Source organism: Bacillus sp. SDLI1 (assembly GCF_001553895.1).
In the GTDB taxonomy this organism is placed as follows: Bacteria; Bacillota; Bacilli; order Bacillales; family Bacillaceae; genus Bacillus; species Bacillus siamensis.
This window is the reverse complement of sequence record NZ_CP013950.1, coordinates 3,345,344-3,402,370: the sequence shown is the minus strand read 5'-3', so window position 1 is coordinate 3,402,370 and position 57,027 is coordinate 3,345,344. Positions and strand designations below refer to the sequence as shown.

The following is a 57,027-nucleotide window of genomic DNA, read 5'->3' as shown; positions in this document are numbered from 1 at the left end:
CCGCAAAGATCGGCGTGAACAGATCGTGGTCAATGCCGAGACTGTGGTACACAGATGCGGAATAGAAATCAACATTAGGCGGAAGTTTTTTCTCCGACGTCACAATTTCTTCGACACGGATTGACATGTCGTACCATTTGCTTTCACCCGTCAGATTCGTCAGGCGTTTGCTCATTTCTTTTAAATGTTTGGCGCGCGGATCCCCATGCTTATACACGCGGTGTCCGAAGCCCATCACTTTTTCCTTTTTCTCCATTTTGCTGCGGATATAAGGCTCGGCATTTTCCACTTCGCCGATCTCTGTCAGCATTTTCATGACGGCTTCATTGGCTCCGCCGTGAAGCGGTCCTTTTAATGCGCCGATGGCCGCCGTGATGCCTGAGTAAATATCGGATAAGGTGGCGACACATACTCTCGCCGTAAATGTTGATGCATTCAGCTCATGATCCGCATGAAGAATGAGCGCTTTGTTAAACGCTTCCACTTCGATCGGAGAAGGATCTTCACCGTTTAAGGTATAAAGGAAGTTCTCCGCAATACCGTACTCTTCCTTCGGTTCAACAGGATCAAGTCCTTTGCGGATTCTTGAGAAAGCGGCGACAATGCCCGGCACCTTCGCCTGCAGACGGATGGCTTTTCTGTAGTTCGCTTCCGGATTCATGACATCGGCTTCACTGTCAGTCAGACCGAGTAATGAAATTGCCGTCCGGAGCGCAGCCATTGGATGTACGTTATTGAGGGGATAGGATTTGAAGTGCTCAATGATTTCTTGTGGAACGGCAGCTTCTTTCGCAAGCTGTTTTTTCAGTTCAGCAAGCTCTGTTTTATTCGGCAGGCGCAGATGCCACAGCAAATAAATGATTTCTTCAAAACTTGCATTCTCTGTCAAATCGTCAATATCGTACCCTACATATGTAAGGGTATCGTCGATAATAGAGCTTACAGATGATGTTGTTGCTACAACCCCTTCAAGACCGCGTGTTGCTGTCATATTCAACCTCTCCTTTTCAATCAAAATTCCCCTTTAAAGAGTACATAAAACATACGGCTTACTTAAAATGATTCATGTAAACACTCCCTTTCCCCTTTAAGAAAATGCTTACATTTCATTGATTGCGGTTACATAACCGATATGCTTATAGAGGAACATAACAAATTCTTATAAGCTTATTTAAGTTTAAGCCTATTCTTATTATAAACAATAATCAGACATTTGTTAAATGTTTACCTATAATTTTTTTTCTTTCTCGCACATTTTCTTGATTTTACGCGGTTTTTTCCTCTTTTTCCGCAAAAAAAAAGCGGCTTTACGCCGCTTTTTTACTTTACGAAGTGAATATTTTTACGATCTGCATGGCCAGATAGGCAATTCCGGCGCCGATTAACGGACCGACGGCGACGCCGCCGAAAAGCGCGACGGCAAGTATCGTGCCGATCACCAGCGCCGTTGTAATATGAGGATCGTTTTCCAATAAGGTGAGACCGTTTTTGGCGATTAAGGCTACGGCGATTCCGGCGCCGAGAGCGATCCACGCATAATATGATTTCATCGCTTCTCCTAGCTGTTTAAAACCGATGTCACCTGTCGCAATCGGCACTAAAACAGCGATTGTAATGACGGTGACCCCCCAGTTGATTCCTTTTGACTGAATCACCGGGAACAATTTCTGATCAAGACCGACCGCTTTTATCACAATGAGAAAGCCGACGGCAAAAAGCAATGACTGGTTTTTGGCTATCAATGCGATGGCCAGCAATAATAGTAAAAATAAATTCGCCTGTGTAAACATCCTGAAAGCACCATCCTTCATCATAACTGTATTCATATCCTTTTTTTTGACGAATAAACTAATGTAATAGGACGTGCCGACCGAGAGGAGGATCGATGTGAATCCGCACTATGCAACTGTTTTTTTCCGCGCGCTGTTTGTACTAGCTGCGGCCGGCGGCGCTTTAGCGGCCGGTTACGCCTCATTCCCGTTAACTTATCCGTTTCTGATCGCCCTTATTCTGTCATCGGCGATCATTCCCGTCGTTGACTGGCTGGACAAACTGACGGGGCTGCCCCGATCAGTCAATACAGTCATTGTCCTGGTCTTCTTTTTGCTGATTCTTCTTGGCGCTGCGACTTTTCTCGTTGCGGAAATCATCTCGGGAACCGCCTATCTGGCCAAAACGCTCCCTCCCCATATCAGCGCCTTTATAACGTATTGCGAGGAGTTCTTCACTTCCCGCATTCAGCCATTGTACCACGAGCTGACCGTCTTATTTAACGGGCTGGAAACCAATCAGCAGGCATCCATCGTGACGCATATTCAGACCCTCGGTGATACAGCCGCTAAAAATGCGGGGCTGATGCTATCACATCTTTTAGAGCTGGTGCCGAAATGGATTGCCTTCCTTCCCAATACGGCTGCCGTCTTCGTATTCGCAATGCTGGCGACTTTTTTTATGACAAAGGACTGGCACAAGCTGAAAGCGATGCTTTATTCCATTCTTCCGGAACGCGTTTCGGCAAACGCCAAGGCCGTGTCGGGAGAACTGAAAAAAGCGATGGCCGGTTTCATTAAGGCGCAGGCCGTGCTCATCCTTTTTACGATGATCATTGTCTTTATCGGACTGTTTCTTTTAGGAATTGAGCATGCGGCGACCATTGCCTTTTTTATCGGCCTGGTGGATCTTCTCCCGTATCTCGGCGCCGGATCGGTATTTGTTCCCTGGATTATGTATTTGGCCATTGCCGGTCAGCTTCCCCAAGCGATCGGTCTCGGTATTTTATATATAGTGGTTCTCATTCAGCGCCAGCTGACGGAGCCGAAGATTTTAAGCAAGTCAATCGGGCTTGATCCGCTTGCGACCTTAATCGCCCTGTTTGCCGGTTTTAAGCTGTTCGGAATTTTAGGACTGGCTGCGGGGCCTGCGCTGCTCGTTTTCATTCAGGCCTTTATCACAACGGGCGCTTTAAAAGAAATATGGGCCTATATTACTGTCCAGTCCAAATAAAAACAGCAGCCCTGCAAGAAGGCTGCCGTTTTTATTTGATAATGATCCGCTTGTTTTTTGACATTCCTCTCAGCCATTTGAACAAAAGCGGCTTCATGCGGTTCCGAGTGAACGGAATCAGAAGACAAGCCCCTGCAATATCGGACAAAAAACCCGGAAGCATCAAAAGCAGGCCTCCGATAAAGACGCATATTCCATCAAGAAGCGCGTCCCCCGGCATGCTGCCGTGCTGAAGGTCGCGCATTACCCGATGATATACATCAATTCCCTGTCTTTTTGCCACCAAGGCGCCTAGCACGCCTGTCAAAATGATGAGAAGGACGGTCGGAAAAACGCCGAGCCATTTTCCCGCCAGCAGAAACAAGCCGATTTCAATTGCCGGACATACGATAAACAGTAAGAATAAAACTCTCATTTTTCTGCCCTCCTGTCCTTCTAAAAGCGCGTCACCGTCCGCATGGGAATAGGAAAATCAACCTAAAGACAAAAGAGAAGGGATAACCCCCCTCTCTTGTTTAAAGCTGTTTAAAGAACGCTTGCGCGGCCTTCATACACAGCGCCACGGGCAGCGTCAACTGTGATAACCTGTCCTTCTGTTAAAACTGAAGTTGCGTTCTCCAGACCGACGATAACCGGAATGCCCAAGCTTAAACCGACTACTGCGGCATGGCTTGTCAGTCCGCCTTCTTCCGTGATGAGCGCTGATGCTTTTTCAAGCGAAGCGATCATGTCACGGTCAGTGCTTGAAGCAACCAATACTGCGCCGTCTGTCATTTTTTGTTCAGCTTCCTTCGCATTTTTTGCAACAACAACCGGACCGAATGCTGATTTGCGTCCGATGCCTTGTCCTTTTGCGATAATGCTGCCGACAGTGTGAACTTTCATCAGATTCGTCGTACCTGATTCACCGACAGAACCGGCTGTAATGACAATCAAATCACCGTGTTTCACGATTCCGCTGTCAAGTGATTTTTGAACTGCATCTTCAAGCATTTCATCTGTAGAATTCGCGTTTTGGCCGCTTGCCGGGAAGACACCGAATACAAGGCCGAGTTTGCGTGATACAGACTCATTCACTGTAACGGCTACAATCGGAGCCTGCGGACGGTATTTCGCGATCATACGCGCCGTATGGCCGCTTTCTGTAGGCGTAACGATAGCTGCCGCGTTCAGATTGATTGCCGTGTGCGCAACGGATTGACCGATCGCATCAGTAATCGTCATGCCGACCTGGTCTCTGCGTTTAGACAGAATTTCTTTGTAGTTCAGAGATTCTTCCGTGCGTGTGGCGATGTTAAACATTGTTTGAACCGCCTCAACAGGATATTGTCCCGCAGCCGTCTCACCGGAAAGCATGATCGCATCTGTGCCGTCGAAAATAGCGTTGGCAACGTCACTTGCTTCAGCGCGTGTCGGACGTGGGTTGCGCTGCATGCTGTCAAGCATTTGAGTCGCGGTAATAACCGGTTTGCCGAGCGCGTTGCATTTTTTGATCATTTCTTTTTGCACGAGCGGCACTTCTTCAGCCGGAATCTCTACGCCGAGGTCTCCGCGCGCTACCATTAAGCCGTCAGATACTTCCAGGATCGCATCCAGATTGTCTACGCCTTCCTGGTTCTCAATTTTAGGGATGATTTGAATGTCAGACGCGTTATGCTCTTCAAGCAGTTCGCGGATTTCCAGAACATCCGTAGAGCGGCGTACAAATGACGCAGCGATGAAATCAACGCCTTGCTCGATACCGAAGACGATGTCTTTAGCGTCTTTTTCAGTAATTCCCGGAAGGTTGACGCTGACACCGGGAACGTTTACGCCTTTTTTATTTTTCAGCGTGCCGCTGTTTAAGATTTTTGTTTTGATTTCGTGTTTTTCCGGATTTGATTCAATCACTTCCAATCCGATTAAACCGTCATCCAGCAGGATGATAGATCCTGCTGACACGTCGTCTGCCAGGCCTTCATAAGAAACTGAGAATTTTTCAAGCGTTCCCAGTACCTGTTTTGTAGAAACGATAATTTCATTTCCCGCCTGAAGCTCAAGCGCGCCGTTTTCCATATCGTGCGTGCGGATTTCCGGACCTTTCGTATCGAGGAGAATCCCCACGTTTTTGCCGAGCTTTTTGCTTGCTTCTCTGATGTTTTTGATTCTTGCGCCGTGCTCTTCGAAATCACCGTGTGAAAAATTCAGACGAGCAACGTTCATACCCGCTTCCATCAATTTTGTCAGCATTTCTACACTTTCACTGGCCGGACCGATTGTACAAACGATTTTTGTTTTTTTCAACTCGTTCACTTCCTTCTGAAATCTTCAGCTTCTTCCGTCTTAAATAGACAGTTCTTTTGAAAGCTGATACATGTTTGGTTCAACAGTATGTTTTGATTCTAAAATTTCTATAATATCATGGTCTACAAGCTTGTTGTTTTGTATACCTACGCAGCGTCCGCCTTTTCCTTTAAGCAGAAGCTCAACCGCGTAAGCGCCGAGGCGGCTTGCAAGAACCCGGTCAGAAGCGCTTGGAGATCCGCCGCGCTGGATGTGCCCTAAAACGGATACCCGTGTTTCAAGGTTTGTTTCTTCTTCGATGCGTTTTCCGAATTCAACCCCGCTGCCTACCCCCTCAGCAACGATGATGATACTGTGTTTTTTGCCGCGGTCGTGCCCTCTCTTCAAACGGCCGATAATTTCCTCCATATCGTAGTCCGCTTCAGGGATTAAAATGGATTCCGCTCCGCCTGCAAGACCTGCCCATAAAGCAATGTCGCCTGCATGGCGTCCCATCACTTCAATTACGTATGTACGCTCATGCGACGTAGCTGTGTCACGGATTTTATCAATCGCATCAATTACGGTATTTAACGCCGTATCAAATCCGATCGTAAAATCAGTTCCCGGGATGTCATTATCTATCGTACCCGGTACACCTACACACGGAAACCCGTGTTCCGTTAATTTTTTCGCACCCATGTACGAACCGTCTCCGCCGATCACGACAAGACCTTCAATGCCGAGTCTCTTTAAATTTTCGATTCCTTTTTCACGGCCTTCAACTGTTTTGAATTCAGGACATCTGGCTGTATACAGCTTTGTTCCTCCGCGGTGGATGATGTCACCGACCGAACCAAGCTCCAGTTTCTCTATTTTTCCGTTGATTAATCCTGAATAACCGTTATAAATTCCGTAAACTTCTACATCGTGATAGATAGCTTTACGCACAACCGCTCGCACCGCTGCGTTCATCCCCGGGGAATCCCCGCCGCTCGTTAATACTCCTATACGCTTCATTTCCTATTCACCTCAGCAACATATATATGTTAAACATATCATGATCATTGCCCTAAAACAATGAAAAGGGACGCCTGAGCTCCCATGAAACCTTACCTATTATACAATTAAATAAACTGTTTTTAAATAAAATTTAAGGAATATCACAAAAAACACAAAAAATAAACGTGAGCCATAGGCTTCACGTCTATTCAGTTTGCCCCGATATATTGATCCTCAACCGAAACTTTTCCGATGGCTTTGTATTTTTCGTAGCGCTGTGAGATCAATTCTTCGGCGTTCAATGGAAGAAGAGATTTTAATGTTTCTTTAAGGATGCCGTCAATGTAGCCCGCCTGCTGCTTAATATCATGGTGAGCTCCGCCCTTCACTTCTTTAATCATATGATCTATAATTCCTAATTCTAATAAATCGGGCGCAGTAATCTTCATGGTTTCAGCCGCTTTTTTGGCAAGGCTGGAATCTTTCCACAAAATGGACGCGGCTCCTTCAGGAGAAATAACGGAATACGTCGAGTTCTCCAGCATCAGCATGCGGTTGCCCACACCTAATGCAAGCGCCCCTCCGCTGCCGCCTTCGCCGATGACGATACAAACGACAGGCACTGTCAGGCCGGCCATTTCGAACAGGTTCTTAGCAATGGCTTCACTTTGTCCCCGTTCCTCCGCCGCTTTGCCCGGATACGCTCCCTTCGTGTCGATGAAGCAGATAATCGGGCGGTTAAACTTATCCGCCTGCTTCATGAGGCGAAGCGCTTTACGGTAGCCCTCAGGGTGAGGCATTCCGAAATTGCGGACAAGGTTTTCTTTCGTGTCTTTTCCGCGCTGATGACCGATGACGGTAACCGGCATGCCGTGATATTTGGCAACTCCGCCGACAATCGCAGCATCGTCTCCGTATGTTCTGTCTCCGTGGCACTCAAAAAAGTCGGTAAACAGGTATTGAATGTAATCAAGGGTCGTCGGCCGTTCGGGAAGGCGTGCGATCTGCACTCTGTCCCAAGGCTTCAGGTTTTTATAAATTTCATCCTGGAGCTTGCTGAGCCGGTCTTCAAGCCTTGCGATTTCAGCGCTTAAATCCATCTCCGAATCTTGGGTGAATTTTTTCAGTTCGGCGATTTTTGTCTGCAGTTCAATCACCGGTTTTTCAAATTCTAATCTTGCAGCCACTCATGCTCACCTCCTGTTTGGTGCATGTCCAGCAGAAATGCGAGTTTGTCTTTCATGTCGTTTCTGTGAATCACCGCATCAAGCTGGCCGTGCTTTAATAAAAATTCCGCCGTCTGGAAATCCTCCGGCAGTTTTTCTCCGATCGTCTGTTCAATAATACGTCTTCCGGCAAATCCGATCAAGGCGCCCGGTTCAGCGAAATTATAATCACCGAGAGACGCGAAACTGGCCGATACGCCGCCAGTCGTCGGGTGGGTCATAACCGAAATAATCAGCCCCTGCTCTTCACTGAACAGTTTCAATGCAGAGCTTGTCTTCGCCATCTGCATAAGGCTTAAGACCCCTTCCTGCATACGTGCGCCGCCGGAAGCGGTAAAGATGATGAATGGGACTTTTTCCTCTTTCGCTTTTTCAATTGCCAGCGTGATTTTTTCGCCGACAACCGAGCCCATGCTGCCCATGCGGAATGTCGAATCCATGATCGCGATTACGGCAGGGAATCCGCTGATGGTCCCTTTTCCGGTAACAACCGCTTCATTCTGCGATGTTTTCTCACGGTCTTTTTCGATTTTTTCTAAGTATCCCGGGAAACCGAGCGGATTTTCAGATATCATTCCCTGGTTGAATTCTTCGAATGAATCTTCATCCAGGAGGATTTCAATGCGCTGCTTTGCATTCATCGGGAAATGGTGCCCGCAGTTCATGCAGACGCGCAGGTTTTTATCTAACTCTTTTGTGAGCATGATTTTTTTACATTTGGGGCACTTTGTCATAATGCCTTCCGGAACATCATGTTTTGCCTGCTCAGACGGCACGGAAGCATATTTTTTCTTTTTTGTGAATATATCCTTTAACAAATGATTACCTCCCTTTTGTGAAGGGTTCTCTTCACTGCATGTCTTCCGATTAGATAGACTTAATAATAACTTTACCGAAACTATTGTACTTTTTTTGTCAAACGGTGTCATCCTCCATTCGACATTTTTTGCTGAAAAGCAGGCGGAAACGGACGGATAACAGACCTTTAAAAGCGTTGCTCAGCCTTATCTGTCAGCGTTTTCAAAAGAAATAAAGATTCTGCTGAAATTTTTTTAAGACCTGCCCTTAAAAAAATGCCAGCAGTCCGTATATTGAACAGCAGCGCGTTGTTTTTCCCAACGCGCTGCCAATTCTTTTTGTGTTATTATTCACCGATGACCGTGAGCTGTCTTGTTTTTTCAGCCACTTCTTCAGGGTCGACCGTAATTCTGGCGACGCCCGTTTCCATCGCCGCTTTCGCAACGGCTTTCGCAACGGCAGGAGCCACGCGTTTGTCAAATGGAGCCGGGATGACATAATCCGCGCTTAATTCATCCTCTGAAACGAGGGAAGCGATCGCTTCAACCGCAGCTATTTTCATTTCTTCGTTGATGTGAGTCGCGCGAACGTCAAGCGCTCCGCGGAAGATTCCAGGGAATGCAAGTACGTTGTTGACCTGGTTCGGGAAGTCAGAACGGCCTGTTCCGATTACGCTTGCGCCGGCTGCGCGCGCGTCTTCAGGCATGATTTCCGGATTCGGGTTGGCCATTGCGAAAATAATCGGATCTTTCGCCATGCTTTCCACCATTTCTTTCGTCAGAGCGCCTTCGACTGATACGCCGATAAAGACGTCTGCATCTTTAATGACATCCTGCAGCGAACCGTCATTGCGGTCTTGGTTTGTAAACTTGGCCACTTCGTTTTTCACCGCATTCATGCCGGCAGGACGCCCTTCGTAAATGGCTCCTTTAGAGTCGCACATCACGATGTCGCGAACGCCGAAATGGTAAAGAAGCTTGATGATCGCGATGCCTGCTGCTCCCGCTCCGTTTGCCACAACTTTAATGGATGACATGGATTTTCCTGATAATTTCAGCGCGTTTACAAGTCCGGCTACAGTTACGATGGCAGTGCCGTGCTGATCATCGTGGAAAACCGGAATGTTTGTTTCTTTTTTCAGGCGCTCTTCAATGATAAAACAGTTCGGCGCCGCAATATCTTCAAGATTGACACCGCCGAATGTCGGTTCAAGCAGCTTCACCGTGTCGATGATTTTGTCCACGTCGTTTGTGTTGAGCGCGATCGGGAATGCGTCCACGCCCGCGAAGCTTTTGAACAGAACCGCTTTTCCTTCCATGACCGGAAGTGAAGCTTCAGGCCCGATATTTCCGAGACCGAGAACTGCTGATCCGTCTGTTACGACTGCTACCATGTTCCCCTTCATTGTATAATCATATACTTTATTTTTATCGTCATAAATCTCTTTACAAGGCTCAGCTACCCCCGGAGAGTAGGCAAGGCTTAAATCGTCCGCATTTCTGACTTCCACCTTTGCTTTTGATTCAAGCTTTCCTTGGTTTACTTTGTGTAAATGTAACGCTTCTTCTCTTAATGACATGCTAAACACTCCTTTTAAGTACTTTGTTACATATTCTGCCGCATAGACTGGTACAATCTCTGGAGGTGAAAAATTTCAGAATCTTTAAATAAGATAGCACAATTGTTTCAATTGTATAACAAAACCATTGTTGTTACCACTATTTTAACACGACGTTTTCGCGGCCCAGCAGCTCTTTTAAACGGTATAACGCCTGATGGTCCGCCTGAATATGAAAGGTGTCGGGCAGCCTGATGGTCTGCTTGTCTTTTTCATAATAAAGATAAACGCCGGTTTCCCCTTTATGCTCCAGTAAAATACGCTTCATCTTTTCCAAAAACTCCTGATTGTGCCGGCCGCCTTCGATTTTGATGTAAACAGACGGCGCTCTGCCTGTCTCTGTCTCCGTCTCCTCAAGGAGAGAGGCGGATGACATGATGAATTGTGTCTTCTCCTGCCGCTCTTCCATTTTTCCGGCGGCGAATAAAAGCGCGCCTTCTTTTAACAGCGGAGACAGCCTTCTGTATTGGTCAGGAAACACGACGGCTTCCATTTCTCCCGTTTCGTCGCTTAATGTGAGAAACGCCATATGCTGACCTGTCTTTGTCCGAATCGTTTTGATGCCTGCGAGCAAAGCGCCGATCGACAGCTGCCCCTTAGGCATCTGCCGCGCTTTTGCGATCGCTTGCGCACTCCGTTTTTTCAAGAGATCCCTGAAAGCGGACAAAGGATGGCTTGAGAAATAAACACCGAGAGCTTCTTTTTCAAACCGAAGCTTGTCCACGAGCGGAAATTCCTCAGCCTCTACATATTTTGGCTTAATGGAGAACGATTCTTCCAAAAACAATCCCATTTGATCATCATCTGCACGAAAAAGTTCAGCGTGCTCTAAAGCGACATCAACGGAGGCCAGCAAGGAGGCGCGGTTTTGATTGAATTCGTCCATGGCGCCAGAAAATATAAGGGCTTCGATTGTTTTCCGATTAACGCTTTTTGCAGGTACGCGAAAGCAGAAATCGAAAAGATCCTCGAACGGTTTATGTGTTCTTGCTTTATAAATATCTTTCACTGCCGAGACGCCTACGTTTTTCACGGCCCGCAAACTGTATCTGACGGCTCCGTTTTCCGGCGCAAACGGAAAACCGCTCTTGTTTATTGACGGCGGAAGAACTTGGATCCCGCTCCCCTTCGCTTCATGCAAATATTGCGATATTTTGTCCTCATTGCCGATGACGCTCGTCAAAAGACCGCACATAAAATATAAAGGATAGTGCGCTTTTAAATAGGCGAGCTGATAGCCGATCATGCTGTATGCGACAGCATGGCTTCTGTTAAATCCGTAGTTGGCGAATTTGACAATCAGATCGTAGACCTCGTTTGCAGTGACTACAGAATACTCCTTTTTTAAGCACCCTTCAACAAAATGGCTTCGCTCTCTGTCCAGAATGTCTTTTTGTTTTTTGCTGACAGCCCGTCTGAGCAGATCCGCTTCACCTAATGAAAACCCTGCCATCCGCGAGGCGATCATCATAATCTGCTCCTGATAGACGATGACGCCGTACGTGTCACTGAGAATATTTCTTACATCCTCATGCGGCACTTCCACACGCGCCCGCCCGTGCTTCCGATCGATAAATAATGGAATATTTTCCATCGGTCCCGGTCTGTAAAGCGCATTCACCGCGACAATATCTTCAAGCCTCGACGGCTTCAGTCGCTTCAGCACGCTCCTCATCCCTGATGATTCCAGCTGAAAAATGCCCGTCGTATCGCCGTTTGACAACAGGGAGAACGTTTTTTCATCCTGGTAAGAAATCTCGGAAAAATCAATTTTCGTATTCGTCTCTTTTTCAATCATCGTTTTAATGGATTCAATAAGCGTCAGGTTGCGCAAACCTAAAAAGTCCATTTTTAAAAGACCCAGATCTTCCAAGTGATCCATCGCATACTGCGTTAAATACACGCCGTCATGCCCTTCTTGAAGAGGGACAACTTCAGAAAGCGGATCTTTACTGAGAACAACGCCGGCCGCGTGTGTTGACGTATGCCTCGGAAGACCTTCAATTTTCCTGGCGATCTGAAACACTTTATGAAGAACGGCGGATTCAGACAGCCGCCTGTTCAGCTGAGCGGACTGCCGCCTCGCTTCCTCAAGCGTCATTCCCGGCTTTGACGGAATCAGGCGGGCAAGCTGGTCAGCTTCTTTCGGATTGATCCCGAACACTCTTCCAGTGTCTCTTAACGCCGCCTTTGCGGCCAATGTTCCGAAGGTGATAATCTGGGCGACGTGCATGGCCCCGTACTTATTTTGTACATACTGAATGACCTCATCCCTTCTCGTATCTGGGAAATCGATATCAATATCGGGCATGCTGATCCTCTCAGGATTAAGAAACCTTTCAAACAGCAGAGAATGTTTCAGCGGATCCACGTCTGTAATGAAAAGAGAGTAAGCGACAAGCGAGCCTGCCGCAGATCCTCTTCCCGGGCCTGTCACAATGCCCTTTTCATGCGCGTACTTCATAAAGTCCCATACGATGAGAAAATAATCACTGAATTTCATGCGCCTGATGACGTCCAGCTCATATTCAAGCCGGCGCACGGCGCGCTCATCAGGAGTGCCGAAACGGAGACGCAGCCCCTCGTGACAGACTTCCGCCAAATAATCATCGGCTGATTTGCCGTCCGGCGCCGGAAAAGACGGAAGGCGTGTCTGTCCGAGGCTGACATCGACCCGGCATTGCCCGGCGATACGCGCGGATGCTTCAATCGCTTCCGGATGCCGCGTGTAAAGCTCCGCCATCTCTTCAGGCGGCCTCAAGTGTAAATCCGGCAGATTCCCGCTCTGATCCTCCCATTTCTCACCGGCTTTAATGGCGCACAGACAGCGGTACGCATCTTGATCTTCTTTCTTGATATAACGGACATCCCCCGCCGCGCAGACTGGGATTTCCGTCTCGGCTGACAGGCGGAGAATATCTTCCGATAACGTCTCATGACCTTTGAACGGCTGGTATCCTAAATAAAAACGGCCTTCTCCGAACAGTTCCCGGAATCCTTCGGCAGCTTTGACCGCTTCTTCAAATTTCCCGGCTTGCAGCAGACCTTCAATGTACCCGTTTTCACCGGGCGTAATGGCGATCAGCCCCTCATGATAGCTCTTCATCCATTTTCGCTTCATGCCGCCCTTTGCTATGGATTGCAGCGCACTTGAGATTTTCAGCAGGTTCTGATATCCGGTGTTTGTCTCCGCCAAAAGAACAAGCGGGTGTGCTTCAAGTTCCGTTTCGTCCGTGTATATAGAAGCGGTCAGACCGATAATCGGCTTTATTCCGTTTGACTTGCATGCTTTATAAAACTCAATGGCGCCGTACAGCACATTTTCGTCGGTCAGCGCCAATGAAGAATAACCGAGCTCCTTCGCTTGTGTAACAAGATCTTTTACAGAAGCGGCGCTGTTTAACAGGCTGTAGCCGCTATGTACTTGCAGATGAACAAAAGACAATGCCGCCACTCCTTTCCGTATACGTTCATTTTGCCTTTCTACATTATAAGACGGGTTTTCTTAAGAAACAAATGTTCTTTTTTGACTCATCATCATACTTGTCCGCTTTGCTCAATATGATAGAAAAGTGAGGTGGTGTATATATGGATCAGGAAGCCGGCTTTATGGCGAATTTTATCAGCAGTTATTTTATCGCCCTCGGCGTTTTGCTCGGCGGAGCGCTCATCGGCGGCGTCGGAGCTTATTTATCAGGCGAGCCTCCGCTGACGGCGATTACAAAATTGGCGAACAGGCTGAAGATCTGGGCGCTTGTCGCGGCCATCGGAGGAACATTTGACGCGGTATACAGTTTTGAGCGGGGGCTGTTTGAAGGCAACACGCGCGACATCTTCAAACAGCTTCTATTAATTATTTCAGCGATGGGCGGCGCGCAGACCGGCTGGCTGATTGTGTCATGGCTGGCTCAGGAGAATATGCCTTCATGAGAATTCCCGAGTATTATAAAAAACCGGGATGGCAGCGTTTTTTTGCGGGAATGATGTGCGGAGCCATCGTCAGCTGGCTGTTCTTTCTGTTTACATACGGAACGTTTCAGGAAGAACAGGTGACGTTAATTGAAAAACAGCGGGAGCACGCACGGGATTTGAAAAACCAGATCTCCATCTATCAGAAAGATCTTCATAAATTAAATGAGGATAATAAACAAAGACTGCTTATCCAAAGTGTTGATGTTAAGCTGATCAATGGGGAAAAATACAGAATCGCCCAGCCTGATAAGATGAAATTTGAAGAACAGGTGAAAGATGATATTTCTGAAGTCATCACAAAGGATATTGAGAGCGTGTATAAAACAAAGGAGCTTTTAAAACGGACGATTGAAAACAAGGTGTACACCATAAATGAAAAGGAATATAAAGCTCAAGTAAAGGAACTGACGATTTATACGAGATTGTCTGTCGAAATTCATATTTCTTTTGCGACGTAATTATGTCATTTTTAAAAAATTTCCATAGATCTGTCGCTTTTTTCTCCGCTTTTTTATAAACTGTAAATGAGACATTTTCAATGCTTCTGAAGGGAGGAAGGGAAAATGGAGGTTTTTAGTGAACGCCGCCTGGCAAAAGATCATGCAGACCGAATCAGAAAAGGCTATTCCGCATATGCAGAAACAGACACACTCGCTTCCCTCATAAAAAAAGAACTCCAAATCTGTAATCTCCGCGTCTACGAAGACCTGACTGAATTCGGCTGCTGGTTCATCCCCGTGACAGATGAACACTAAGAAAGAGGGTCTCCCCTCTACTTGTGTTCGTTACATATCTCTTCAAGATCAGCAAGAATCGGACCGGTTTCATCCCAGCTGAAGATGGATGCGCCGGCTGCAAGCGGATGTCCGCCGCCATTGTATTTCCGGGCAATTCCGTTGATGACCGGACCTTTTGAACGGAACCGGACTCTGATTTGGTCGTCTTCTTCTACGAAAAACACCCAAGCGCGAATACCGGAAATATTTCCGAGTGTTCCGACGAGCTGCGACGCTTCAGAAGCGGTGGTTCCATATGTCTCCAAAATGTCTTTTTTAATGAAAACGGAAGCGACGCCGTTTTCAGACAATGACACATTTTGATAAATAAAGCCATTCAGCTTCACCACATTTAATTTCGTTTCATACAATTGATTAAACAGCTCTGACGATGAAAATGGGAACTCAATGAGCTCTCCCGCGTATTTTAATGTCTTTTTTGTGGTGTTCGGGAATAAGAAGCGTCCCGTATCACCGACGATACCCGCGTAGATCAGCTCAGCTGCTTTCGTATTCAGCTTCCAGCCGTGCTGCTTTCCTTCCAGGTACAGCTCATAGATCATTTCGCTTACGGAGCTTGCATTCGTATCGACCCATAACAGATCGCCATACGGATCTTCATTTGGATGGTGGTCTATTTTCATGAGCTTTGCGCCGGAATGGTAGCGCTGATCGTCGATCCGTGCTTGGTTTGCGGTGTCGCACACGATGACAAGAGCATCTTTGTAGGCTTCGTCACCCACCTCATCGAGGGAATATAAGAAAGACAGGGACGGCTCAGGCTGTCCGACGGCAAAAATATTTTTTTCGGGATACGTTTCCCGCAGGATTTCCGTAAGGCCGCACTGTGATCCGTAAGCGTCCGGGTCAGGCCTCACATGTCTATGTAAGATAATGGTGTCATATAATGATATGGTTCTGATCAATTCGGATTTCATCGTTTTCTCCTTTTGTTTTTATTCATTTAATCATACTCTTTATCCGTGGAAAAGGAAAATCTTTCAGCAATGGTATAAACGGTTTTGCAAACTCATATAATGGAGGATTTCATTTATGCTGGTTTTTGTTTTTCTCATCGGGCTTTCTGCCTGCTTTTACGTGTATTACAAAGTAAAAGGCATCCAGACGAAACGGGCGCTGGAGAAGGAATGTTTTTCGGCTAAATCAAGTATGGCGTTAGGCGCGCTGGTGCTTTTGTACGGAGTAAACCAAATGATTCTGTTTCACTCCGTCCTGACCCTCGTCATCGGCGGCGTCTTCATTTTAATCGGAGCAGGCAGCGCATGGGCAGGGTATAAAGCCTATAAGCATTATGAACCCATCCATGCAAAAGAAGCGGAGAGAGACCACGCATAATGAATGTCAAGGGACCGAGATGCGTCCCTTAACTTCTCTCCATCAGCTGCACCATGAGCATCGCTTTTGAAACAATGCCGCTTTGGCTTGACACTTCCACTTCCATTTTTCCGAATTTCCGGCCCGCTTCTAAAATGCGCGGCTTCACTTCAATGACCGATTCCATCTGCACGGGCTTTAAGAAGAAAATCGTAATGCTTTCAATGACCAGCTCGCCGCGTTTGCGGGACCGTAAAAATCGGCTGGCGGCCTGAGTTAAAATCGTTGTAAACACCCCGTAAGAAATCGTCCCGAGCTGATTGGTCATCTGCGGCGTGACTTCATATTGATAAACGGCCGGCGTTTTGTCATCTTCCTCTTCTTTAAATCCCCTTGAAACGATATCATCAAGTTTTTCCCCGACCTGAGGCTGCTTTTGAATCATTTGCAGCGCTTTTAAGACGTCCTGACGGCTGATCATGCCGATCAGTCTGTGGTTCCCGTCTGTCACCGGGAGCACTTCGATTCCTTCCCAAACCATCATTTGAGCCGCTGAGGCGACAGACGTTTTCCCGATTACCGTGACAGGGTTTTTGGTCATTACTTTTTCAATCGGGACTGACCTGTCATGTCCGGCGATATCTTTCGGTGTGAGGATCCCGTGGATTTTCATCTGCTGATCGATAACCGGAAAGCGGCCGTGTCCGGTTTCATCGTTTTTTTCGTACCATTTCTCCAGTTTATCTTTAGGAGACAGCGTCACTGTCCGATCGGCGGGAGTCAAAATGTCCTCCACGAGCACAATCTCTTTTTTTATGAGCTGATCATAGATCGCCCGGTTGATCATCGCGGCTACCGTAAAGGTATCATAGCTTGTGGAGAGAATCGGAAGCTCAAGCATATCGGCCAGCTCGATAATGCTGTCATCGGTATTAAATCCTCCGGTTACCAAAACAGCCGCGCCCGCTTCAAGCGCCTGGCGGTGGGCATTGATTCTGTTTCCGACAATTAACAGGTTCCCCGCCGCCGTATAACGCATCATCGCGTCAAGCTCCATCGCCCCGATCACAAACTTATTCAGCGTTTTATGCAGACCGGCTTTTCCGCCGAGCACCTGGCCGTCTATCACGTTGACAACCTCGGCGTATGTCAGCTTTTCGATATTTTCCTTTTTCTTCTGTTCAATCCGGATGGTTCCCACACGTTCAATAGTGGAAACGAACCCTTTATTTTCGGCTTCCTTAATGGCTCTGTAAGCCGTTCCCTCACTGACTTTCATTTCTTTCGCAATTCTTCTGACCGAAATTTTTTCACCGACAGGAAGCGAATCTATGTACGATAGGATTTGTTCATGCTTTGTTGCCAAGCGTTTCACCTCTAAGGACAGTCTTCTGCTTTTATTATAAGGGCACGGGGGATTCATTCGCAATGAGACGCCCGAAAAAAGGCGTCATCACAAAAAGACCTTCTGAACGTTTGGTTCAGAAGGTCTTTGACACATATGTCAGGCAAGCTCAATGGTCTCGCCGACCGCCATGACTTTACCGACGCCTCCGGGCAGACTTTCAGCGAAAGCGTCAGGGTCCTGTTCAATGACGGGGAATGTATTGTAATGAACGGGAACGACCTGTTTCGCTCTCAGCCATTCAGCCGCGAGTTTCGCATCTTCAGGCCCCATGGTGAAATTATCACCGATCGGCAGAAACGCCAGGTCAATGTGATTCAGTTCCCCGATCAGTTTCATATCTGAGAACAGCGCCGTATCGCCGGCGTGGAAAATCGTTTTGCCGTCAATCGTTAATAAAATCCCGGCCGGCATCCCGGTGTATGTGATGGTTTTGTTTTCTGCATCAGTGACCGCCGATCCGTGGAACGCCTGTGTCAGTTTCACTTTGCCGAAATCAAATTGGCGCGCCCCGCCGATATGCATCGGGTGGACGTTTAACCCTTTAAAACCGAGATAAACGGCCAGTTCGTTCGGCGCAATAACGAGTGCGTCGTTTTGTTTGGCGATCTGCTCTGTATCTCCGACATGGTCATTGTGTCCGTGAGTAAGCAGAATGACATCCGCTTTCACTTCTTCCGGCTTCAGATTGGTCAGACTGTTTCCGGTTAGGAACGGATCAAAAATAATGTTATGGGTTTTCGTTTCCACTTGAATGACAGAATGTCCGTGATAAGTCACTTTCATCGTTTTCACCTCATAAAAAATTAATATTTATCAAGTTCCCTTTTTGACAAACGAAAAAACTTACAGGGATTGATGCCTGTTAATCACATTCAGCCCGCCAGTTGCTTCTATGACCGTCCCGGTGACAAGATCGGAATCCTCTTCACATAAGAAGGCGATGATTCTTGCAATGTCTTCTCCGGTTCCGGACCTCCCGATCGGCGTGTTTTCTTTCCCGATTTTCCGTCTTGCTTCTTCTATAGACGCTTCTTTCATATCTCCTACAATATCACCCGGGCAGACCATGTTGGCCGTGATGCCTGATTCGGCTTCTTCAATCGCGATTGTTTTCGTTAACGAAGCCAACCCGACTTTAGCCGCTCCGAAAGCGGAACGGTGAAGCCAGCCGGGGGCATGGTCTGCGCCTTGGAAGCCGTATGTAATAATCCGGCCGAAGCGCTGCTGTCTCATTACCGGGATAACCGCTTTAAACAGATGGAAAACGGCGCTTAAATTCCCTTCAAGCATGCCATACCATTCGTCATCGGAGTAATCGGCAAGCTTTTTGCGCTCAAATATGTACGGCCCGGCGTTGTTAATCAGTATGTCAATTCTTCCAAACCGCTGAAGGGCTGCATCGGCGATCCGCATGAGATCTTCTTTTCGGGTTACATCGCCCTTAACGAATTGCAATCTGTCATGGCACCGGGGATAATCAGCCTTCAGACAAGCGACGGCTTCTTCGTCCTGTCTGTAATTCACTGTGACCGAAAAGCCTTTTTCCAGCAGCATTTCAGTCACTTTTCGGCCCAATCCCTTCGTGCCGGCAGTGATTAGAGCATGTCGCACATTGAATACCCTCCCCAGGCAACGTTGCCGCTTCAATAAAATAAAGTCGTTTCTCCCTCTACTTTACTATAAACAAGCGGCAATATCACTTTTTTGCACTTCATCCGCACGAAAAAAGCCGTCTTTACAGACAGCTTAATTTTCTGAAGGGGCTGAGGCTTCCTCCAGACCGACATAACCGCTTTGGTATGCCTCTGAGATGAGCCGGGCCGTTTCTTCACTTTCTTTTTCATCATAGATGTAACGGTCTTGTTCTTTGCGCATTCCTTCTACCTCCCATCATTATAGATGTAGCGTGTCTGATATGACAGGAAAATATGAAGGAAATTTTAGCAAATTAAACGCCTGCGCAGGCTTTTGCTTTTACGAGCGCCTGTTTTACCTGCTGAAAACCCGTTCCGCCGGCGCTCATTCTTTTTTCAACCGCATGGTGCGGATCGAGCACGGTATAAATATCTTCTTCAAAGAGACGGCTGGCTTGAAGGAATTCTTCAAATGCCATATCACTTAAAAAGATTCCTTTTTCAATACAGCTGTACACAAGCTTGCCGACCACTTCGTGCGCTTCTCTGAACGGCATGCCTTTTTTGGCTAAATAATCGGCAAGTTCCGTCGCGTTTGAAAAATCTTGTTTTGTCGCCTGTTTCATAATGTCTTTGTTTACGGTCATCGTTTCAATCATGCCCGTAAAAATCTGAAGGCTTCCTTCAACGGTTTTCACCGTGTCAAACATGCCTTCTTTATCTTCCTGAAGGTCTTTGTTGTATGCGAGCGGGAGCCCTTTCATAATCGTGAAAAGCCCCATCATATCACCGTATACGCGTCCGGTTTTTCCGCGGATCAGCTCCGCCATGTCCGGGTTTTTCTTCTGCGGCATCATGCTGCTTCCCGTTGCGTACGTATCATCCAATTCAATGAATCTGAATTCCTGCGAGCACCATAGAATGATTTCTTCCGAGAAACGTGAAAGGTGCATCATCAGCATACTGCTGCTGCTTAAAAACTCGAGAATAAAATCTCTGTCGCTGACCCCGTCAAGACTGTTCTCATAAATGGAGTCAAAACCGAGCAGCTCCGCCGAATAGCTGCGGTCTATCGGAAACGTCGTTCCGGCAAGCGCCCCGCATCCGAGAGGCGATATGTTAATCCGCTTCAGCGCGTCACGGAAACGCTCTTTATCCCGTTCAAGCATCCAAAAATAGGCGAGCAGATGGTGGGCGAAAGAAATCGGCTGGGCCCGCTGCAAATGGGTGTACCCCGGCAGAATGGTCTCGACATTGGCCTCTGCTTTTTCGATCAGCGCTTTTTGGAACTGTTCAATCAGCCCGATGATATGGGAGACATGATCTTTCAAATATAGATGCATGTCTGTCGCCACTTGGTCGTTCCGGCTTCTGCCTGTATGGAGCTTTCCGCCGAGCGGTCCGATTTCTTCAATCAGCATTTTTTCAATGTTCAAATGAATATCTTCATAATCAACAGAGAATTCAAGCGTCCCTTCCTCTGCTTTTTGCAGGAGGGTCTGCAGCCCTTGACGGATGGCGCCTTCTTCTTCCTCCGTCAGAATGCCGCATTTTTTCAGCATTGCCGCATGAGCGAGAGACCCTGTAATATCCTCTTTGACTAAGTTTTGGTCGAATGTGATGGATGCACCGAACTCATCGACCCACTTTTCCGGTGTTTTTTGAAAACGGCCTCCCCAAAGCTTCTTCATGCTTCAATCTGCTCCTTCTTTTTCACAATGCTGTTTACTTTTGTCGGCAGTCCCCAAAGCTCGATAAAGCCGATTGCCGCATGATGGTCAAACGCATCGTCTTTTGTATATGTCGCCAGTTTTTCATCGTAGAGAGAATATTCCGACTTGCGTCCTTCTACAATGGCATGGCCTTTAAACAGCTTAACGCGCACAACGCCGGTGACGTGCTTTTGGGTTTCTTTCAGGAATGCAAGCAGCGCGTCTTTTAACGGTGAGAACCATAAACCGTTATAGATGATTTCAGACAGTTTTTGTTCAATTGCCGGCTTGAAGTGAGCCACTTCTTTCACTAAAGTCAGATCCTCAAGCTCTTTGTGAGCCGTAATCAAAGTCATTGCGCCCGGGCATTCATAAACTTCACGGGACTTAATGCCGACCAGGCGGTTTTCGATATGGTCAATCCGGCCGATGCCGTGTTTTCCGGCAGTCTCATTCAGCTTGAGAATCAAATCAGCAAGCGGGTAGGATACACCGTCGATTGAAACCGGCACACCGGCTTCAAATGCGATTTCGATGATTTCAGGAACGTCCGGCGTATTTTCAAGAGATGCTGTCAGGTCATATGCCCCTTCAGGCGGCGCCGCCCACGGGTCTTCTAATATACCGCATTCATTGGCGCGGCCCCACAGATTCTGGTCGATGGAATAAGGGCTGTCAAGATTGATCGGAATCGGTATGCCGCGGCTTGCGGCGTATTCAATTTCTTCTTCACGCGACCATTGCCACTCACGGACCGGAGCGATGACCTCCAAATCAGGGTTTAATGATTTAATGGATACTTCAAAACGAACCTGATCATTGCCTTTTCCTGTGCAGCCGTGCGCCACGGCCACTGCGTTTTCCTTTTCCGCGACTTCAACGAGTTTTTTCGCGATTAACGGGCGGGACAGTGCAGATACGAGCGGATACTTCCCTTCATACATTGTATGAGCCTGCATAGAAATAAGCGCGTACTCTTGGGCGAATTCTTCTTTTGCATCAATCACATACGAATTTACGGCGCCTACTTCCAGCGCTTTTTGCTGAACGAATGCCAAATCCTTTCCTTCCCCTACGTCTAAGCAGCATGCAATCACATCGTATCCCTGTTCTTGCAGCCATTTTATCGCTACAGAAGTATCAAGACCTCCTGAGTATGCCAATACAACTTTTTTCTGTTCTGCCATGTTAAAAGCTCCCTTTGTATAAAAATTAGTTTAAATTAATAAAAATGCATTTTGTATGTATACACTGTAACAAGTAAATTCTGTTTTTTCAAGCTTTTTATAAAAAAAACTCCACCCAATTTTTTGAGCGGAGCAAAGCCTTTTTATCCATTTATAAGTCTTTTCGGATCTCCCGGAGCACATGGGGCAGTTCAGGAATAATCAATTTCTTCATTGCAAGCTTGACGGCGCCTGAGGAGCCCGGCGTGCAGAAGACTGCGGTATTTTGGATCACACCCGCTGCCGCTCTGGACAAAATGGCGGCGGAACCGATGTCCTCCGTATAGCTCAGCATGCGGAACAGCTCGCCGAATCCCGGGAGCTCTTTTGAAAACAGCGGCGTGACCGCTTCAATGGTGACATCCCTTTCGGCAATGCCCGTTCCTCCGTTTAACAGCACCGCATCTGTATATTCATCCATACAGCCGGATAAAACGGCTTTCTGCAATTCACCTTTCTCATCTTTTACGATGTCATAAGCGACCGTCTCAAATCCCGCTTCCCTGATGAAATCCATCATGACGCGCCCGCTTTTATCGGTTTCTTTCGTTCTCGTGTCGCTGACTGTGATCACTTTGCAGCGCACCGATGACGGGGCTTCCTGTTTATGTTCATGCACACTCATTGTTTCACCTCATCATTTATGTACTAAGCATATCGTAACGTTTGGTGCTTCAGCATTCAATAGAAAAGCACATCCTTAAAGGATGTGCTTTTTTTCGATCATTATTGTGCAAGGCGGACAACGTCGCGCGCGATCATGACCTCTTCATCAGTCGGAATAATGATGACTTTGACAGGAGAGTGCGGGTAGCTGATAAACGCTTCCTCGCCGCGCACATTGTTCAGCGCAGGATCCCAATAAACGCCCATGAATTCTAAGCCGCGAAGCACGCGTTCTCTGACTTCAACGCTGTTTTCACCGATACCCGCAGTGAAAATAATCGCGTCAACGCCGCTCATTCTCGCTGCGTAAGAACCGATGTATTTATGGATTCTGCTTGCGAACACTTCAAGCGCCGTTTCCGCTCTTTCGTTGCCTTCTTTTGAAGCTTCTACGATATCGCGAAGGTCGCTTGAGAAACCGGATATGCCAAGCAGTCCGCTTTTTTTATTTAATGTATTTAATACTTCATCAGCCGTCTGATCCGTTTTTTCCATAATGTACGGAATCAATGCAGGGTCGATGTTTCCTGAACGCGTCCCCATCGCAACACCTGCAAGCGGTGTGAAGCCCATTGATGTATCAATTGATTTTCCGCCTTCTACGGCTGCGATACTTGCTCCGTTACCCAGGTGGCAGGAAATCAGGCGCAAGTCTTCAATCGGACGGCCAAGAAGCTCAGCTGCGCGCTGTGTCACGTATTTATGAGATGTGCCGTGGAAACCGTATTTGCGGATGCCGTATTTCTCGTAGTATTCATACGGAAGGCTGTACAAGTAAGATTGCTCAGGCATCGTTTGGTGGAACGCCGTATCAAATACTGCAACCGCAGGTACATCCGGAAGCACTTCTTTAAAGGCTTTAATGCCGACGATGTTAGCCGGGTTGTGAAGCGGCGCAAGTTCTGAAATCTCTTCAATCTCACGGGTTGTTTCATCCGTAAGCAAAACAGAATCGCTGAATTTTTCTCCGCCGTGAACAACACGGTGGCCGATTCCGTCAATTTCATTTAAATCCTTTATAATACCGAATTCAGTCAGCTTGTGAAGCAGCATCTTCACCGCGACCGCATGATCCGGAATATCTGTCACTTCTGTATTTTTTTCGCCGTTAACAGAGATTGTGAAAACGCTGTCGGCGATACCGATCCGTTCTACTAAACCTTTTGTTAGCACCTTTTCTGAAGGCATTTCGAATAGCTGAAATTTTAAAGATGAGCTTCCTGCGTTAATTGCAATAATTTTAGACATAAATGACGCTCCTATCAAAATTCTTCTTCGTTTGTTTCGTTCTTTTTTCCCAGACCGTAACTGCAGTCCAAAAAATATCTGACTTTTCCATTTAAACATTGTCAACTCAGCATTTCAAGTCAACATCCATATTGGCACCGCTTACAAAATGAAGTCATTATTTTCTGATAAATCTGCACTGTGCCAAATGGACGGCTCGGTCTTACGGAATGTTATGTTCTTTCCTTAAGTTGTGTCAGCACCCTGATATCCATTCATTTTCAAAAGCAAAAAGCAGTGCGGGATTTTGCGTCCCCACCCTGCTTTTTCGCCATTATTTTTCTTTTTGAATCCATTGATCCAATTTTGCCATCATCTCCCGCATCGCCTGCTGGTTCGCGAAGGAGGGAAGATTGGCCAGAAGCGTTTGTTTCGGCGGCTTTGCGCCATCGCCTTTTTTCTGCAAAATTAAAATGCTCTTTGCCTGCGCTTCGTCTTTAAACAGAGTAGCCGGCAGCTGAAGTAGGGCGTTGATATACACTTTTTCCGCAAAAAACCGCTTCAGTTTATCGCTTTGGGCGCTGTCAAACAGATGGTTCGGAATCATAAAAAATAAGTATCCGCCCGGTTTTGTATGCTTGACGCTCTGCTCAATGAATAAGTGGTGGGCAAATGAGTGGCCTTCATCCGCTTTCAGCTCAAACGCTTCTGCGCCTTCGTCATTCGGATAATAGCCGACCGGCAAATCGCAGATGACCGCATCAGCCGGTTCGATAAATAACGGCTGAAGACTGTCCTGGCAGAACAGCTCCATTTCTTTTTCCTGCAGATTCGCCTGGGCATAAGCGATCTTCAGAAGGACATCATCGATTTCAATGCCGAAGCTTTTTGCCGCTTTGTCAGAAAGCTGGTTTGCCGCGGTCAATAGAAGGTTTCCGGTGCCGCAGGCTGGGTCCAGCAATGTCAGGCCTTTTTGGCCGCCCGCAAATTTATTCACGAGGTAACTGATGAAAAGGCCGATCGTATCAGGCGTCATCTGTCTGTTCGGATGGGATTTATCTTTCAATCCTTTTAAAATGGCGAGCTGGAACGCCTTGCGGATCCATTCAGACTCCCATTGTTTGAAGTCTGCTTTCGCAAGCAGGCTTTTAAGCTCGCCGGTTTGTTTTTCCTGAAGCCGAAGCTGTTCGGCCGTTTCGAGAAAATACATCTCTCCCGCTTCCGCAAGCCCCTCAATATAAGAAATCTGAAGGCCTTCTGCTATCACTTGGGCGGCTTCATCTAAAAGTTCATAAATCTGACCGACATGGTCGTGTTGCATGCTGTTTCCTCCTTGCCATGAAAAGAGCTCCGCGGCAGCACCCGGAGCTCTTTTTCTCTCTTTACTTGATTAACGCTTTTGCAGCTTCGATAGGCTTTTCATAATTCGGGTGGTTTGTCGCTTCACTTACGTATTCCGCGTAAACGACTTTTCCGTCCTGATCAAGGACGAATACGGAACGCGCCAAAAGACGAAGTTCTTTGATGTGAACACCGAATGCTTCACCAAATGACATCTCTTTATGATCCGATAATGTTTCAACTTTATCAATTCCGTTCGCTCCGCACCAGCGCGCTTGTGCAAACGGAAGGTCGGCGCTGATTGTATAAACGTTCACATCACCGAGTTTTGCGGCTTCTTCGTTGAAGCGGCGTGTCTGCGCGTCACATACGCCTGTGTCAATGGAAGGAATAACGGATATGATCGTTACTTTCCCTTTCATATCTGCTAATGTCTTCTCTTCTAATCCGTTTGTCAGAACCGTGAAGTCAGGAGCTTGGTCCCCCGGTTTCACTTCTTGTCCGATCAGCGTCACGGCTCCGCCTTTAAATGTAATTTCAGCCATTCTGATTCCTCCCTTTATCTATGTATAGCTCTATCATAGTCGAGTTTTATGCAAACTGCAAAGGTTATGCCGCATCGTAAAAAAAGCTAACTGCGGGCGGCAGTTAACTTTTCTGTTATAAATCGATATCCGTTCTTTTTTGGTTCCGGCCTTTTTCATTCTTTTTAAACATATGCTGGATGCGTTCAATCGTTTGAGGCGCGGAGTCTAACAGTTTATCAATCAGATGGGTGTTTTCGTCTAAATGAAGCATGCGCACGCCGTTTGTTCCGACAATCAGAAACGCAATCGGCGTAATGGATACTCCGCCGCCGCTTCCGCCGCCGAACGGGAGCTTCTGCTCTTTTCTTTCATCATCATCGGTTCTTTTTTCAGCCGGCTTTCCTCCAAACTCGCTTCCGCCCGCCGCAAATCCGAAGCCGACCTTTGAAACCGTTAAGATTACGCTGCCGTCAGGCGTTTCAACAGGATCGCCGATGATTGTATTCACGTCAATCATTTCTTTTAAATTTTCCATAGCGGTTTTCATTAAACCTTGAATGGGATGGTCTGCCATATGCGCTCCTCCTTAAACTGATGAATCATTCTTTGAAGCAACCGGAACCGGCTGTTTCTTTCGTATGATAGAAAGTCCGTTCCGCCCGTATTTGAGCAATTTGAAAGCTGCACCTATAAGATGTCCAAAACGAAAAAAGAATATACACTGCAAATGCGTCTTGGATGCAGGCACTTGAAAAGACGGAATGACTTCGCACACCGGTTTATGTATGAAACGCAGATGATCATACAGCATCGCCGTAAGTCCTCCCTTTACGGCCCACAATCCGCCGGCGGCGATTCCCGTAACGGCGGCGTCCTTTATTCCGATAACCGTCACCCATTCGAACTTCGTCACGCGGACCCCCGCAAGAAATGAGGCGCCGATTTGACGCATTCTGACGACCTGCTGCAGAATCATTTCTATTCTGTGAATGGTCTGTTTGACATCTTCATATGTGATTTTTTTCTTCTCTTTGTGCTGACCCTTTATTTCAGATTTTGTGTCTTGCTTGACATCAATTGACGCATCTTCGCTGTTTACTTTAATAACGGGCAACGTTTTTTTAAAACGGATCAGCCCGTATAAGGCAGAGAGTTTAAACGTCATTTTGTCGTTATCTTTATCATGCAGATATTCGAAAGTCAGATGGATTTTCATCCTCATGAGCAGCCAGAACAAAATGAGAATGAGAATAACAGCTGCTGCGGCATATCCCATAAGCTTCACTTCCTTAGCTGCATTATCGCCAAAACGAAAAAAAATAAACCCGGATGTTTATCCGGGTTTAGTGCTTTTATTTGCGGTACAGTGCTTCGTGAATCACCGTTGTGTCGGCGATAAGATCATGAATTCCCTGCTTCTTAGGCGTAAACGCAATGACAATATAAAGAATCCAGATTTTATCGATATAACGCCCCACTGCTTCCCTGAAAATGACGGTGCCCCATGTCAGCGGTTTTCCGGGCGTCAAAGAAGTGACCTTTAACCCGAAGACCATTTTGCCGAGTGTCTGATGAAACCATTTTGTCATGAACACAAAATAGGCGAGGTAGACGATCAAAGTTGTGACGGAATAGGCTGAGATTGTAAACATTCCGCTTGTTTTCGGTAAATTCATCAGCGTGAACACCGGTGAAACGATGAGATGGTTAAGCCCCCAGATCACCAGCCAATCGAGAAGAAACGCCCAAAACCGGATCCAAAAGCCCGCGTAAGCCGGGTCGAGCGCCCCCTGTTGTTCGGCTTCCTCTTCTTTGCCGTGAAAGCCTTCGTAAGTTGCGTCCATTCTTTCTTCCCCCCTACTTTGCATAGAGATACATCATCCGCGGCGAACCGGATTGCGAAATGAGCTCTTTCATATTCAGAAAATCAATTTCGCTTTTAAACATTTTCGCTGCGCTCATGGAAAAGAGCGAACCTAATCCGAATCCTTCCTCATACGTGATGACTGAAGCGTTTTTCATATTTTTATGGTCCTTTTTCATCGCGCTGATCGTATCATCGTAAAAACCGAGATCATCAACGAGGCCGATTTTTTTCGCTTGTCTGCCGTCGTAAACACGGCCGTCGGCAATTTTTTTCACATCCGCTTTTGACATGTGCCGGCCTTTTGAAATGACATTGACAAATCCTTCATAAGAATCATTGACCATCGTCTGCATGATCCTTCTTTCTTCCTTCGTCATGTCGCGGGTCGGTGACATGATGTCTTTATGCGCACCGCTTTTAATGGTTTCAAACTTGATGCCGAGTTCATCAGCGAGCTTAGAATAATTGACGCTTTCCATGATGACGCCGAGTGAGCCGGTGAGCGTTTCCGGTGAAGCATAGATTTTATCAGCGGCCGTTGAGATGTAGTAGCCTCCCGATGCCGCCATCGAGCCCATGGATACATAAATCGGCTTCTTCGTTTCTTTCTTTAGTTCTTCCAATTTTTTATGTATTTCTGCGCTTTCGTACACGCCTCCGCCTGGGGAATTGATTTTCAGGACAATTCCTTTGACGCTTTTATCTTCTTTCGCACGCTCTATTTGTTTTAAAAATGATCTGTGATCATACCCGCCTGAGCTGAGCAGGCCTGCGGACTCCCCGTTATCCTCAATCGTGCCGTCCACTTCAAGCACGGCGATTTTACTGCCGGGACTTCCCTTATCAAGCGTCACTTCCTCTGTGTCATCTGTCAGGGATGCAAAGTCAGACTTTGTATCTCCGACATTTTTCAGCACCCCGACGGTCACACTTGCAATGACTGATACGCCGAAAATGCCGATGGCGATGACGAGCGCAATCCATCTTTTTGCATTCATTTGTTCTGCCTCCTTTTCTGTCACTATTCGTACGTTCTCCTGGAAAAAAAGATTCACTTTTTTCATGAAGCGCTTTCACTTAACGGATAAACAGGAAACATGTTACACTATTGCCACAGGTATTTTAACACAATATCTGATGGGAGAAAAACGTAAATATGACAGCAAAGGGGAATGGAGATATGACCGATCTTCGCCGCAATGTTTATTTTTTTCACAAACAAGACAACGAAACAAAAGAACAAGTCAGCTCTCTGAAGCAGCTTGCCAAATCGCACGGTTTTACAGTTGCGGCCCAACCGGAGGATGCCGGGATTATCGCCAGCATCGGCAGCGACGGCTCATTTCTGCAGGCCGTCAGAAAAACCGGATTCCGTGATGACTGCCTGTATGTCGGCATCGCTAAAAAAGGAAAAGCCCATTTGTACTGTGATTTTCACAGCGATGAGCCTGAAAAAATGGCGGACAGCATGACCGCGGAACAGCTTGAGGTCAGAAAATACCCGCTCATTCACGTAACGGTGGACGGCAGCAATCATTTTCACTGTTTAAACGAGGTTTCCATCCGTTCAAGCATTATTAAAACATTTGTGATGGATGTGTTAATTGATGATCTACACTTTGAGACCTTCAGGGGCGACGGCATGATCATTTCCACCCCGACAGGCAGCACCGCCTACAATAAATCCGTTTCAGGCGCTGTTGTTGATCCTTTGATTTCCTGCATGCAGGTATCCGAACTGGCCTCTTTAAATAACAACACATACCGCACCCTCGGATCTTCGTTTATTTTAAGCGCGGACCGGAAGCTGACACTGCAGGTGGTGCAGGACGGCAATGAGCATCCGATTATCGGGCTTGATAATGAAGCGCTCAGCACGAGAAATGTCAAAAAGGTTGAGATTACACTATCCGATAAAAAAATCAAAACGGTCAAACTGAAAGACAACTCTTTCTGGGAAAAAGTAAAGCGCTCATTTTTATCATAAAAAAAGAGGACGGGCATTAACGCCTGTCCTCTTTTTCATATACGATACGGCCGCCGACGATGGTTTTGACAGCTTCCAATTCATTAAGCTTTTTCGGGTCCGTTTTAAACGGATCGCCGCTGAGAACGGTAAAGTCGGCATCATAGCCGGAAGCTATCCGTCCGCGGCTATGTTCTTTATGGATGATTGCCGCGCTTCCCTCCGTGTAAAGCTGAATGGCTTCGTACACGGTCAGGCACTCTTTTTCATAATAGGCCGGACCTTCCGGATGCTGCTTGCTTGTACGGAGCACAGCCGATTGAATGCCCAGAATGGGATCTGCCGGTTCTATCGGGGCATCTGAACCTCCGGCGCACAGCAGCCCTTTCGACAGCAGGGTTTTCCAGGCAAAAGCCGTTTTCATCCGCTCTTCTCCGAGCCTGTCAATCACCCACGGAAAATCACTGGCCACAAAATGCGGCTGAAGATCAAGGCCGATCGGAAGCCGGGCGGCTCTTTCCATCAAACCGTGATCTAATACTTGCGCATGAATGAGCCTGTCTAGCTGTCCGGGCTTTGCCGGGTATCTTTCGATCACATCGAGCACCTTTTCAAATGCAAGGTCGCCAATCGCGTGCACGGCGATCTCCATCCCTTTCTGTCTCGCTTTATAAACAAGAGCGGCAAGGGTTTCGTCATCGTGCACCTGAACGCCGGAAACCGACGGATCATCATGATAAGGCTTTTTCAACAGAGCCGTTCTGCCGCCGAGCGCGCCGTCTGCGAAGATTTTCATCGCTCCGTATTCCAGATAAGGTCCCGTCGTTTTGTCCAGAGCACTCCACCTGTCGACGGCTTCGTGATGAACAAGCAGATGTGCCCGAAAAGGGAACAGCCCGCTGCCTGTTAACGACTCATACGCGGCAACGGGAACGGACGCGTCTCCGTAGTATGCCAGATCCTCGGAATGCCCGCCGGTCAGGCCTTTTGACCAGCAGTCCGTGATTGCCGTTTGAAGAGCGCGTTTGACATAGTGAAGCGAGACGGGCGGAAGAGCCTGAGTCACAAGCTCTTGGGCTTTATCCAGCAGAAGGCCTGTCGGACCGGCGCTGTCCCGGACGATAATCCCGCCGTTTGGATCAGGTGTACTGTTTGTAATCCCCGCCGCGCGCAATGCGGCCGAATTGACTGCAGCAGCGTGCCTGCATACCCGCTTCAGCAGGACGGGGCGATCGGGAAAGAGCGGGTCAAGGTCATGCTTCGTTACGTAAACCGGCTGTTCAAACAGATTTTCATCCCAGCCTTCGCCGATCAGCCATTCGCCATCTTCTAATTCACGCTCTGCTTCTTTTGCAGCCTGCAGTATCGCTTCTTTTGACGTCAGCTGTGACAAATCAAGGCGGAGCTGTTTTTCACCGTGTCCGATCAAATGCATGTGACTGTCTGTAAAACCGGGAAACATGACAGCCTCATGTAAGTCGATTTCCTCCGTATCAGATGATCCGTATGTCTCGCGGAGCTCCTGAAAGCTGCCCGTCTGTCTGATGATGCCGTCTTCGGTATAAACGGCTTCTGTGACATGGTTCTCGTCAAGCATTGTATAGATGGTGCCGCCGTGCCAAATCGCTTTCATCTCCCGCTCACCCTTTTTCTGTATTAAGCTTTTTTATCCGCCTTCAGCCGTTCTTCACGCTGTCTCAGCTCTACCCGTCTGATTTTTGCGGATGCCGTTTTCGGCAGGCTTTCGACAAATTCAATTTCTCTCGGATATTTATAAGGCGCCGTAATCGTTTTTACGTGGTTTTGCAGTTCTTTAACAAGTTCGTCACTGCGCTTTTCATCGTTTTGTAAAACGACATAAGCTTTGACGATTGAACCTCTGATTTCATCCGGGCTCGCCACGACGGCGCATTCTTTCACCTCCGGATGCTTCACGAGCGCATCTTCCACTTCAAAAGGCCCGATTGTATATCCGGAGCTGACGATAATGTCATCATTGCGGCTTTCAAACCAAAAGTAGCCGTCCTCGTCTTTTTTCGCGCGGTCGCCTGTCAAAAAGTAATCTCCGCGAATCTGCTTCTTCGTTCTTTCAGGGTCTTTATAATATTCCTTGAATAAGGCCGGTGTGCTCAAGTGCACGGCGATATCGCCCGTTTCACCTATTTCACATATTTCGCCTTCATCGTTTATAATTTCTACTTGATTTCCCGGTGTCGGTTTCCCCATGCTTCCGGGCTTAATATCCATATTCTTCAGGACGCCGACTAACAGAGTGCTCTCCGTTTGGCCGTAGCCGTCTCTCACTTTAATGCCGAAATGTTTCCGGAAGATGTCAATGACTTCCCGGTTTAAGGGTTCACCCGCAGAAACTGCGCTGTGAAGGGCGGAAAGGTCATACTTGTCCAATTCCTCCACCTTGGCCATCAGGCGGTATTCAGTCGGCGTACAGCAGAAGACATTGATCTGATGGCGCTCAAGCATCTCCAGATACGTCTTGGCGTCGAATCTGCCGTGATAAATAAATCCTGTTGCGCCGCTTCCCAGAACGGCAAGCAGCGGGCTCCACACCCATTTCTGCCAGCCGGGCGCCGCGGTGGCCCAGACTGTATCGTCTTCAGAAATATCCAGCCATGCACCGGCGGATGTTTTTAAATGGGCAAAAGCCCAGCCGTGTGTATGTACAACGCCTTTAGGCTGGCCGGTCGTTCCTGAAGTATAGGATAAAAACGCCATGTCCTCTCTGGTTGTATCAGCGGTTTGAAAACTGTCTCCGTCCGCTTCAATCGTTAAAAGGTTTTTCCAGCCGGCATCATTTTCACCAATGGCCAATGTCACGAGCTGATCAGTTTTCACCTCATCAAACGCGTTTATAAATGAAGGATAAACGATAACACCTTTCACTTCGGCGTGTTTGATGCGGTAGTCCAAATCTTTGGCGCGAAGCATCTCTGAGCAAGGAATGACGACCATCCCTGCTTTTAGGATCGCTAAATATACAGCATACGCTTCAAGCACTCTCGGAACCATGACAATCAGCTTATCGCCTTTTTCAAACCCGAGACCTTTCAGGCGGGCTCCGATTTTATTCGTTTCTTCCATCAGTTTTTCATATGTCCAGACTTTCTTGCTGCCTGTTTGATCCTCCCAAATAAGCGCGTTCTTCTCTTTGGAACGGCTGAACTTTTCGATTTCATTTACTAGGTTATAGTTCTTTGGGGCGATTAAATCTTCTCGTTTTAACACGAACAACTCCTCACTTTCTTTCCCTATTATACATAAACATAGGACGTTACAATAAAGATATGCATAAATTGCTTCATGCCTTCTAGCTTTATTCATGAAAAAAGAGCGGGGAATTCCCCGCTCTCTTAGCCATTATGTGAAGTTGTGATTAAAACTGCTGCTGGCTGCTTCCGCCCATGCTTTGCTGAGCAAAAGAGACAAGACGTTTTGTGATTTCTCCACCGACAGAACCGTTGGCGCGAGAAGTTGTTTCCGGTCCAAGGTTTACACCGAATTCAGAAGCGATTTCATACTTCATTTGGTCGATAGCTTGTGCAGCTCCTGGCACTAAAAGCTGGTTGCTGTTTCCGCTGTTTGATTGTTGTGACATGTGTATCACCTCCTTGTGAGTATAGAATGTGATAAAACACATGTCCTCATTCAAAAAAACTTTGGTAATTGTATACAGTTCTAAAACAGGCCGGCAAATTTATCGTGAGCTTCTTGTTCTGAGTAAACAGTAATGGTTTCAATACCGGCTGCCGCCTCTGCAATCAGCGGTTCAAAATCAACAAAGCTTTCGAAATGCTCGATTTTTTCTTTTTTCGGGCGTGTTTTCGGACTTGGCGGCGTAAAGATGGTGCAGCAGTCCTCAAACGGCTGAATGCTTGTTTCATAAGTGCCGATTTCTTTTGATTTCTCGATGATTTCTGTTTTGTCCATTCCGATCAGAGGACGCAAAATCGGCGTTGCCGTTACAGCATTGATCGCATACATGCTCTCAAGCGTTTGGCTTGCCACTTGGCCGAGGCTTTCCCCCGTAATGATCGCGAGCGCTTTTCGTTCTTCTCTGATTCTGTCCGCTATCTGCAGCATGAGACGCCGCGTCGCCGTCATCGTATAGTTTTCCGGAATTTGTTTTTGGATGAGCTCCTGCGTCTTTGTAAACGGTACGATATGAAGAGTCATACTGCCTCCGAACTTTGCGAGGCATCCCGCGAGATCCATGACTTTCTGCTTTGCCCGTTCGCTCGTATACGGCGGACTGAAGAAGTGCACGGCCTCCACTGATAATCCCCGTTTCATCGCGTAAAAACCGGCGACCGGACTGTCAAAACCGCCGGAAAGCATCAGCATCGCTTTACCCGCAGAACCGACGGGAAGGCCTCCGGCGCCTTTTTCGTTACGAATGGTCAGGAATGTCGCTTCCTCCCTGATTTCAATCCGAAGCGGAATATCGGGATTTTTCACATCGACGGTTAATCCATCCGTGTTTTTCAAAATATGGCCGCCGATCTCAGCGTTCATCGCGTTCGTATCTAATTCAAACTGCTTGTAAGCCCGTTTGGTCTCGACCTTAAACGTATTCCCCGGTTTATATTGGCCTTCCATCGCGGCTAATGCCGTTTTTTTAATCTCTTCAAGCTTGCTTTCGCATTTAATGGCGAGACTGAAGCTTTGAATGCCGAATATATTCTTTAATAAGGAACAAATTTCCTCCGGGTTTTCTCCATTAAGTGTAATTGACATCCGATCCCGGTTTGAAAAGTATTTTACCTTTTTATAATCCTTTAATACCAGGCGGATATTCTGTTTTAATCTCTCAATAAAACTGCGTCTGTTTTTTCCTTTTGTGGATATTTCACCAAAACGGATTAAAATATGATCGTAATTCATTTGCTACCTCATCATTTTTTTTAGTTTTTGAACAGCCGGCGCCAGCGCGGCCATAAACGGTTCTGTAATATCAGCCGTGTGGCTGAAGTTCAGGCTGACTCTGATGCTGCTTGCTGCAATCTGTTCGCCTTTATTCATTTGCAAAAGAACACGGCTCGGCTTGTGCTCTCTTGCCGAACATGCCGCGGTCGTTGAGACATATATTTCTTTTTCCTCAAGCATGTGCAGCAGCACTTCCGCCTTGACGCCCGGAACGGAAAAATTAATGATATGCGGGGCGCTGTTTTTTACGGGAGTGTTGATGACGATCCCGTCCGTCCCGCTCAGCCTTTCCATCAGCGCATTCTTAGCCGCCTCCATAGAGGAAAGCCGCTCATTCATGTCACGTGCAGAAAGATTGACCGCTTTCGCAAGGGAAACGGCGCCTGATGTATGTTCTGTCCCGGCACGGATGCCTTTTTGCTGGGAGCCGCCCGTCATAAGCGGAATGAGCCGCGTTCCCTTTTTGACGATAAGCGCCCCGGTTCCTTTTAAGCCGTGAAATTTATGTCCTGAAATGGTGCAAAGGTCGATACCCGCTTCTTCTATAGACAGCGGGACTTTATGAATGCCCTGTACATGATCAACATGAAACAGAATATTCCGGTGCTGTTTTAACAGCCCTCCGATTTCTTTTACGGGCTGAATGGAGCCGACTTCATTATTGACATGCATAACGCTGACGAGTATTGTGTCCGGCCTGATGGCCGCTTTTACATCTTCTAAAGAAACGAAGCCGTCTTGGTCGGCCGGAAGATATGTGACCTCAAAGCCAAACAGCTCTGTCAGCTGATCAAGCGTTTCCGTCACGGAAGGATGCTCAATCGCTGAAGCAATGATATGTTTTCCTTTACTCATGTTTGCCCAGGCGGCTCCCTTTAACGCAGCGTTGTTCGCTTCAGTCGCGCCTGATGTAAATACAATATCATAATTTTTTAAACGCAAGGTTTTTTTTATTTGCTGAGCGGCAGCTTCTAGGAGCTGTTCCGTCTCAGTTCCTAACCGGTGCAGGGACGAAGGATTGCCGAAATACCGGCTGCTCGTCTGTTTGTACACATCCAATACCTCTTCATACGGCTCGGTCGTTGAGCTGTTGTCTAAATATATCATTTTTTTTACTCCTTTTATGAAAACGGTACATCGTATGATATTTATGCTACCATAACAAAAGTAAATATAAATTCGCAATAAATCGAGTATTGACTTCTCTGTACATTGCCATATAATAAGTAATGTTCGTTTTGTTATATTGTCTGACAATTAATTGACAGAATATTTCAACATAGTATTTAGGAGGACTTTTATGAAACACTCACTACCTGTCAAAGATACCGTTATTATCGGTTTCATGCTTTTCGCACTTTTTTTCGGGGCAGGAAATATGATATATCCGCCGGAGCTTGGACAAGCAGCTGGGCATAATGTCTGGAAAGCGATGGGCGGTTTCTTACTGACCGGCGTTGGTCTGCCGCTTTTGGGTATCATCGCCATCGCATTAACGGGTAAAGATGCAAAAGGGCTTGCCGATAAAGCTCATCCGGTATTCGGCACTATTTTCACCGTTGTGCTTTATTTATCAATCGGACCGCTTTTTGCGATTCCGAGAACCGGAACCGTTTCATATGAAATCGGTGCAGTTCCGTTTTTACATGGCATTCCGCCAAGATTATCTTTATTTGTTTTCACGTTGATCTTTTTTTCCATTACGTATTATTTAGCTCTTAACCCGTCCAAAATCGTGGACAGAGTCGGAAAGATTTTGACTCCTATTAAATTCGGTATTATTTTAATCATCGTCGTAAAAGCCATTGTCACTCCGATGGGCGGGCTGGGCGCCGTACATCAGGCATATTCCGGAACGCCGGTATTCAAAGGATTTTTGGAAGGCTATAAAACAATGGATGCGCTCGCTTCAATCGTCTTCGGTGTTGTTGTCGTCAACGCTGTTAAAAGCAGGGGCGTCACCCAGCCTAAAGCGCTCGCGGCCGCTTGTATTAAAGCGGGTCTTATAGCTGCGGCAGGTTTGACATTCATTTATTTATCTTTGGCCTATTTGGGAGCGACAAGCACGGACGCTGTAGGGCCGCTCGGCGAAGGCGCAAAGATTTTATCAGCTTCATCTGATTACCTGTTCGGTTCACTGGGAAACATCGTTCTCGGTTCTGCCATCACCGTTGCGTGTTTAACGACAAGCATCGGGCTTGTTACATCTTGCGGCGAATATTTTTCAAAATTGATTCCCGCTTTATCATACAAAATGGTGGTTACGATTGTCACGCTCTTCAGCCTGGCGATTTCAAATATCGGGCTTGCTGAGATCATTGCATTTTCAGTTCCTATTTTATCAGCCATTTACCCGCTGGCGATTGTCATTATCGTCCTTTCCTTTATTGATAAAATCTTTAAGGAAAGACGGGAAGTTTATATCGCCTGCCTGATCGGAACGGGGCTCTTCAGCATTCTGGACGGCTTGAAGGCAGCCGGCATTCCGCTCGGATCATTAGATTCATTCTTAAACGCAAATCTTCCGCTTTACAGCATGGGAATCGGCTGGGTGCTTCCGGGCATTGCCGGAGCGATCATCGGCTGCATCATCACGTTTTTTACCAGTCCGCCCATCGAATTAAATAAAGCAAAATCGTAACATTCAGCGTCTGCGGCTTGACGATATCAGCCGCAGGCGCTTTTTATATTCCGTGAGAAACAAAAAAACTGCACCTCTGATGTACATCAGGGTGCAGTTTTTGCTTGCACGGCTATGAAGCGGATTGATCAGCTTTAATTTTTTTCACGGCGCCGGGAGCTGCTTTTTCAACAGCTTCTGCCGCCATCTCATAAGCTTCATTATAGCTGTAAGCGTAAAACAGCCGTTCAGCTTCTTTCAGCTGTTCAGATAAAATGTGATTCTGGCTTCGGAAGCGATTGCCGTACTGAATGATCCGCTCAATAAGCTTCACCTGAATGACAAGTTCCTTCGCCTCTTCGCTGACTTCTTCAACCATCTTTTCAGCTTCGGTGAGGTGTTTGGCGGCTTCCTCCATGTTCAGCGGCAGCTCTTCCAATTGGCTGACGGTTTCTTCTATATGATGATTCGCTGTCTCTAGCTTATTCTTGACCTGCTCGGGAATCCCCGGCACGTTGCTTTTTTGCAGCATTCTGGCCGTATCAGAAATGGTTTTCCGAAGATGCGTCAGCGTTTCCCGCGCCTGCAGTTCTTCTTTTCTGAGCGCCTGCAGATTTTCACGGTATTCAGCGTGCTCTTTCTGAGCCTCTTCCAGCTGTTTTTCGATGGCCTCGACTTCCTCAATCAGCAGTGAGTAAGCGACATGCTCACCGTCGAGTTTTTCTCTCGCCTGCTCAAGAAGCCGGCCGATCGTTTCCATCTGTTTTTCGAACGCGTGCTGTCTGCCGATTTCTCCTGCCGTCAGCTGATAGCTTTCCTTGACGAGCTCTGTTTCGGTTTTTGTGCGGTCTTTTTCGTCCTCAAGCTTCTCATACGCGATGATCAGTTCAGGCATTTTGCTTAAGACGGACTGACCGGCTTCCACTTCGCCTTCCAGCTGTTCATACATCGATTGAATGGTTTCATCAATCAGCTGAAGAATGGCGGACGCTTCGTCGACATCCAATTCTTCCAAAAGCGCATTTTCGGCCCGTTTCACTTGATTTGTGAGTGTCTCCAGCTCTTTTTCGATTTGAATATGCTCCAGTTTGTAGCCTTTTTCCGTCATTTCCCGGTAGCCGTCTTTCAGCTTGGCAATTTGGTTCGGCACGGTCTGTTTACAGTCCGCGAGCAGTTTCGGAACGTCATCTATGTATGTTTGAAGCTGATCCAGCCTGCGGTCCTGTTCAAGCAGCACTTTTCTCGCTTTGATGTAATTGCCGCCTTCCGTCTCTTCTTCAAACTCTTTTATGCCGCTCCAAATTTCATCGAGATCCGTCTCCAGGCTGTTATAAAGCTCACCGTAGAGATGGCTGTACGCCAGAAGGTTTTTCCGCGCTTTTGAATACCGCTCACGCACCTGTTCAATCTCTCCGCGGCTTTTTTCCTCGCTCGTCACAAGGTCGCTGATCTCACGCAGTATGCCTTCTATATTTGATTCAGCGGCGGTGAGGAGGTCGTCGATGTGGACAAGCACCTGATTCGCTTTTTTAAACCGGTATTTGTCGGCGTTCTCTTCGGCATCATAAAGGAGCTCTTCTACTTTCGGCAGATGGGCTGTGACAATTTCATCCCACTCCTCGCGCCATCTTTCAAAGAACTCTTCCGTCTCTCCGGTCATTTTCAAATGTTTGATCTTGGACATTTCTTCCACTATCGAACGGTTTAAAATTTCAATTTTCCATGACTCCAGCCGGTCAATTTCCGTATAAATTTTTTTCCTGAAAAAGTAGCCCGCCGCAAAGAGCGCGAGCAGTATAACCAATAATCCGATGACTAACTCCATAATGAGCCCCCTTGTTGTTCTCTTAATCTGTCAGGGTGTTTTATGTATTCAGAAAGATTTCAATATATGTATTGAGAAAATCTGTCGTTTTCATTGTTATTATGATACCATGTAACCAACATTTTTTGACCAGAAATCAAAAACTTTTTGCATAATTTCGGCAGGATTCTGCAATTTTTTAATGGAGTGACACAAATGGAAAAACGAGACGCTCATATCCACACGCCTTTTTGCCCTCACGGCTCGAAAGACACGCTGAAACAATATGTCGAAAAAGCTCTGGAAAAAGGCTTTGACTCGATCACATTTACAGAGCATGCCCCCCTTCCCCCGTCTTTTCAAGACCCTGTACCGCTTCAAGACAGCGCAATGGATCTCAGACAGATGGAGGTTTATTTGGAGCGGCTGTCACAGCTGAAAAAGGAATACAAGGGACAAATCAGCATTCTGACGGGGCTTGAAACCGATTTTATCACAGGGTATGAAGAAGAAACCGCGGCGTTTCTTAACACATACGGCCCCTCACTGGATGACGGCATTTTATCCGTTCATTTTTTGAAGGCCGGTCCGTCTTATATATGCCTTGATTTTGATGAGCATGCGTTTCAGCAGCTGGCCGCGCACTTCGGCAGCGTTGAAGCCGTATATGAGCAATACTATAAAACTGTGTATTCTTCCATTGTAACACCGCTCGGACCATTTAAGCCAAAACGGGTCGGCCATATCACGCTCGTCAAAAAATTCGCGCGCCTTTTCCCTTATAGCATGTCCTCTCAAATAAGAGAGCTTGCGGCCCGCTGTCTTGACGCCGTGAAAAAGCACGGAATGGAGCTGGATGTGAATACATCCGGACTCAGAAAGAAGTTTGCCGGGGAAGTATATATAGAGGATTGGATGGCTGAGACGGCGAAGCAAAAAAAAATCCCGCTCATATTCGGGTCGGATGCCCATCAAGCGGAAGATGTCGGCAGTTCCTATGAAACGTACAAAAGCATCGTCACTTCATAAGCGCCGCATCGGGACGGCGGAACACGCTTTCGATCCAAATCTTCACCTCTTCAAAATACCTTTTATAAAAGTACGGCTCATGAGGCTGCATATAGAGCACCTCCGTAATATATTGAGGCTGGAGATACGGCATCATTAAGAGGGATTTCAATTGCAGAATAAAATGCGGCACGGGCAGCGTCAGCCGTTTGTGGCGTGACTGCCCTTCTTCAATCACCAGCTGGAAAATATATTTTTCTTTCATTAAGTAAGTAGACATAATTTCCCTGATAAGCACAGAATCAATCGTCACTTCCCGATACACAAAACGTGTTAATTGACGATGATCGTGCTGATAGGATAAAATATCGAAAATCACCCGCAGGATGCGTTCCTGCGCGTCTTCACCGTTCACACTGCCGGCGGCTTTTTCCAGCGCTTCAGTATAGCCTTCGTAAAACTCGGAAACTAAATGTTCCATTAATCCGCCTTTCCCTTTAAAATAGTAGGAGATGTGCGCAACATTTACATCAGCTGACTTTGCGATTTCACGGACGGACGTGCCGGAATAGCCTTTTTGGTTAAACAGCAGGACAGCGGCGTTAATAATTTTGTCTTTGGTGCTTACTTTCATACGGCTCACCCCTTTATGTGTTAACAATTCAAGCAGAAGGGCGCTGTTCCTGTAAGAACTTCTCGACAAATGCCGGCAGAACGGCCGGAACTTTGTTTGATATTATAGAAAAAGTGAGGGTTTTCCATGTTTCATGTCGAAAAACAGTCCGGAGATAAAGAAAAAAGTTATCAGCTTCTGCTTAAACAGCTCGAAGCCATGACAGAAGATGAAACGGATGCGATCGCAAATTACGCGAATGCGTCAGCGCTTTTATACCATTCATTACATGAGGTCAATTGGGCGGGGTTTTACTTCGCTAAAGAGGGCGAGCTTGTACTCGGACCGTTTCAAGGACTTCCTGCCTGTGTGCGCATTCCGTTCGGCAAAGGCGTATGCGGCACTGCCTACTCCAATGGCGCCGTGCAGCGGATTGCCGATGTGAATGCGTTCCCGGGACACATTGCCTGTGACGCGGCTTCCCAGTCAGAAATCGTCCTCCCGATCCGCGTAAACGGAGAAGTGATCGGTGTGCTGGACATTGACAGCCCCGTGAAAAACCGTTTTGATGAAACGGACGAAACCTATTTAGCAAAGTTTGTTGAAACGCTTGAAAAACGATTAGGATAAAAAAAGGAGTTCGGCCCGCAGGCCGGCTCCTTTTTTACGTCGCCGTGCTGTTTTGATGGATGATCAGCCGGTTTTTACCGCTCCGTTTGGCGATATAAAGCGCCTCGTCCGCTTGCTGAACGAGCATTTTCAACGGCTTAGGGCCAGTCTTTGACCAGCAGGAAACGCCGCAGGAAATCGTTACGCGCGGCTCGGTGTTTTCCCGGATGGCGCGGACGAGCCTTTTGGCAATGCACTCTCCGGATGACACGTTGATGTTCGGCAGATAGACAGCCAGCTCTTCGCCTCCCCATCTCGCGGCAACATCGTGCTCCCGGATATGGTTTTTCATAACGGAGGCCACCTGAATGAGGATCGAATCTCCCGTTTGATGTCCGTATGTATCATTAATGTGTTTGAAATTATCGATATCAACGAGGATAAATACACCCCGTTTATGGATTTTCATGCTGTATTGAATTTTCTCATCCAAATAGGTTCTTGAATACAGCTCCGTCAGCTGGTCTGTCTGAACAAGATGCTCAAGCCTGTCGCGAAGCATGGAGTTCGTTACAGCCAATGTCGCATGGTGAATGAGCGCCTGAAAAAGCTTATACATTTCAAACGTAAAAGCATACAAATCCTTTTTCAATAAAATCGCGAAACCGAAGACGGTGTCATTTTCGATCATCGGCACCGCCATCAGTGAACCATAGCCATTTTCGCCAAATACGGTCTTTCCGCTGCCGATAAATACACCCTTTTCTCCCTCGAACAGCTTTTCTTTCACAATGCTGATATACGGGTTGGCGCGTTCTGTCTTAAAAAAGGCGGTATGTCCGGGAAGCAGATTTTGCGTCTCAAAATGATCAATATGAAAAAAAGCCACTTCTTCGGCGTAAAACGATTGGGTCATGATGGCGGCGAGCTCCCGCATCGTATCAGTGAGCCTGAGACGCTGATTCAGCTGGCGCGATGTTTCATTAATGAGCTCCAGATTCGCAATGCTTTTTTTCGATTGCTCATACAGCTGCGCATTTTCAAATGCTTTTCCCGCTGCGCCCGTAAGCAGCAGCATTTCACTCAGCGTGCTGCACGAGAGCGCGGCGTCCTGCATTCCCTCCGTCTTCAGAACCCCGTAAGTCCCCTGCTGGCCTTTGATCGGCAGGTAAGCAGATGACCTGCCTTTCCTGAGCATTCTGCCTGATAAAAACACCTGCAGCGCAAACTGATCGGCGTCTTCTCCGTCCATATGCAATTCTTTTGCGGGGAGCTGTCTGTCCGTATCCTGGTCCTGCGAGATGAACAGTGAAAAACGGAAAGACTGGAAAGCCTTCCTCAAACTCGCCTGCAGCTTTTCCAATACTTCATCCTGATCTAAAAGCGAATGGAACATTTCTGTCATTCTGTGGATTTTCCGCTGATGCTTTGTTTTGTCAAACAGCCCGCTCTGTCTCACAGATTGATTGATAAATTGAGTAACGAGCTCAGGCAATGATTCCGGGATCGGCAGCCCGCCTTCCGTGCGCAGATAAAACGATCTGCCGGACGTCTGATTCCTGATCATAAAACGGCCGTCACTCTCTTTCAGCGGAGCATAATTCGGTTCCTCTTCTGTTTTTATGGTGAAACGTGCGGATTCAGCCGGTGAAAGGGTCAATGAAAGAGATGTAAAGCAGGATTCTAGAGCTGAGGCCAGCCATAACAGCGAGTCGGATAATGAGACGGATTCAGATTTCGTTAAGAAAAAAGAAAGCATTTTCTGATGAAAGGCCGTCACTTCATCGATTGTTTGTTTTTTCATTTTTATCACCTAAACATGTACTACTCATTTTTGTACATTATATCATAAACCGGCAGTCTTCATGGAGAAATGGTTGACGGCGGCGGAGAAAAATCATATAATGTTCTTTGTGTGAAATATTGCAGCCTTTTTGTTCAGCTTCTGTGTTTGCATTTTGTTCCTTAGCTGTAAGGTGTATCGTGTAACTCTCTGCTGCTGGAGCGAGGATACATGAAAACAAAATGTGCACGGTCGGATCGAACAGACGGTTTTTATTTTCCACAAAATAAAACCAAAGGAGGAGTCACATTATGGCTCGCTATACAGGTCCATCATGGAAACTGTCCCGCCGCTTAGGAATCTCTCTTAGCGGTACAGGTAAAGAATTAGAAAAACGCCCTTACGCACCAGGTCCCCACGGTCCGGGACAGCGTAAAAAACTATCAGAATACGGTTTGCAATTGCAAGAAAAGCAAAAACTTCGTCACATGTACGGTGTAAACGAACGTCAATTCCGCACATTGTTTGACAAAGCTGCAAAAATGACTGGTAAACACGGCGAAAACTTCATGATTCTTTTAGATGCACGTCTTGATAACGTTGTGTACAAGCTTGGTCTTGCGCGCACTCGCCGTCAGGCACGCCAATTAGTTAACCACGGTCACATCCTTGTTGACGGAAGCCGCGTTGACATTCCGTCTTACCAAGTAAAACCTGGTCAAACAATCGGTGTTCGCGAAAAATCAAGAAACCTTTCAATCATCAAAGAATCTGTAGAAGTAAACAACTTCGTTCCTGAGTACCTTACTTTCGATGCTGAAAAGCTTGAAGGTACATTCACTCGTCTTCCAGAGCGCTCAGAGCTTGCTCCGGAAATTAACGAAGCGCTTATCGTTGAGTTCTACTCTCGTTAAGTAAAATGCTCTTTAAAGAGCATTGGATTAAACCCTAGAAACGTTGTTATATCAACATTTCTAGGGTTTTTCTTTTGGGCTGTCAGAATGGTGGACAGATGCCCCCCTCTCTTTATTAAAAAAAGCCCCTGTCCGGGGCTTTTTTATGTGCCAACTGGCTTTTCAGCTACATGTACATTAGAAAACCCCATAATGCCTGCAACAGATAATGCCGCAAAAAGAATTCTCTTTTTCATCAAATTCCTGCCGCAAACGCAGAAATGAGTTTGTTATTTTTTCTGACACACCATAAGCATTTGACAGGCAGGAGCGATTTTTTACATAATGAATCATCATACCTTATAAAAAGGAGAGACGGAATGAACAGCATCCCCTCTATCGTCAGCAATCACAAAACCTATTTTGCAGCGGGACATACGAGACCGCTTGAATCGAGACTGAACATTTTGCAGAAGCTGAAACAAGCCGTCAAAACTCATGAAGCCGATCTCATAGCCGCTCTCTACCAGGATCTCCACAAATCTGAGCAAGAAGCGTACTCAACAGAAATCGGAATCATCTTGGAGGAAATCAGCTTTGTGATGAAGCGGCTGGGAAAATGGATCAAACCGAAACGAGTCAAAACACCACTGACTCACCTAGGCTCGAAAAGCATCATCATCCCTGAGCCATATGGAACCGTTTTGGTGATTGCGCCTTGGAATTATCCCTTGCAGCTGGCGCTTTCACCCTTGATTGGAGCCATTGCGGCCGGAAACACAGTCATTCTTAAACCGTCAGAATATACGCCGGCGGTTTCCGCTGTTCTTTCCAAACTCATCAGCAGCGTTTTTCCGACCGATTATGTCGCTATGGCGGAGGGCGGGCCCGACGTCAGCACGGTGTTATTACAGCAGCCCTTTGACTATATTTTCTTCACAGGAAGCGTTGCCGTGGGAAAAATCGTCATGGAGGCCGCCGCCAAACAATTAATTCCCGTTACCTTGGAGCTCGGCGGCAAAAGTCCCTGCATTGTCCATAAGGATGCTGATATACAGCTTGCCGCCAAACGCATCGTCTTCGGGAAATTTACAAATGCAGGGCAAACCTGCATCGCACCGGATTATTTATTTGTCCACCAAGATATCAAAACGAAGCTCACAGAAGAAATAAAGCGTGCGATCAGTGAATTTTACGGCCCTCAGCCTGAACAAAATCCGCAGTACGGCAAAATCGTCAGTGAACGCCACTATCAGCGGCTGCTCAGCTTTCTGAATGATGGCGTCCCGCTTACAGGCGGACAATTTAATCCTGATCACCATAAAATAGCGCCGACGATTCTAGATCAAGTGAAGGATGACTCTCCAGTGATGCAGGAGGAGATTTTCGGGCCGATTCTTCCGCTGTTTACATACAGCGATATCGATGAAGTCATCGAGAAAGTCCAATCACGCCCAAAGCCGCTCGCTCTTTATGTCTTCACAACAAACAAAGGAATCGAGCGAACTGTTTTAGAGAATCTGTCATTTGGCGGCGGCTGTGTCAATGATACGTTAATGCACGTCGCGACACCGTATTTGCCATTCGGCGGCGTCGGAGAAAGCGGCATCGGCAGCTATCACGGATTTGACAGCTTTAACGCATTTACGCACAAAAAAAGCGTCGTCAAACAAACGAACCGCTTCGACTTCGCTTTCCGTTATCCTTCTTCCAAAAACGGGCTGCGAATGATTCGGAAAATACTTAAATAAAAAAGCGCAGAGTATCTGCGCTTTTTATAAATCCTCTATACACCAATTAATCGGTTCGTCTCCTAAATTAAACCTATTTTTAAAAGTTCAAATCGAGGTCTAATAGTAAAAATGAACCAATCCAACTGTAGGAAAGGTTAATCCTCATCACTCTGGTGAGTCCTATAATAATTCTCAGCAGTATAGATATTCCATTCCCAAAAACTTGATCCCTGAGATAAAATATACCTATCTAAGAATATCTCAAAATTAAGTTGCATTGGTTCATACTCAACAAATCTGAGGAACCATAAATAGTTTGGATCTGTGGACATTTTGGTTTTGTCAATTAACAAATAACATCCGTCTAACAGATGTGCGACAGGAATAAACTGAGGCTCTAAAAAACCATTTTGCATATACTTTTCAATCTCTTCTAAATTAAGAATATGCAAACCCCCACCTACATTCTCACCGTAAATCAACAAATCAAATATTCTGGCTCCGTTATGCAATTTTAAAAAGGTTTTATAATCTTCAGGAAGTGAGACTTTTATTTTCTTCTCAAAACTCTCAATCTCCAGATCTGTTGCGCCTTTAGAGAAAGTACATTCTGTTTCTAAAAGAGTTCCTTCATTTCCCAAAATATTCAAGCGGCCTTTTTCATCAATTAATTCTTTTAGACCTTGGAGCGTTTTTTCAACAAAAACTGCCATTGAGCCACCTCTTAGTTATTAATATTTATCCCATCAAGGATTTAATAGGTTTTGGTGCATGTCACGAGGGAGAGGATACAAATTATTAAAGTTATTTTTTCCCCCATACTTTAGCGGAAGCACATGGTGAATATCGAATGAACTCCAATTCCACTTCGGATCACCGTATGTGTCGATATACTTCTTTATATAGTTACCTTGATCCGTTCTGCTATCCCATTTAGTTCTTTTATCGACAGGTACAACCGGGAAATTTGCTTTAGCCGGTAAAGGCATTGTTTTTTTGCTGTGAGTATTTATTATCTCTGGATACAGCATTGCTATTTTATTCGCAAGAGCAGGAGCCAACGTTCCAGCGGAAGTATCAGGAAGTGAACCTTTCCAGCCGGCTACCGAAGTATGTTGGGACATAAAAAACTTTGTCTTTTTAGGATAATACGACTTTGAATATGATTTACCTGCTTTAATATCCTTCCCTAAAAATTCTCTGTTATGGAGAAAAACCCTTCCATATTTTCCGCTATAAGTGTTACTTACATATAATCGTTTGTTCCTCCTCCCCACCGCTTCTTTCCGGGTGCCTCCTATTGTGGTACTTTAAACAGATCGTTTTATGATTATCAAGATCAAAGCTAGGTTTGGATCCTCCCCTAAAGCAATGCTATGGTGAACCGTATTCGCTTCCGTTATCAATCCACGAGGACGGCACTCACAACACAAATAGCCGTCCCTAATCAGAACGACTTTTCTTACTCGCTTCCAGCGTGCTGTATTATAGATTTTGTCTAATTCGTCACGTTGCCTTGCCATGCTTATTCCTTTTCTGATTTACCTGAACAGACTACACACGATAAACAGAAGCACGTGAGCGAAATAAACCATGACGTCTCAAATCGATGCGCATAAATTGTTTCCATGCATGCTCTATCAACATAAAAAAGCTTCTATGGATAGCCGTTTGGGCGTTGACATCCTTTCAGCCGCCCAGCTTAGATTCTTTCCTCATTCCTCAAAGGCTTGACTAATTGTCTCCATGTACTCCCTCCAATATATTCTTTCTAAACCGCCCCCGTCCTCAGACTGTTAACCGCCATTCGTATTTCCGAGATTTATTGGAAGCAGTTTACAGAGAATATAAAAAAGCAGGCTTAAACACCTGCTTTCCCAGTTAGCTATTAGGCAAGTCGATTTTTGTTGGGCTGCTTGTCCAAGGTTTACCCATCGGCTTTTTATGTGCTTTATCTTCAAAAAATTGAGTTGTAGTATATTGATACCATGAGTTAGTCATTGCACCTTTTTCATACAAATCATATTTGTAATAAGCATCAGGGATTCGTTCTTTAGTCCAGTAAGCAAACAAGACACCTGCAGCCTTAGCACCCCAACCAAGCCCAGGAATTGTTCCAAATAAAGATCCCACTAAGGTGATTGCATTTTTAGACTCTTTTGTATGGCCAGACACCGTTCCAACATACTTATATCCTGCCTTTGGTTTCGCGGCCATTGTTGTGAATGTATCTGTCGCTGATGAATTTTGAGTGCCATTTGCTATCTCTGCTTTCTTTTCATCAAAATCATAGTTCAAACCTTTTTGTACTTCACCGTCAACTTTAACAGTATGATCTTTTGCATTAAGCACAGCTTTGTGTTTCTCACCTTGTTTAGCGTATTGAATCTCCACTAGTTTACCGTCATCCTTAATTACTTCACTTGTGATTTTAAAATCCTTATTTAACTGTTCATAGGAAGGTGCTTGAATGCTTTTAGCAAACGCAGAACTTGTTGGTAAAACTGTACCTGAAGCGATTGACGCAGCCAAAACCCCGGTCAAAATTTTTTTCCTGTTCACTTACTAATCCCCCTTAACGCACCCTAAGAATCAGCCCGACTGACTAACTGTTTGACTTTATACGCGATAACAGCAAGATAAATCACGATAATACAAATCAACGCACCTGTTCCAAAATTAGTTTGCGAAAATAAGTAAACACTTACCCCACCAAAAATAATGTACATAATAATGTCAAAGATAATTTTCTTATTAGTCATTTTGATTTCTCCAATCTGCATAATTCCGGGTGCTTGTTTTTAAGTACACCCACATTTTATAAAACATGAAATATTTTGTCTACTTACAACTTTCTAACAATTTGTTTTTTCTTGTACTAGCTGTAAAGATACTGATTTATAAAAAACATGTTAACACATTATTAGAGGCGGAAAAATGGTAGAGCATAATAAATGATTCTTATTAACTACATGGAAACAAAATCAGTAAATACCAATGACTGATTTACCGGAAGCAAAAAAGCATCTCTATTCAAGATGCTCCTCAATGTGTAACTTTTTAATCCAATGTTGCAATGCATCATATATTTCTCCTGCTGCTACTACGCTTTTATCATTCAGTTTGCCATTGTCCTTCAAAATTTTAAAACATTTATAAATTCTAAGGACTTCGGCAACAAACAAAACATCGTTAATTTTATTGAGTGTATGTCTTACTTCATTGTAAGTGTCAAAGCTAAGTTTGGGTTTTATTTCTAAATAAGTTGATACACTTAATTTGTCTTCTGCCCGCTCCCTAATTGATCTAATTTGTTGCGGACTAATCTTTTTTATATTTTCCGTTATTTCCATGTATAGGAATGACTTTATAAATTTCTTGGCTAATTCCTCTTCTTCCTTCTTAACTCTCTCGGCATCCGCATTGGCCTTTTCAATTTGAAGCTTTGCACCTCTCATTGAGCCTAAATAAGCAACACGAGCTGTAATAATTCCGACTAAAATTGTCACCAAGCCGTTTATTATAGCAACTATTATATCTGTGCTCATAATATCATCTCCTCCCTGATATTATCGGTAAAAGAGTATGATAATGGAACCATTCACGAATTTTGTCGAACGATTTACCGGACGCAGTTTACAGAGAACATAAAAAAGCCCTCCCGAAGGAGCGCAATTCAAACTAATAATTATTTTTTAATGTTGCCGTTCCTCTACCGAAATCGTATTTTTCATTACATTGCTTACAGTAACAATTAATCTCGATACTTCTGGAACTGGGAATATTTTCTTTTCCGTAAACTACTTGCCCACTTCCACAAGGGCATTTATATTCTTCTCTTATCACATCGCCGATCCCGGCACGTTTCATCCTTTGCCACCCCCATTTCCCCGCCTTTTGGGAAATGCCCTCAGATTGAAACCTATGCATTTATATAAGCATTTCTTTGCCGCTTTCGGGAAACAAAAAACGGGCACCAATCAGAGCACAGTAAATCTGTACAATGATCAGTGTCCGCAGGCTTTCCGTCTTGGACTTATTTAATTAAATCTTCTCCCAGTTCAGATTAAGAACTGGTTAGAATAAACTCAATAAATTTAGTGATTAAATATAGTTTTCTTTGAAAGAACGAACTTTTCCGTACTGAATGATTGGTTATCTTGTTTCCATTTCACTTGAACCGTTATCTTAGATCTTTTTAGATCAGATTCTTCTAAGCGTTCTAAAAATGAAAATGATTTTTCTTTAGCTGATCCGTCGCTAGAGGTGCCACCTGAATAATCTTTCATAGGGATATCGCTGTTAAAATCTGAAGAATCAAGAAGTGTTTTATTATCTTTCATTATTGTTATGGATTCTATATAAGTTTTATCAGTTTTATCTTTATCGCCAATCCAAAGGATCTCCCCACTGAACTCCTTTGGAGCATCTTCATTCTTTTTAAAGACCACCTCCCAGTTATGATCCTTACTTTTACCTTCCCAGTTAGGATATTCGAGATTGTAATGGTTATAGATTTTTAATGAAAAAAACACTAGGAAAATGATCACCAAAGCAGAAACTGTAAATAAAACGGGCCTTTTATACTCGTCCTTCATAAACAACCTCCAAAAAATGTATTGATTTCCCTTTAAAAGTAATTAATATATAATAGTACCATAAATACAAAAAAGGAGAAACAAATGAAAAAAGTTGCAATGAGTCTTTTAGTAACATCAGTTTTGAGTTTTACTTTTCTTAATAATGCTCAAGCAGTTGAAGCCACAAATGAGAATTTAACAGTTAAACAAGGGGAAACTGAAGTACAAAAGTACTTAAAATCATTCTGATCATAACAAAAATTGAACGAGTTGCTGATGCATGACTGGTTCTTTTTTTTCTAAAAAAAATTAGAGATGAGTTATTGAATACTATCTATTATGATGTAGAAAGAGGAATATTCTGTGTGCAAATATTCTTTTTGGTGCTTTCAAACCAGTCTGTTTGAGTGAGATTTAACGTATAGTATGCTGCAATCCAAATTAATTATCATTCGTATAGTACTTGCCATTGGCGAGATAGTGATTTTATATTACGGAATCACGAAGAAATAGAGAAAGCAGGGACTCATCCTGCTTTCCCTATTTCTTCTATTGCATACTGCACATGGCTTTTTTTCTGCTGATAAGACGCTCCCTATTTTCACGCTATTTCCTCCTCAGCGCCAACAGGCTTTCCGTCTTGGACTTATATTCAATAAGACAATTCACCTCCATCCCATTTAATGCGGGTGACCTTACCCTGATTTGTATCTTTGTTTCCCTGTATGTGGGCAGCGGAACCTTCCTTGCAAGAGAATAAAAAAAGCACCCAATCCGGGTGCTTCATACATTAAAATCCTCGTCCTTCCTTCTTTCATCACACCATACTGAGCTGCGGTTCGAATAATTCATAGTGAATCGATTCCGGCGGTGCATTGAATTCGGAAATCAGCTTTTTCATTGCCTTAATGAATGATGGTGATCCGCATAGATAAAAATCAGCATCTTTTTCTGTCATCACTTCTTCTAACAGCTGTTTGTCAATCCGGCCTTCCCGAAAATGAATGTTTTCTGAGCGGTCTTGTTCGGACGGGTCGCTGTAAATAAAGACGGTGGCAACGGATGAGTGTTCAGCGGCTTCTTCAGCTTCATGCCGCAGCGCATGATACTCGCCGCTCCTTGCCGCATGGATAAAGAGAACATTTCGCTGCGGCTGGGTTTTGGCAACCGTCTTTAACATGCTGATCATCGGGGTAATTCCGACACCGGCACTGATGAGAACCAGATTCTTTTTGGAATCAGGGTCTAATACGAAGTCTCCGGCCGGAGCGCTGATCTCAATTGAATCCTTTTCGTGTAATTGGTCATGCAGATATGAGGAAACAACCCCTTCTTTTTTAACGGAAATCCGGTAATAATCCTTACCGGACACATCGGACAAGCTGTACTGGCGGATATGTGTATAACCCGTATCCGGAATGTATACTTTTACACTGATATATTGTCCCGCTTTGAATTCGGGGAGAACTTGTCCGTCTTCCGGTTTTAAATAAAAAGACATGATCTCTTTGCTTTCTTTTACTTTTTTATCAATTTTAAACGCCTTATAGTCTTTCCAGCCGCCTTTTTGTGTTTCCGCTTGTTCATACATTTCCTTCTCAATACCGATAAATGCGTCTGCAATGACGCCGTATGCTTTTTCCCATGCCTGAATGACCTCAGGGGAAGCCCCGTCTTTTAACACATCCTTTATCGCGATTAACAAGTACTTGCCAACGATTGGATAATGCTCGGGCTTAACTCCGATACTCCGGTGTTTTTGACTGATTTGTTTAACGACGGGAACGATGTTTTCCAAGCGGTCAATATTGGCGGCGGCCGCGATCACAGCATTCGACAAAGCTGTACGCTGGGTTTTTTTCTTTTGATTCGTCTGATTAAAGACATTCAGCAGCTCAGGGTGATGCTGAAACAGCAGGTCATAAAATCGTCCTGTGATTTCTTCACCGTGCTCTTCCAAGACCGGCACTGTGCTTTTAACGATTTCAATTGTTTTTTCATCGAGCATTCAGAAATCCCTCCAAAGATGTCAGCATCTCGTTGAACTGAGAAAAGAATTATGTTGAATTCTTTTTTATAAATTTCCCTGATTAAAAAGCATTAACCATCCCAATTTAAAGCGAATTCAGGAAAAACCATACAGATACTATCCGCTCCTTATTGCAAACTGCAAAAATGTGGACTTGCCGTGGTGTACTTGTCCGATGCAAAATCCCCCTTGTCAGCATTTAATAAAGTACGGGAGGTGAGATGAATGGGTAAAAAATCGAAAGTATATTACTGTGACCCTAAGTATATTGTGACTGACACGTATACTGACAAAGAAGTGGTTTACGTCCATCCCATCAAACACATTAAAAGAGAGCATATCCGTTATGTTCCCCGCCACGTATATCAAGAAGAAACAATTCATGAGGTTATTGATCCGGGCGATCCCGGGAAATGCGGATGTAAAAAGCATAAAAAAAGACACAAAAAGTAATCGGTTCGATTTCTTGCCTTATCTCAGGTTAAACACGCAAGTTTCAGCAGGCCTCCGTACCTTTTGGCTCCTCTTTTTCAGAGGGGTCTTTTTTATGCTTTATCTCCAAGCAAATACGTTGAGAGAGAGCGATCTGCCTGATATCCTTGTCATATACAAACTACACAGGAGGCATGACATATGAGCAAAAAAATCGCAGTTCTGATAACAGACCAATTCGAGGATATTGAATATACAAGCCCGGCAGAAGCATTTAAAGAAGCAGGCCACAGCGTGGTGACAATAGATTTGGAAGCAGGGAAAGAAGTGACGGGCAAGCACGGTGAGAAAGTTAAGATCGATCAAGCGATTTCAGACGCAGACGCCAAGGAATTCGATGCGTTATTAATCCCTGGAGGCTTTTCACCGGATCTGCTTCGCGGAGATGATCGCCCGGGTGAATTTACTAAAGCATTCGTGGAAAATCAGAAACCCGTTTTTGCGATCTGCCACGGCCCGCAGCTGCTGATTGATACCGACCTTCTGAAAGGGAAAGATATCACGGGATACCGCAGCATCCGCAAAGACTTAATCAATGCCGGCGCCAATTATAAAGATGAAGAAGTCGTTGTCAGCCATAACATCGTAACAAGCAGAACACCTGACGATTTGGAAGCCTTTAATCGCGAATCATTGAATCTGCTGAAATAAGCAAATAAAAATGCACAGACCAGTTCAGTCTGTGCATTTTTTTATGGGTTTATAAAGAAACACCAATAGTTAGACCTATTCTCTTCCTCATCCATAATAAGTAAAATAAAGAGTGGGTTTTTCAACACTCGACGGGAGGTTCGCTTATGTGGATAATCATTTTTCTGCTTATCATTTTAATCGGTTTTACCGGAAATATCGTCTCGCTTTTAAGAGCGCAACGGCGTGCATCTCAAAGAATGATTGAGCTTTTAGAAGAGAAAAGCCGAAAATAACCTTTCAGTTCTGTTTCATCCGTAATAATAATAAAAATTTCGGCAGATTTCCTGAAAGATGATTTGATGCCCTGTCTCGTTCGGATGAAGGCCTTCTGACATGCACATTTTACGGAAAGCGGGATTATACGGGTCGATGAGATCTGTATCAAATAGGTCGGCATACGGTACAGAAAGCAGGGTACAGGCTTCTTTCTGGGCTTTCACATAGTCAGCCAGCTTCAAACCCAGTTTATTTTTATCAGTATCACGGCGGACGATTTTTCCATTTGACATTTTCGCTTGTTTCGTCGGGGTTACTGCAATGATGCTCGTGCCTTTATTTCTGCTGCGGAGCTGCTGAATGACTTGGCAGAAACCTCCGTAAAATGAAGTGATATCTTTTTCATCTGTGCCGATGGGGATGTGGCCGCACCAATCATCATCTGTTCCCTGCACGATAATGACATCTTGTCCCGACGTTTTAAGCGATTGCTGATAAATGTTATCGTTTCCGTTGTTGCTCATATTGACGCCGCTGACAGACAGATTGGTGATTTCGGCGTTTGTCCGGTCTTTCAGAATGTCACCAAAGCTGTATTTCGCACGCAGCCCCCGGGCGACGCTGTCACCTAAGATCGCGATTTTCGAAGCCTTCCGCAGCCTGCTTATGCTGATGAAGTCAACGCTGATATGCCCGCTGTCCGTGATATGCAAAAGCTTGCTGCTGATATCCTGCGAATAGATTGTTTTTCCTTCAGAGTCTTGATACATTTCCTCATTCAGCTTCATTCGGCGTCATCCCTTCCTGTTTTACCCTACGGCATGTTGTTCAAAAATCAAAAACGGACACGAACAAACAGCGTCATGTTGTCAGTTCAGTGTCCGCAGGTAATACTGGAGTTTTTATGCAGTCCCTTTATTGCCATTATAGCAGATCATCTATCATCGTTTCTACAGTCAGCATTTAAAACAGCGTTTGCGGGAAGAGCGGCGTTTCTTTTGGGACCGTCTTGTGCGATGTGTCCGTTTTTTGCTGCGTGAGCGGTGTGTCCGGTGTGTCCGTTTTTTGCTGCGTGAGCGGTGTGTCCGGTGCGTCCGTTTTTTGCTGCGCGAACGGTGTGTCCGGTGCGTCCGTTTTTTACTGCGTGAACGGTGTGTCCGGTGCGTCCGTTTTTGGCTGCGTGAACGATGTGTCCGGCGTGTCCGTTTTTTGCTGCGTGAACGGCGCTTGCTTTTTCCAGAAACCGGTTCTTGGTGCAAATACTCCCCTAAACCTTCTCTATGAGCAACGGCGACTCCATGTTCAATTTCTTTAACAGAAATAGCGTTCAATCGTATTCACCTCCCTCTTTCTTTACACCATAACGTATGAAATGAACGCCTCTCTTGTATAAGCTTCTCTCTCAATCCGTGATAGAAATAGTCATTTACATAACAAAAAGACCCGTATAAACGGGCCTTTCTGGTTAAAACGCAAAATACAAGAACTGATTTATTTCTTCCTTTCACTCTCCGGCTCGGCATGAATCATCACCTGTGCTTGTTTAAATTCATCCGTAATATCCCTTTCAATGCGGTCACACAAGTCATGCACATCTTTAATCGTCACGTGAGACGCCACGACCATGTGAAAATCAATATACTCCTGCGGGCCGGACCGCCTTGTGCGAAAATCGTGAATTTCAATAAATTCGTGATGGAATGTTTCGATAATCTTTAAAATTGTTTTTTCTTCCTCTGCTGACAAACGGGTGTCAATCAGCGGCGGAAATGCTTCTTTCATTAACTTAAACGCTTCATATATGATATACACCGCCAGCACCATACCTATGATCGGATCAAGTATGTACCACTTCGTTAATGTAACGACCAAAAGGCTTGCCGCTACGCCTAATGAGGTGTACACGTCAGTCAGTAAGTGCAGGGCATTTGATTTCATTGCCACGGAATTAACCTTTACAGCTTCTCTTTTTACTAATTTCGAGACGATCAAATTAATGAGAGCTCCCGCAAGCATCACAACGATTCCCAATACCGGCAGATGAACAGGCTCCGGGTTTACCAGTTTTTGAACGCATTCATATATCATCCAAATCCCCGCCGCAAAAATCAGCATTGTTTCGATCGTTCCGGACAGATTCTCGACCTTTCCATGGCCGTACGGATGCCCTGTATCAGCCGGCTTTTTTGAAATCCTGACGGAAATAAAAGCGATGAAGGCGGCGATCAGATCTAAAAAAGAATGAATGGCTTCGGAAAGTATTGCGACAGACCCGGTTACCATGCCTACCGCTATTTTGAGCATGACGACCAGAGAATTGCTTATCACTGATAAAAAAGCGATTTTAGAGGTGTTTTCCACCATGATCCTCCTCATTTTGACTTCTTGAATTTATCGTACCAAACGGCATCCGTGTGGGTCTACGGCAACGTTTTTCACAAGAGCCATACAAGTAACTCGCCCTAAAATAAGTTGGAAAGCGGAAACACAAGCGAATCGTTCTTTCAGCACTCAAGTCCCATTGACAACATACAACCGCTTACATTATAGTAGTTTCATGAATAACCACTATGGAGGATGTTTATGGAGGACGTTCTGAAAGAACTGCAGAAATTCGGATTTTCTCAATACGAATGCAAAGCATATATCGGCTTGTTGAAACACTCGCCTGTTACCGGATATGAAATCAGTAAAAGGTCAGGCGTCCCCCGCTCAATGATCTATGAAGTATTGGGTAAATTAGTTGATAAAGGCGCTGTCCATATTGTGCCGTCTGATCCGGTTACATATGCCCCGCTGGCCGGAAAGGAATTAATCGACCGGCTGCGGCATGACTTCGAGAGCTCCTTCGGCTATCTTGAAGAGAAATTATTGGCGCTTGAAAGCGAGCAGGAGATGAATGTCATCCGCCGCATCAGCACAAATGATCATGTCATCAATGAATTGAAGGATATGATTGAAAAAGCCGAGGAAGAATTGTGGCTGTCTGTCTGGGAACAGCAGATTCCCTTTATTCAAGAGGCCGTTAACAAACGCGCCGCCGAAAAATTGCCCGTCTTTTCGATTGTGTTCGGCCCTCCGGAAGTGAAGCTCGGAAATACGACACATCATAATATGTCTCCTGAAGTGGCGGAAAAACGCATGGGCGGAAGATTAACGATAGCAGCACGGGATAATAAAGAAGTCTTAATCGCCAATTTTTCCCCGCAGACGAATGCCTGGGCCATTAAAACAGAAGATCCCGCTCTCGTTCTCGTGGCCATGGAATATATGAGGCATGACCTGATGTTTGCGGAGCTTGTGAAAGAAGTCGGAGCTGAAAAAGTTGAAGGTCTGATGAAACAAAACCATTCTTTATTTCATGTCGTCACCGGAAATCGGTTCATTTAAATGTGAACCGTATTTTCTTTGATTTTTTCATTAGTCGTTATCATTATAATCTCTAAG

At 45.7% G+C, this 57,027-nt stretch carries 59 protein-coding genes (1 of these 59 running past the window's edge); 16 read left to right on the top strand and 43 right to left on the bottom strand.

Annotated elements, in window-relative coordinates:
- Together citZ and AUL54_RS16670 are read right to left on the bottom strand one after the other, a co-directional pair.
- Positions 1-991, bottom strand: the 5' portion of a protein-coding gene (citZ, locus tag AUL54_RS16675; protein ID WP_016938606.1) for a citrate synthase. 128 nt of this gene lie to the left of the window's left edge; the window shows 991 of its 1,119 coding nt (coding positions 1-991); its start codon is at positions 989-991; its stop codon lies off the left edge, out of view.
- A gap of 334 nt (positions 992-1,325) precedes the next feature.
- Positions 1,326-1,790, bottom strand: a complete 465-nt coding sequence (locus tag AUL54_RS16670; RefSeq protein WP_007408072.1) for a DUF441 domain-containing protein — start codon at positions 1,788-1,790, stop codon at positions 1,326-1,328.
- Between the two features lie 97 nt (positions 1,791-1,887).
- On the opposite strand from AUL54_RS16670, the gene ytvI reads away from it, so the two are divergent.
- Entirely contained in the window at positions 1,888-3,003 is a 1,116-nt protein-coding gene (gene ytvI / locus AUL54_RS16665) for a sporulation integral membrane protein YtvI (protein WP_060964573.1), read from the top strand.
- A 31-nt stretch (positions 3,004-3,034) separates the two neighbouring features.
- Here the strand turns inward: ytvI and AUL54_RS16660 are convergent, their stop codons facing one another.
- The 7 genes from AUL54_RS16660 to dnaE form a co-directional block, all read right to left on the bottom strand.
- Positions 3,035-3,418, bottom strand: coding sequence for an FxsA family protein (locus AUL54_RS16660; RefSeq protein ID WP_016938603.1), 384 nt, complete (start codon positions 3,416-3,418; stop codon positions 3,035-3,037).
- Between the two features lie 110 nt (positions 3,419-3,528).
- Positions 3,529-5,286 carry a pyruvate kinase gene (gene pyk, locus AUL54_RS16655; RefSeq protein WP_060964572.1) on the bottom strand — a complete coding sequence of 586 codons (1,758 nt, stop codon included), beginning with the start codon at positions 5,284-5,286 and terminating at the stop codon, positions 3,529-3,531.
- Between the two features lie 39 nt (positions 5,287-5,325).
- Positions 5,326-6,285 (bottom strand): 6-phosphofructokinase, encoded by a 960-nt coding sequence (gene pfkA, locus AUL54_RS16650; protein WP_060964571.1) that lies wholly within the window; start codon positions 6,283-6,285, stop codon positions 5,326-5,328.
- Positions 6,286-6,476: 191 nt separating this feature from the next.
- A complete protein-coding gene (accA, locus tag AUL54_RS16645) occupies positions 6,477-7,454 on the bottom strand; it encodes an acetyl-CoA carboxylase carboxyl transferase subunit alpha (RefSeq protein WP_060964570.1) in 978 nt (325 codons plus the stop codon).
- Entirely contained in the window at positions 7,439-8,311 is an 873-nt protein-coding gene (gene accD, locus AUL54_RS16640) for an acetyl-CoA carboxylase, carboxyltransferase subunit beta (protein ID WP_060964569.1), read from the bottom strand. The genes accA and accD overlap by 16 nt, the downstream gene beginning before the upstream one ends.
- A gap of 326 nt (positions 8,312-8,637) precedes the next feature.
- Positions 8,638-9,870, bottom strand: coding sequence for an NADP-dependent malic enzyme (maeB, locus tag AUL54_RS16635; RefSeq protein ID WP_060964568.1), 1,233 nt, complete (start codon positions 9,868-9,870; stop codon positions 8,638-8,640).
- Between the two features lie 139 nt (positions 9,871-10,009).
- A complete protein-coding gene (gene dnaE / locus AUL54_RS16630; RefSeq protein WP_060964567.1) occupies positions 10,010-13,354 on the bottom strand; it encodes a DNA polymerase III subunit alpha in 3,345 nt (1,114 codons plus the stop codon).
- 143 nt (positions 13,355-13,497) lie between these two features.
- Here dnaE and AUL54_RS16625 point away from each other — a divergent pair, with 143 nt between their 5' ends.
- From AUL54_RS16625 to AUL54_RS16615, 3 genes are all read left to right on the top strand, one after another.
- The gene (locus tag AUL54_RS16625; protein ID WP_016938596.1) at positions 13,498-13,839 is read left to right on the top strand and encodes a sporulation membrane protein YtrH; all 342 of its coding nucleotides are present in this window, start codon (positions 13,498-13,500) and stop codon (positions 13,837-13,839) included.
- Complete coding sequence (gene ytrI / locus AUL54_RS16620) at positions 13,836-14,339, top strand: sporulation membrane protein YtrI (RefSeq protein ID WP_016938595.1); 504 nt, start codon at positions 13,836-13,838, stop codon at positions 14,337-14,339. Before AUL54_RS16625 ends, ytrI begins: the two co-directional genes overlap by 4 nt.
- Before the next feature lie 105 nt (positions 14,340-14,444).
- The gene (locus AUL54_RS16615) at positions 14,445-14,636 is read left to right on the top strand and encodes a YtzJ family protein (RefSeq protein WP_013353167.1); all 192 of its coding nucleotides are present in this window, start codon (positions 14,445-14,447) and stop codon (positions 14,634-14,636) included.
- Between the two features lie 17 nt (positions 14,637-14,653).
- On the opposite strand, the gene AUL54_RS16610 is transcribed toward AUL54_RS16615, so the two are convergent.
- Complete coding sequence (locus tag AUL54_RS16610; protein WP_060964566.1) at positions 14,654-15,595, bottom strand: DHH family phosphoesterase; 942 nt, start codon at positions 15,593-15,595, stop codon at positions 14,654-14,656.
- A gap of 115 nt (positions 15,596-15,710) precedes the next feature.
- Here AUL54_RS16610 and AUL54_RS16605 point away from each other — a divergent pair, with 115 nt between their 5' ends.
- Positions 15,711-16,013 (top strand): YtpI family protein, encoded by a 303-nt coding sequence (locus tag AUL54_RS16605; RefSeq protein ID WP_003152434.1) that lies wholly within the window; start codon positions 15,711-15,713, stop codon positions 16,011-16,013.
- A 28-nt stretch (positions 16,014-16,041) separates the two neighbouring features.
- Here the strand turns inward: AUL54_RS16605 and AUL54_RS16600 are convergent, their stop codons facing one another.
- From AUL54_RS16600 to sppA, 14 genes are all read right to left on the bottom strand, one after another.
- Complete coding sequence (locus AUL54_RS16600) at positions 16,042-17,358, bottom strand: CBS domain-containing protein (protein ID WP_060964565.1); 1,317 nt, start codon at positions 17,356-17,358, stop codon at positions 16,042-16,044.
- A gap of 138 nt (positions 17,359-17,496) precedes the next feature.
- Positions 17,497-18,183: a metal-dependent hydrolase gene (locus tag AUL54_RS16595; protein ID WP_049627161.1), complete on the bottom strand. Its 687-nt coding sequence runs from the start codon at positions 18,181-18,183 to the stop codon at positions 17,497-17,499.
- Positions 18,184-18,243: 60 nt separating this feature from the next.
- A complete protein-coding gene (locus tag AUL54_RS16590; RefSeq protein ID WP_016938591.1) occupies positions 18,244-19,011 on the bottom strand; it encodes an SDR family oxidoreductase in 768 nt (255 codons plus the stop codon).
- 135 nt (positions 19,012-19,146) lie between these two features.
- The gene (locus AUL54_RS21830; protein ID WP_014470818.1) at positions 19,147-19,275 is read right to left on the bottom strand and encodes a hypothetical protein; all 129 of its coding nucleotides are present in this window, start codon (positions 19,273-19,275) and stop codon (positions 19,147-19,149) included.
- Between the two features lie 73 nt (positions 19,276-19,348).
- Complete coding sequence (gene argH / locus AUL54_RS16585) at positions 19,349-20,725, bottom strand: argininosuccinate lyase (protein ID WP_060964564.1); 1,377 nt, start codon at positions 20,723-20,725, stop codon at positions 19,349-19,351.
- Positions 20,722-21,933: an argininosuccinate synthase gene (locus AUL54_RS16580; protein WP_060964563.1), complete on the bottom strand. Its 1,212-nt coding sequence runs from the start codon at positions 21,931-21,933 to the stop codon at positions 20,722-20,724. Before AUL54_RS16580 ends, argH begins: the two co-directional genes overlap by 4 nt.
- A 151-nt stretch (positions 21,934-22,084) precedes the next feature.
- Entirely contained in the window at positions 22,085-22,597 is a 513-nt protein-coding gene (locus AUL54_RS16575) for a MogA/MoaB family molybdenum cofactor biosynthesis protein (protein WP_060964562.1), read from the bottom strand.
- Between the two features lie 101 nt (positions 22,598-22,698).
- Complete coding sequence (locus AUL54_RS16570) at positions 22,699-23,886, bottom strand: acetate kinase (RefSeq protein WP_060964561.1); 1,188 nt, start codon at positions 23,884-23,886, stop codon at positions 22,699-22,701.
- 313 nt (positions 23,887-24,199) lie between these two features.
- Positions 24,200-25,186 carry a class I SAM-dependent methyltransferase gene (locus tag AUL54_RS16565; protein ID WP_060964560.1) on the bottom strand — a complete coding sequence of 329 codons (987 nt, stop codon included), beginning with the start codon at positions 25,184-25,186 and terminating at the stop codon, positions 24,200-24,202.
- A gap of 61 nt (positions 25,187-25,247) precedes the next feature.
- Positions 25,248-25,751, bottom strand: coding sequence for a thiol peroxidase (tpx, locus tag AUL54_RS16560; RefSeq protein ID WP_007613091.1), 504 nt, complete (start codon positions 25,749-25,751; stop codon positions 25,248-25,250).
- A gap of 115 nt (positions 25,752-25,866) precedes the next feature.
- A complete protein-coding gene (gene ytfJ / locus AUL54_RS16555) occupies positions 25,867-26,307 on the bottom strand; it encodes a GerW family sporulation protein (RefSeq protein WP_003152423.1) in 441 nt (146 codons plus the stop codon).
- A 12-nt stretch (positions 26,308-26,319) separates the two neighbouring features.
- Positions 26,320-27,009, bottom strand: a complete 690-nt coding sequence (locus AUL54_RS16550) for a DUF2953 domain-containing protein (RefSeq protein ID WP_060964559.1) — start codon at positions 27,007-27,009, stop codon at positions 26,320-26,322.
- A 76-nt stretch (positions 27,010-27,085) separates the two neighbouring features.
- Positions 27,086-27,577, bottom strand: a complete 492-nt coding sequence (locus AUL54_RS16545; protein ID WP_049627162.1) for an RDD family protein — start codon at positions 27,575-27,577, stop codon at positions 27,086-27,088.
- Between the two features lie 13 nt (positions 27,578-27,590).
- Complete coding sequence (gene sppA / locus AUL54_RS16540) at positions 27,591-28,598, bottom strand: signal peptide peptidase SppA (protein WP_060964558.1); 1,008 nt, start codon at positions 28,596-28,598, stop codon at positions 27,591-27,593.
- A 182-nt stretch (positions 28,599-28,780) separates the two neighbouring features.
- On the opposite strand from sppA, the gene AUL54_RS16535 reads away from it, so the two are divergent.
- Complete coding sequence (locus AUL54_RS16535; RefSeq protein ID WP_016938580.1) at positions 28,781-29,587, top strand: NAD kinase; 807 nt, start codon at positions 28,781-28,783, stop codon at positions 29,585-29,587.
- A 16-nt stretch (positions 29,588-29,603) separates the two neighbouring features.
- Here the strand turns inward: AUL54_RS16535 and AUL54_RS16530 are convergent, their stop codons facing one another.
- From AUL54_RS16530 to AUL54_RS16510, 5 genes are all read right to left on the bottom strand, one after another.
- Positions 29,604-31,199: an amidohydrolase gene (locus tag AUL54_RS16530; RefSeq protein WP_060964557.1), complete on the bottom strand. Its 1,596-nt coding sequence runs from the start codon at positions 31,197-31,199 to the stop codon at positions 29,604-29,606.
- A 23-nt stretch (positions 31,200-31,222) separates the two neighbouring features.
- A complete protein-coding gene (mbcS, locus tag AUL54_RS16525) occupies positions 31,223-32,809 on the bottom strand; it encodes an acyl-CoA synthetase MbcS (protein ID WP_047476885.1) in 1,587 nt (528 codons plus the stop codon).
- Positions 32,810-32,957: 148 nt separating this feature from the next.
- Positions 32,958-33,179 carry an alpha/beta-type small acid-soluble spore protein gene (locus tag AUL54_RS16520; protein WP_007408043.1) on the bottom strand — a complete coding sequence of 74 codons (222 nt, stop codon included), beginning with the start codon at positions 33,177-33,179 and terminating at the stop codon, positions 32,958-32,960.
- Positions 33,180-33,259: 80 nt separating this feature from the next.
- A complete protein-coding gene (gene thiI, locus AUL54_RS16515) occupies positions 33,260-34,465 on the bottom strand; it encodes a tRNA uracil 4-sulfurtransferase ThiI (RefSeq protein ID WP_016938577.1) in 1,206 nt (401 codons plus the stop codon).
- 3 nt (positions 34,466-34,468) lie between these two features.
- Positions 34,469-35,614: a cysteine desulfurase family protein gene (locus tag AUL54_RS16510; protein ID WP_060964556.1), complete on the bottom strand. Its 1,146-nt coding sequence runs from the start codon at positions 35,612-35,614 to the stop codon at positions 34,469-34,471.
- A gap of 193 nt (positions 35,615-35,807) precedes the next feature.
- Here AUL54_RS16510 and brnQ point away from each other — a divergent pair, with 193 nt between their 5' ends.
- Positions 35,808-37,148, top strand: a complete 1,341-nt coding sequence (gene brnQ / locus AUL54_RS16505; protein ID WP_060964555.1) for a branched-chain amino acid transport system II carrier protein — start codon at positions 35,808-35,810, stop codon at positions 37,146-37,148.
- 112 nt (positions 37,149-37,260) lie between these two features.
- On the opposite strand, the gene ezrA is transcribed toward brnQ, so the two are convergent.
- Positions 37,261-38,952 carry a septation ring formation regulator EzrA gene (gene ezrA / locus AUL54_RS16500; RefSeq protein WP_060964554.1) on the bottom strand — a complete coding sequence of 564 codons (1,692 nt, stop codon included), beginning with the start codon at positions 38,950-38,952 and terminating at the stop codon, positions 37,261-37,263.
- Positions 38,953-39,147: 195 nt separating this feature from the next.
- Here ezrA and hisJ point away from each other — a divergent pair, with 195 nt between their 5' ends.
- Positions 39,148-39,960 carry a histidinol-phosphatase HisJ gene (gene hisJ, locus AUL54_RS16495; RefSeq protein WP_060964553.1) on the top strand — a complete coding sequence of 271 codons (813 nt, stop codon included), beginning with the start codon at positions 39,148-39,150 and terminating at the stop codon, positions 39,958-39,960.
- Here hisJ and refZ read toward each other — a convergent pair.
- Positions 39,950-40,573 carry a forespore capture DNA-binding protein RefZ gene (gene refZ / locus AUL54_RS16490; RefSeq protein ID WP_016938572.1) on the bottom strand — a complete coding sequence of 208 codons (624 nt, stop codon included), beginning with the start codon at positions 40,571-40,573 and terminating at the stop codon, positions 39,950-39,952. The genes hisJ and refZ overlap by 11 nt on opposite strands.
- A 126-nt stretch (positions 40,574-40,699) precedes the next feature.
- Between refZ and AUL54_RS16485 the strand changes: the two genes are divergently transcribed.
- Positions 40,700-41,182: a GAF domain-containing protein gene (locus AUL54_RS16485; protein WP_016938571.1), complete on the top strand. Its 483-nt coding sequence runs from the start codon at positions 40,700-40,702 to the stop codon at positions 41,180-41,182.
- 34 nt (positions 41,183-41,216) lie between these two features.
- Here AUL54_RS16485 and AUL54_RS16480 read toward each other — a convergent pair whose 3' ends face one another.
- A complete protein-coding gene (locus AUL54_RS16480; RefSeq protein ID WP_060964552.1) occupies positions 41,217-42,965 on the bottom strand; it encodes a sensor domain-containing diguanylate cyclase in 1,749 nt (582 codons plus the stop codon).
- A gap of 290 nt (positions 42,966-43,255) precedes the next feature.
- Between AUL54_RS16480 and rpsD the strand changes: the two genes are divergently transcribed.
- On the top strand, positions 43,256-43,858 hold the full coding sequence (gene rpsD, locus AUL54_RS16475) for a 30S ribosomal protein S4 (protein WP_003152406.1): 603 nt from the start codon (positions 43,256-43,258) through the stop codon (positions 43,856-43,858).
- Positions 43,859-44,217: 359 nt separating this feature from the next.
- Positions 44,218-45,588, top strand: a complete 1,371-nt coding sequence (locus AUL54_RS16470) for an aldehyde dehydrogenase (RefSeq protein WP_060964551.1) — start codon at positions 44,218-44,220, stop codon at positions 45,586-45,588.
- A gap of 137 nt (positions 45,589-45,725) precedes the next feature.
- On the opposite strand, the gene AUL54_RS16465 is transcribed toward AUL54_RS16470, so the two are convergent.
- The 7 genes from AUL54_RS16465 to AUL54_RS16445 all read right to left on the bottom strand — a co-directional run bounded on the left by AUL54_RS16465 (position 45,726) and on the right by AUL54_RS16445 (position 50,168).
- Positions 45,726-46,283 carry an SMI1/KNR4 family protein gene (locus AUL54_RS16465; RefSeq protein ID WP_060964550.1) on the bottom strand — a complete coding sequence of 186 codons (558 nt, stop codon included), beginning with the start codon at positions 46,281-46,283 and terminating at the stop codon, positions 45,726-45,728.
- 33 nt (positions 46,284-46,316) lie between these two features.
- Positions 46,317-46,847 carry an HNH endonuclease signature motif containing protein gene (locus AUL54_RS16460; protein ID WP_060964549.1) on the bottom strand — a complete coding sequence of 177 codons (531 nt, stop codon included), beginning with the start codon at positions 46,845-46,847 and terminating at the stop codon, positions 46,317-46,319.
- A gap of 604 nt (positions 46,848-47,451) precedes the next feature.
- Complete coding sequence (locus tag AUL54_RS16455) at positions 47,452-48,132, bottom strand: hypothetical protein (protein ID WP_060964548.1); 681 nt, start codon at positions 48,130-48,132, stop codon at positions 47,452-47,454.
- A 23-nt stretch (positions 48,133-48,155) separates the two neighbouring features.
- A complete protein-coding gene (locus AUL54_RS21535) occupies positions 48,156-48,332 on the bottom strand; it encodes a hypothetical protein (RefSeq protein WP_017418372.1) in 177 nt (58 codons plus the stop codon).
- 267 nt (positions 48,333-48,599) lie between these two features.
- Positions 48,600-49,118, bottom strand: a complete 519-nt coding sequence (locus tag AUL54_RS16450) for a hypothetical protein (protein ID WP_060964547.1) — start codon at positions 49,116-49,118, stop codon at positions 48,600-48,602.
- Positions 49,119-49,251: 133 nt separating this feature from the next.
- The gene (locus AUL54_RS20855) at positions 49,252-49,440 is read right to left on the bottom strand and encodes a hypothetical protein (protein WP_082761650.1); all 189 of its coding nucleotides are present in this window, start codon (positions 49,438-49,440) and stop codon (positions 49,252-49,254) included.
- A 227-nt stretch (positions 49,441-49,667) separates the two neighbouring features.
- The gene (locus AUL54_RS16445) at positions 49,668-50,168 is read right to left on the bottom strand and encodes a DUF4944 domain-containing protein (RefSeq protein ID WP_060964546.1); all 501 of its coding nucleotides are present in this window, start codon (positions 50,166-50,168) and stop codon (positions 49,668-49,670) included.
- 84 nt (positions 50,169-50,252) lie between these two features.
- Here AUL54_RS16445 and AUL54_RS21355 point away from each other — a divergent pair, with 84 nt between their 5' ends.
- A complete protein-coding gene (locus AUL54_RS21355) occupies positions 50,253-50,399 on the top strand; it encodes a hypothetical protein (RefSeq protein ID WP_158509235.1) in 147 nt (48 codons plus the stop codon).
- Between the two features lie 568 nt (positions 50,400-50,967).
- Here the strand turns inward: AUL54_RS21355 and hmpA are convergent.
- Positions 50,968-52,158: an NO-inducible flavohemoprotein gene (gene hmpA / locus AUL54_RS16440; protein ID WP_060964545.1), complete on the bottom strand. Its 1,191-nt coding sequence runs from the start codon at positions 52,156-52,158 to the stop codon at positions 50,968-50,970.
- Between the two features lie 246 nt (positions 52,159-52,404).
- On the opposite strand from hmpA, the gene AUL54_RS16435 reads away from it, so the two are divergent.
- From AUL54_RS16435 to AUL54_RS21825, 3 genes are all read left to right on the top strand, one after another.
- The gene (locus AUL54_RS16435; RefSeq protein WP_060964544.1) at positions 52,405-52,632 is read left to right on the top strand and encodes a hypothetical protein; all 228 of its coding nucleotides are present in this window, start codon (positions 52,405-52,407) and stop codon (positions 52,630-52,632) included.
- Positions 52,633-52,812: 180 nt separating this feature from the next.
- On the top strand, positions 52,813-53,322 hold the full coding sequence (locus tag AUL54_RS16430) for a cysteine protease YraA (protein ID WP_060964543.1): 510 nt from the start codon (positions 52,813-52,815) through the stop codon (positions 53,320-53,322).
- Between the two features lie 146 nt (positions 53,323-53,468).
- The gene (locus tag AUL54_RS21825; protein WP_256076118.1) at positions 53,469-53,597 is read left to right on the top strand and encodes a hypothetical protein; all 129 of its coding nucleotides are present in this window, start codon (positions 53,469-53,471) and stop codon (positions 53,595-53,597) included.
- Between the two features lie 15 nt (positions 53,598-53,612).
- On the opposite strand, the gene AUL54_RS16425 is transcribed toward AUL54_RS21825, so the two are convergent.
- The 3 genes from AUL54_RS16425 to AUL54_RS16415 form a co-directional block, all read right to left on the bottom strand.
- Positions 53,613-54,368, bottom strand: coding sequence for an SGNH/GDSL hydrolase family protein (locus tag AUL54_RS16425; RefSeq protein WP_060964542.1), 756 nt, complete (start codon positions 54,366-54,368; stop codon positions 53,613-53,615).
- A 168-nt stretch (positions 54,369-54,536) separates the two neighbouring features.
- Positions 54,537-54,911: a CotG/ExsB N-terminal domain-containing protein gene (locus AUL54_RS16420; RefSeq protein WP_060964541.1), complete on the bottom strand. Its 375-nt coding sequence runs from the start codon at positions 54,909-54,911 to the stop codon at positions 54,537-54,539.
- Positions 54,912-55,071: 160 nt separating this feature from the next.
- Entirely contained in the window at positions 55,072-55,944 is an 873-nt protein-coding gene (locus AUL54_RS16415; protein ID WP_060964540.1) for a cation diffusion facilitator family transporter, read from the bottom strand.
- A gap of 219 nt (positions 55,945-56,163) precedes the next feature.
- Here AUL54_RS16415 and AUL54_RS16410 point away from each other — a divergent pair, with 219 nt between their 5' ends.
- Positions 56,164-56,970 carry a TrmB family transcriptional regulator gene (locus AUL54_RS16410; RefSeq protein ID WP_016938558.1) on the top strand — a complete coding sequence of 269 codons (807 nt, stop codon included), beginning with the start codon at positions 56,164-56,166 and terminating at the stop codon, positions 56,968-56,970.
- Positions 56,971-57,027: the final 57 nt, after the last annotated feature.

What these genes read in the sequence shown, in the direction of transcription:
- AUL54_RS16670 (WP_007408072.1), bottom strand. Translation starts at nt 1,790, where the DNA reads ATGTTTACACAGGCGAATTTATTTTTACTATTATTGCTGGCCATCGCA.
- AUL54_RS16660 (WP_016938603.1), bottom strand. Translation starts at nt 3,418, where the DNA reads ATGAGAGTTTTATTCTTACTGTTTATCGTATGTCCGGCAATTGAAATC.
- pfkA (WP_060964571.1), bottom strand. Translation starts at nt 6,285, where the DNA reads ATGAAGCGTATAGGAGTATTAACGAGCGGCGGGGATTCCCCGGGGATG.
- maeB (WP_060964568.1), bottom strand. Translation starts at nt 9,870, where the DNA reads ATGTCATTAAGAGAAGAAGCGTTACATTTACACAAAGTAAACCAAGGA.
- AUL54_RS16625 (WP_016938596.1), top strand. Translation starts at nt 13,498, where the DNA reads ATGGATCAGGAAGCCGGCTTTATGGCGAATTTTATCAGCAGTTATTTT.
- ytrI (WP_016938595.1), top strand. Translation starts at nt 13,836, where the DNA reads ATGAGAATTCCCGAGTATTATAAAAAACCGGGATGGCAGCGTTTTTTT.
- AUL54_RS16615 (WP_013353167.1), top strand. Translation starts at nt 14,445, where the DNA reads ATGGAGGTTTTTAGTGAACGCCGCCTGGCAAAAGATCATGCAGACCGA.
- AUL54_RS16610 (WP_060964566.1), bottom strand. Translation starts at nt 15,595, where the DNA reads ATGAAATCCGAATTGATCAGAACCATATCATTATATGACACCATTATC.
- AUL54_RS16605 (WP_003152434.1), top strand. Translation starts at nt 15,711, where the DNA reads ATGCTGGTTTTTGTTTTTCTCATCGGGCTTTCTGCCTGCTTTTACGTG.
- AUL54_RS16595 (WP_049627161.1), bottom strand. Translation starts at nt 18,183, where the DNA reads ATGAAAGTGACTTATCACGGACATTCTGTCATTCAAGTGGAAACGAAA.
- AUL54_RS21830 (WP_014470818.1), bottom strand. Translation starts at nt 19,275, where the DNA reads ATGCGCAAAGAACAAGACCGTTACATCTATGATGAAAAAGAAAGTGAA.
- argH (WP_060964564.1), bottom strand. Translation starts at nt 20,725, where the DNA reads ATGAAGAAGCTTTGGGGAGGCCGTTTTCAAAAAACACCGGAAAAGTGG.
- AUL54_RS16580 (WP_060964563.1), bottom strand. Translation starts at nt 21,933, where the DNA reads ATGGCAGAACAGAAAAAAGTTGTATTGGCATACTCAGGAGGTCTTGAT.
- AUL54_RS16575 (WP_060964562.1), bottom strand. Translation starts at nt 22,597, where the DNA reads ATGAGTGTGCATGAACATAAACAGGAAGCCCCGTCATCGGTGCGCTGC.
- AUL54_RS16570 (WP_060964561.1), bottom strand. Translation starts at nt 23,886, where the DNA reads ATGTCTAAAATTATTGCAATTAACGCAGGAAGCTCATCTTTAAAATTT.
- AUL54_RS16565 (WP_060964560.1), bottom strand. Translation starts at nt 25,186, where the DNA reads ATGCAACACGACCATGTCGGTCAGATTTATGAACTTTTAGATGAAGCC.
- tpx (WP_007613091.1), bottom strand. Translation starts at nt 25,751, where the DNA reads ATGGCTGAAATTACATTTAAAGGCGGAGCCGTGACGCTGATCGGACAA.
- ytfJ (WP_003152423.1), bottom strand. Translation starts at nt 26,307, where the DNA reads ATGGCAGACCATCCCATTCAAGGTTTAATGAAAACCGCTATGGAAAAT.
- AUL54_RS16550 (WP_060964559.1), bottom strand. Translation starts at nt 27,009, where the DNA reads ATGGGATATGCCGCAGCAGCTGTTATTCTCATTCTCATTTTGTTCTGG.
- AUL54_RS16545 (WP_049627162.1), bottom strand. Translation starts at nt 27,577, where the DNA reads ATGGACGCAACTTACGAAGGCTTTCACGGCAAAGAAGAGGAAGCCGAA.
- sppA (WP_060964558.1), bottom strand. Translation starts at nt 28,598, where the DNA reads ATGAATGCAAAAAGATGGATTGCGCTCGTCATCGCCATCGGCATTTTC.
- AUL54_RS16535 (WP_016938580.1), top strand. Translation starts at nt 28,781, where the DNA reads ATGACCGATCTTCGCCGCAATGTTTATTTTTTTCACAAACAAGACAAC.
- AUL54_RS16530 (WP_060964557.1), bottom strand. Translation starts at nt 31,199, where the DNA reads ATGAAAGCGATTTGGCACGGCGGCACCATCTATACAATGCTTGACGAG.
- AUL54_RS16520 (WP_007408043.1), bottom strand. Translation starts at nt 33,179, where the DNA reads ATGTCACAACAATCAAACAGCGGAAACAGCAACCAGCTTTTAGTGCCA.
- thiI (WP_016938577.1), bottom strand. Translation starts at nt 34,465, where the DNA reads ATGAATTACGATCATATTTTAATCCGTTTTGGTGAAATATCCACAAAA.
- AUL54_RS16510 (WP_060964556.1), bottom strand. Translation starts at nt 35,614, where the DNA reads ATGATATATTTAGACAACAGCTCAACGACCGAGCCGTATGAAGAGGTA.
- brnQ (WP_060964555.1), top strand. Translation starts at nt 35,808, where the DNA reads ATGAAACACTCACTACCTGTCAAAGATACCGTTATTATCGGTTTCATG.
- ezrA (WP_060964554.1), bottom strand. Translation starts at nt 38,952, where the DNA reads ATGGAGTTAGTCATCGGATTATTGGTTATACTGCTCGCGCTCTTTGCG.
- hisJ (WP_060964553.1), top strand. Translation starts at nt 39,148, where the DNA reads ATGGAAAAACGAGACGCTCATATCCACACGCCTTTTTGCCCTCACGGC.
- refZ (WP_016938572.1), bottom strand. Translation starts at nt 40,573, where the DNA reads ATGAAAGTAAGCACCAAAGACAAAATTATTAACGCCGCTGTCCTGCTG.
- AUL54_RS16485 (WP_016938571.1), top strand. Translation starts at nt 40,700, where the DNA reads ATGTTTCATGTCGAAAAACAGTCCGGAGATAAAGAAAAAAGTTATCAG.
- AUL54_RS16480 (WP_060964552.1), bottom strand. Translation starts at nt 42,965, where the DNA reads ATGAAAAAACAAACAATCGATGAAGTGACGGCCTTTCATCAGAAAATG.
- rpsD (WP_003152406.1), top strand. Translation starts at nt 43,256, where the DNA reads ATGGCTCGCTATACAGGTCCATCATGGAAACTGTCCCGCCGCTTAGGA.
- AUL54_RS16470 (WP_060964551.1), top strand. Translation starts at nt 44,218, where the DNA reads ATGAACAGCATCCCCTCTATCGTCAGCAATCACAAAACCTATTTTGCA.
- AUL54_RS16465 (WP_060964550.1), bottom strand. Translation starts at nt 46,283, where the DNA reads ATGGCAGTTTTTGTTGAAAAAACGCTCCAAGGTCTAAAAGAATTAATT.
- AUL54_RS21535 (WP_017418372.1), bottom strand. Translation starts at nt 48,332, where the DNA reads ATGACTAATAAGAAAATTATCTTTGACATTATTATGTACATTATTTTT.
- AUL54_RS16450 (WP_060964547.1), bottom strand. Translation starts at nt 49,118, where the DNA reads ATGAGCACAGATATAATAGTTGCTATAATAAACGGCTTGGTGACAATT.
- AUL54_RS20855 (WP_082761650.1), bottom strand. Translation starts at nt 49,440, where the DNA reads ATGAAACGTGCCGGGATCGGCGATGTGATAAGAGAAGAATATAAATGC.
- AUL54_RS16445 (WP_060964546.1), bottom strand. Translation starts at nt 50,168, where the DNA reads ATGAAGGACGAGTATAAAAGGCCCGTTTTATTTACAGTTTCTGCTTTG.
- AUL54_RS21355 (WP_158509235.1), top strand. Translation starts at nt 50,253, where the DNA reads ATGAAAAAAGTTGCAATGAGTCTTTTAGTAACATCAGTTTTGAGTTTT.
- hmpA (WP_060964545.1), bottom strand. Translation starts at nt 52,158, where the DNA reads ATGCTCGATGAAAAAACAATTGAAATCGTTAAAAGCACAGTGCCGGTC.
- AUL54_RS16435 (WP_060964544.1), top strand. Translation starts at nt 52,405, where the DNA reads ATGGGTAAAAAATCGAAAGTATATTACTGTGACCCTAAGTATATTGTG.
- AUL54_RS16430 (WP_060964543.1), top strand. Translation starts at nt 52,813, where the DNA reads ATGAGCAAAAAAATCGCAGTTCTGATAACAGACCAATTCGAGGATATT.
- AUL54_RS21825 (WP_256076118.1), top strand. Translation starts at nt 53,469, where the DNA reads ATGTGGATAATCATTTTTCTGCTTATCATTTTAATCGGTTTTACCGGA.
- AUL54_RS16425 (WP_060964542.1), bottom strand. Translation starts at nt 54,368, where the DNA reads ATGAAGCTGAATGAGGAAATGTATCAAGACTCTGAAGGAAAAACAATC.
- AUL54_RS16415 (WP_060964540.1), bottom strand. Translation starts at nt 55,944, where the DNA reads ATGGTGGAAAACACCTCTAAAATCGCTTTTTTATCAGTGATAAGCAAT.
- AUL54_RS16410 (WP_016938558.1), top strand. Translation starts at nt 56,164, where the DNA reads ATGGAGGACGTTCTGAAAGAACTGCAGAAATTCGGATTTTCTCAATAC.